Annotated in this window: 46 protein-coding genes (1 of these 46 running past the window's edge); 26 read left to right on the forward strand and 20 right to left on the reverse strand. The window is 59.9% G+C overall.

The features are described 5' to 3' along the window. Window positions 1-266: 266 nt before the first annotated feature. The gene (gene mrdA, locus J1G18_RS24925; protein ID WP_027611428.1) at window positions 267-2159 is read left to right on the forward strand and encodes a penicillin-binding protein 2; all 1893 of its coding nucleotides are present in this window, start codon (window positions 267-269) and stop codon (window positions 2157-2159) included. Window positions 2160-2227: 68 nt separating this feature from the next. On the opposite strand, the gene J1G18_RS24930 is transcribed toward mrdA, so the two are convergent. From J1G18_RS24930 to J1G18_RS24950, 5 genes are all read right to left on the reverse strand, one after another. Next, window positions 2228-2899 carry a hypothetical protein gene (locus J1G18_RS24930; protein ID WP_097088530.1) on the reverse strand — a complete coding sequence of 224 codons (672 nt, stop codon included), beginning with the start codon at window positions 2897-2899 and terminating at the stop codon, window positions 2228-2230. 78 nt (window positions 2900-2977) lie between these two features. Then, on the reverse strand, window positions 2978-3184 hold the full coding sequence (locus J1G18_RS24935) for a helix-turn-helix domain-containing protein (protein ID WP_003226632.1): 207 nt from the start codon (window positions 3182-3184) through the stop codon (window positions 2978-2980). 9 nt (window positions 3185-3193) lie between these two features. After that, window positions 3194-3799, reverse strand: a complete 606-nt coding sequence (locus J1G18_RS24940; protein ID WP_095140016.1) for a DUF2975 domain-containing protein — start codon at window positions 3797-3799, stop codon at window positions 3194-3196. 220 nt (window positions 3800-4019) lie between these two features. Further along, the gene (locus J1G18_RS24945) at window positions 4020-4424 is read right to left on the reverse strand and encodes a lysozyme inhibitor LprI family protein (protein ID WP_134786966.1); all 405 of its coding nucleotides are present in this window, start codon (window positions 4422-4424) and stop codon (window positions 4020-4022) included. A gap of 56 nt (window positions 4425-4480) precedes the next feature. Continuing rightward, window positions 4481-5401 (reverse strand): ADP-ribosylglycohydrolase family protein, encoded by a 921-nt coding sequence (locus tag J1G18_RS24950; RefSeq protein ID WP_223008975.1) that lies wholly within the window; start codon window positions 5399-5401, stop codon window positions 4481-4483. A gap of 197 nt (window positions 5402-5598) precedes the next feature. On the opposite strand from J1G18_RS24950, the gene J1G18_RS24955 reads away from it, so the two are divergent. Together J1G18_RS24955 and J1G18_RS24960 are read left to right on the forward strand one after the other, a co-directional pair. Further along, entirely contained in the window at window positions 5599-6087 is a 489-nt protein-coding gene (locus J1G18_RS24955) for an SRPBCC family protein (protein WP_025111040.1), read from the forward strand. Next, window positions 6077-6895 (forward strand): aminoglycoside phosphotransferase family protein, encoded by an 819-nt coding sequence (locus J1G18_RS24960; RefSeq protein ID WP_262415670.1) that lies wholly within the window; start codon window positions 6077-6079, stop codon window positions 6893-6895. Before J1G18_RS24955 ends, J1G18_RS24960 begins: the two co-directional genes overlap by 11 nt. Window positions 6896-7256: 361 nt before the next feature. On the opposite strand, the gene acnA is transcribed toward J1G18_RS24960, so the two are convergent. Beyond that, on the reverse strand, window positions 7257-9998 hold the full coding sequence (gene acnA, locus J1G18_RS24965; protein WP_223008977.1) for an aconitate hydratase AcnA: 2742 nt from the start codon (window positions 9996-9998) through the stop codon (window positions 7257-7259). 222 nt (window positions 9999-10220) lie between these two features. Here acnA and rlmM point away from each other — a divergent pair, with 222 nt between their 5' ends. Both rlmM and tusA read left to right on the forward strand, forming a co-directional pair. Continuing rightward, window positions 10221-11294, forward strand: a complete 1074-nt coding sequence (gene rlmM, locus J1G18_RS24970; protein ID WP_135296253.1) for a 23S rRNA (cytidine(2498)-2'-O)-methyltransferase RlmM — start codon at window positions 10221-10223, stop codon at window positions 11292-11294. A gap of 178 nt (window positions 11295-11472) precedes the next feature. Continuing rightward, window positions 11473-11724: a sulfurtransferase TusA gene (gene tusA / locus J1G18_RS24975; RefSeq protein ID WP_003226616.1), complete on the forward strand. Its 252-nt coding sequence runs from the start codon at window positions 11473-11475 to the stop codon at window positions 11722-11724. A 137-nt stretch (window positions 11725-11861) separates the two neighbouring features. Here the strand turns inward: tusA and J1G18_RS24980 are convergent, their stop codons facing one another. Beyond that, window positions 11862-13271, reverse strand: a complete 1410-nt coding sequence (locus J1G18_RS24980) for an MATE family efflux transporter (protein ID WP_223008979.1) — start codon at window positions 13269-13271, stop codon at window positions 11862-11864. Window positions 13272-13442: 171 nt separating this feature from the next. On the opposite strand from J1G18_RS24980, the gene pdxB reads away from it, so the two are divergent. Further along, window positions 13443-14585: a 4-phosphoerythronate dehydrogenase PdxB gene (pdxB, locus tag J1G18_RS24985; RefSeq protein ID WP_223008981.1), complete on the forward strand. Its 1143-nt coding sequence runs from the start codon at window positions 13443-13445 to the stop codon at window positions 14583-14585. Window positions 14586-14663: 78 nt separating this feature from the next. Here pdxB and J1G18_RS24990 read toward each other — a convergent pair whose 3' ends face one another. Further along, a complete protein-coding gene (locus J1G18_RS24990) occupies window positions 14664-14843 on the reverse strand; it encodes a PA1571 family protein (protein ID WP_027611439.1) in 180 nt (59 codons plus the stop codon). Between the two features lie 256 nt (window positions 14844-15099). On the opposite strand from J1G18_RS24990, the gene J1G18_RS24995 reads away from it, so the two are divergent. After that, entirely contained in the window at window positions 15100-16878 is a 1779-nt protein-coding gene (locus J1G18_RS24995) for an ABC transporter transmembrane domain-containing protein (RefSeq protein ID WP_223008989.1), read from the forward strand. Between the two features lie 85 nt (window positions 16879-16963). On the opposite strand, the gene J1G18_RS25000 is transcribed toward J1G18_RS24995, so the two are convergent. After that, on the reverse strand, window positions 16964-18892 hold the full coding sequence (locus J1G18_RS25000) for a transglycosylase SLT domain-containing protein (RefSeq protein ID WP_027611441.1): 1929 nt from the start codon (window positions 18890-18892) through the stop codon (window positions 16964-16966). Window positions 18893-19106: 214 nt separating this feature from the next. Here J1G18_RS25000 and J1G18_RS25005 point away from each other — a divergent pair, with 214 nt between their 5' ends. Beyond that, window positions 19107-21029 (forward strand): ATP-binding cassette domain-containing protein, encoded by a 1923-nt coding sequence (locus tag J1G18_RS25005; RefSeq protein ID WP_223008991.1) that lies wholly within the window; start codon window positions 19107-19109, stop codon window positions 21027-21029. Window positions 21030-21210: 181 nt separating this feature from the next. Here the strand turns inward: J1G18_RS25005 and J1G18_RS25010 are convergent, their stop codons facing one another. Further along, window positions 21211-21648, reverse strand: a complete 438-nt coding sequence (locus J1G18_RS25010; RefSeq protein ID WP_135296250.1) for a universal stress protein — start codon at window positions 21646-21648, stop codon at window positions 21211-21213. A 103-nt stretch (window positions 21649-21751) separates the two neighbouring features. Here J1G18_RS25010 and J1G18_RS25015 point away from each other — a divergent pair, with 103 nt between their 5' ends. The 7 genes from J1G18_RS25015 (at window position 21752) to J1G18_RS25045 (ending at window position 30160) form a co-directional block, all read left to right on the forward strand. Continuing rightward, complete coding sequence (locus J1G18_RS25015; protein WP_223008993.1) at window positions 21752-22189, forward strand: hypothetical protein; 438 nt, start codon at window positions 21752-21754, stop codon at window positions 22187-22189. 527 nt (window positions 22190-22716) lie between these two features. Then, the gene (gene fadB / locus J1G18_RS25020) at window positions 22717-24864 is read left to right on the forward strand and encodes a fatty acid oxidation complex subunit alpha FadB (RefSeq protein ID WP_223008995.1); all 2148 of its coding nucleotides are present in this window, start codon (window positions 22717-22719) and stop codon (window positions 24862-24864) included. Window positions 24865-24893: 29 nt separating this feature from the next. After that, the gene (gene fadA, locus J1G18_RS25025; RefSeq protein ID WP_007910465.1) at window positions 24894-26069 is read left to right on the forward strand and encodes an acetyl-CoA C-acyltransferase FadA; all 1176 of its coding nucleotides are present in this window, start codon (window positions 24894-24896) and stop codon (window positions 26067-26069) included. Between the two features lie 100 nt (window positions 26070-26169). Further along, on the forward strand, window positions 26170-26406 hold the full coding sequence (locus J1G18_RS25030; RefSeq protein ID WP_134786957.1) for a DUF1653 domain-containing protein: 237 nt from the start codon (window positions 26170-26172) through the stop codon (window positions 26404-26406). A gap of 114 nt (window positions 26407-26520) precedes the next feature. Next, window positions 26521-29151: a type I DNA topoisomerase gene (gene topA, locus J1G18_RS25035; protein WP_223008997.1), complete on the forward strand. Its 2631-nt coding sequence runs from the start codon at window positions 26521-26523 to the stop codon at window positions 29149-29151. A gap of 144 nt (window positions 29152-29295) precedes the next feature. Next, window positions 29296-29820, forward strand: coding sequence for a DUF6586 family protein (locus J1G18_RS25040; protein WP_097088548.1), 525 nt, complete (start codon window positions 29296-29298; stop codon window positions 29818-29820). A gap of 106 nt (window positions 29821-29926) precedes the next feature. Further along, entirely contained in the window at window positions 29927-30160 is a 234-nt protein-coding gene (locus tag J1G18_RS25045; RefSeq protein WP_003226592.1) for a hypothetical protein, read from the forward strand. A 94-nt stretch (window positions 30161-30254) separates the two neighbouring features. Here the strand turns inward: J1G18_RS25045 and sulA are convergent, their stop codons facing one another. Together sulA and lexA are read right to left on the reverse strand one after the other, a co-directional pair. Continuing rightward, window positions 30255-30728, reverse strand: coding sequence for an SOS-induced cell division inhibitor SulA (gene sulA, locus J1G18_RS25050; protein ID WP_003226591.1), 474 nt, complete (start codon window positions 30726-30728; stop codon window positions 30255-30257). A 10-nt stretch (window positions 30729-30738) separates the two neighbouring features. Then, window positions 30739-31347 (reverse strand): transcriptional repressor LexA, encoded by a 609-nt coding sequence (gene lexA, locus J1G18_RS25055; protein ID WP_003226590.1) that lies wholly within the window; start codon window positions 31345-31347, stop codon window positions 30739-30741. A gap of 229 nt (window positions 31348-31576) precedes the next feature. Between lexA and J1G18_RS25060 the strand changes: the two genes are divergently transcribed. From J1G18_RS25060 to J1G18_RS25075, 4 genes are all read left to right on the forward strand, one after another. Next, window positions 31577-32284 (forward strand): TetR/AcrR family transcriptional regulator, encoded by a 708-nt coding sequence (locus J1G18_RS25060; protein WP_007961819.1) that lies wholly within the window; start codon window positions 31577-31579, stop codon window positions 32282-32284. Window positions 32285-32442: 158 nt separating this feature from the next. Beyond that, window positions 32443-33453 carry a beta-N-acetylhexosaminidase gene (gene nagZ / locus J1G18_RS25065; protein WP_041068989.1) on the forward strand — a complete coding sequence of 337 codons (1011 nt, stop codon included), beginning with the start codon at window positions 32443-32445 and terminating at the stop codon, window positions 33451-33453. 11 nt (window positions 33454-33464) lie between these two features. Further along, window positions 33465-34202: an S-methyl-5'-thioinosine phosphorylase gene (locus J1G18_RS25070; protein ID WP_123588508.1), complete on the forward strand. Its 738-nt coding sequence runs from the start codon at window positions 33465-33467 to the stop codon at window positions 34200-34202. A gap of 9 nt (window positions 34203-34211) precedes the next feature. Then, window positions 34212-37505 (forward strand): DEAD/DEAH box helicase, encoded by a 3294-nt coding sequence (locus J1G18_RS25075; RefSeq protein ID WP_223008999.1) that lies wholly within the window; start codon window positions 34212-34214, stop codon window positions 37503-37505. Window positions 37506-37630: 125 nt separating this feature from the next. On the opposite strand, the gene J1G18_RS25080 is transcribed toward J1G18_RS25075, so the two are convergent. Genes J1G18_RS25080 through mfd form a run of 3 tightly spaced genes read right to left on the reverse strand, consistent with a single transcriptional unit; the run spans window position 37631 to window position 44359 of the window. Beyond that, on the reverse strand, window positions 37631-40321 hold the full coding sequence (locus tag J1G18_RS25080) for a DEAD/DEAH box helicase (protein ID WP_098964805.1): 2691 nt from the start codon (window positions 40319-40321) through the stop codon (window positions 37631-37633). Window positions 40322-40332: 11 nt separating this feature from the next. Continuing rightward, entirely contained in the window at window positions 40333-40899 is a 567-nt protein-coding gene (locus tag J1G18_RS25085; RefSeq protein ID WP_134786954.1) for a CsiV family protein, read from the reverse strand. A gap of 10 nt (window positions 40900-40909) precedes the next feature. Continuing rightward, window positions 40910-44359 (reverse strand): transcription-repair coupling factor, encoded by a 3450-nt coding sequence (gene mfd / locus J1G18_RS25090; protein WP_223009001.1) that lies wholly within the window; start codon window positions 44357-44359, stop codon window positions 40910-40912. Between the two features lie 354 nt (window positions 44360-44713). Between mfd and J1G18_RS25095 the strand changes: the two genes are divergently transcribed. Then, window positions 44714-46177, forward strand: a complete 1464-nt coding sequence (locus tag J1G18_RS25095) for a glyceraldehyde-3-phosphate dehydrogenase (protein WP_003226583.1) — start codon at window positions 44714-44716, stop codon at window positions 46175-46177. A gap of 181 nt (window positions 46178-46358) precedes the next feature. On the opposite strand, the gene J1G18_RS25100 is transcribed toward J1G18_RS25095, so the two are convergent. Then, on the reverse strand, window positions 46359-47660 hold the full coding sequence (locus J1G18_RS25100) for an MFS transporter (protein ID WP_223009003.1): 1302 nt from the start codon (window positions 47658-47660) through the stop codon (window positions 46359-46361). A 72-nt stretch (window positions 47661-47732) separates the two neighbouring features. Between J1G18_RS25100 and J1G18_RS25105 the strand changes: the two genes are divergently transcribed. Continuing rightward, window positions 47733-48782 carry an FAD:protein FMN transferase gene (locus tag J1G18_RS25105; RefSeq protein WP_223009005.1) on the forward strand — a complete coding sequence of 350 codons (1050 nt, stop codon included), beginning with the start codon at window positions 47733-47735 and terminating at the stop codon, window positions 48780-48782. Between the two features lie 197 nt (window positions 48783-48979). Continuing rightward, the gene (gene sthA / locus J1G18_RS25110; protein ID WP_003226580.1) at window positions 48980-50374 is read left to right on the forward strand and encodes a Si-specific NAD(P)(+) transhydrogenase; all 1395 of its coding nucleotides are present in this window, start codon (window positions 48980-48982) and stop codon (window positions 50372-50374) included. Window positions 50375-50416: 42 nt separating this feature from the next. On the opposite strand, the gene J1G18_RS25115 is transcribed toward sthA, so the two are convergent. Further along, window positions 50417-51139, reverse strand: a complete 723-nt coding sequence (locus J1G18_RS25115; RefSeq protein ID WP_008087738.1) for a glycerophosphodiester phosphodiesterase — start codon at window positions 51137-51139, stop codon at window positions 50417-50419. 14 nt (window positions 51140-51153) lie between these two features. Next, window positions 51154-51735 (reverse strand): PilZ domain-containing protein, encoded by a 582-nt coding sequence (locus J1G18_RS25120; RefSeq protein WP_007968195.1) that lies wholly within the window; start codon window positions 51733-51735, stop codon window positions 51154-51156. Between the two features lie 94 nt (window positions 51736-51829). On the opposite strand from J1G18_RS25120, the gene J1G18_RS25125 reads away from it, so the two are divergent. The 3 genes from J1G18_RS25125 to J1G18_RS25135 all read left to right on the forward strand — a co-directional run bounded on the left by J1G18_RS25125 (window position 51830) and on the right by J1G18_RS25135 (window position 55080). Continuing rightward, window positions 51830-53080, forward strand: coding sequence for a lipoprotein-releasing ABC transporter permease subunit (locus tag J1G18_RS25125; RefSeq protein ID WP_007968198.1), 1251 nt, complete (start codon window positions 51830-51832; stop codon window positions 53078-53080). 7 nt (window positions 53081-53087) lie between these two features. Further along, on the forward strand, window positions 53088-53771 hold the full coding sequence (gene lolD / locus J1G18_RS25130; RefSeq protein WP_177325613.1) for a lipoprotein-releasing ABC transporter ATP-binding protein LolD: 684 nt from the start codon (window positions 53088-53090) through the stop codon (window positions 53769-53771). Between the two features lie 64 nt (window positions 53772-53835). After that, window positions 53836-55080 carry a lipoprotein-releasing ABC transporter permease subunit gene (locus tag J1G18_RS25135; protein ID WP_134786950.1) on the forward strand — a complete coding sequence of 415 codons (1245 nt, stop codon included), beginning with the start codon at window positions 53836-53838 and terminating at the stop codon, window positions 55078-55080. A 108-nt stretch (window positions 55081-55188) separates the two neighbouring features. Here J1G18_RS25135 and J1G18_RS25140 read toward each other — a convergent pair whose 3' ends face one another. Both J1G18_RS25140 and J1G18_RS25145 read right to left on the reverse strand, forming a co-directional pair. Continuing rightward, window positions 55189-56538 (reverse strand): heavy metal sensor histidine kinase, encoded by a 1350-nt coding sequence (locus tag J1G18_RS25140; RefSeq protein WP_223009014.1) that lies wholly within the window; start codon window positions 56536-56538, stop codon window positions 55189-55191. Then, complete coding sequence (locus J1G18_RS25145) at window positions 56538-57218, reverse strand: heavy metal response regulator transcription factor (RefSeq protein WP_134786948.1); 681 nt, start codon at window positions 57216-57218, stop codon at window positions 56538-56540. Before J1G18_RS25145 ends, J1G18_RS25140 begins: the two co-directional genes overlap by 1 nt. A gap of 154 nt (window positions 57219-57372) precedes the next feature. On the opposite strand from J1G18_RS25145, the gene J1G18_RS25150 reads away from it, so the two are divergent. Next, on the forward strand, window positions 57373-57671 hold the 5' portion of the coding sequence (locus J1G18_RS25150; protein WP_223009016.1) for a plastocyanin/azurin family copper-binding protein. Its footprint extends 235 nt past the window's final position; 299 of the gene's 534 nt are visible here — the first part of the coding sequence; the start codon lies at window positions 57373-57375; its stop codon lies off the right edge, out of view.

The raw sequence follows: 57671 nt of genomic DNA on the forward strand, positions 1-57671 counted from the left end.
TCCCCATGTGAGAGTAGGTCATCGTCAAGATTAAATTCCGAAACCCCAATTGCGAAAGCAGTTGGGGTTTTGTTTTGCCCGCAGGAAAGTGCTTCTCTTGTCAGAGTCAGACGGCACGAGAGTTCCAACCGTCGCCGGGACTGCCATTAGGGAAAATCCTTCTGAAGTGACCACTCGGTTTTTGGTATGGTGCAGCTCGTTTTTTAACGGACTGATGTCATGCCCACGGATCGGCACTCAATTTATGTCAAAGAGTTGCTGTAGAAATGCCTGAACCCATCCCGATCAAGGATCACGAAAAAGAGACGCGTCTGGTCAACAAGCGGTTGATCGCCTGCGCTCTGTTCGTCTTTGCCATCAGTTGCGCGCTGGTGGTACGCCTGTACATCCTGCAAGTGGTTGAATACGACTACCACTCGACCATCTCTGAAAACAACCGCGTGCACGTCTTGCCGATTCCGCCGACAAGAGGCCTGATCTACGATCGCAATGGTGTGCTGCTCGCTGATAACCGTCCCAGTTACAACCTGATCATTACCCGCGAACGCGCCACTGATGTTAATCAGGAGCTGGACGAGGTAATTAATCTGCTGCATTTACCCGCCGAAGATCGTACGATTTTCGATAAGGCCATGAAGCAGTCCCGTCACCCATTCACCCCGGTGACACTGTTCTACGAGCTGACGGAGGAACAAATCGCCGTGTTGGCGGTTAACGAGTTCCGTCTGCCGGGCCTTGATGTCGAGCCGCAGTTCGTTCGGCATTACCCGTTGGGGGCGCACTTCGCGCATTCGATTGGCTACGTTGGCCGGATCAACGAAAAAGAATCCAAGACCCTCGATTCGGTAGAGTACCGCGGCACACAATCCATCGGTAAAACCGGCATTGAACGTTTCTATGAAGCGCAGCTGCATGGCCACGTCGGATATGAAGAGGTTGAGACCAACGCCCAAGGCCGGGTGCTACGGGTGCTCAAGCACACCGATCCGGTCCCTGGCAAAAACATCGTTCTAAGTCTCGACGTCAAACTGCAGGAGGCTGCGGAAGCCGCACTGGGCGACCGTCGTGGCTCGGTGGTGGCTCTCGACCCGTCCACCGGTGAAGTGCTGGCCATGGTCAGCAATCCGAGTTTCGACCCGAACCTGTTCGTCACTGGCATCAGCTCCAAGGAATACTCGGCGCTACGCGATTCCATCGACCGCCCGCTGTTCAACCGTGTGTTGCGCGGCCTCTATGCGCCGGGCTCGACCATCAAGCCGGAAGTGGCAATCGCCGGCCTCGATGCCGGTGTCGTGACGCCGCAGACCCGCGTCTTTGACCCAGGCTACTACCAACTCCCGGATTTCGATCACAAGTACCGCAACTGGAACCACAGTGGCGATGGCTGGGTGGACATGGACGCGGCAATCATGCGCTCCAACGACACCTACTTCTACGATCTGGCACACAAGCTCGGCATCGATCGCCTGCACGACTACATGGCGATGTTCGGCCTTGGCGAAAAGGTCTCGCTGGACATGTTCGAAGAGTCACCCGGTTTGATGCCGTCTCAGGCCTGGAAGCGTGCCACGCGCCGTCAGGCCTGGTTCCCGGGGGAAACGGTGATCCTGGGTATCGGCCAGGGTTACATGCAGGTTACGCCGCTACAACTGGCTCAGGCTACCGCACTGATTGCCAACAAGGGCGTATGGAATCGTCCGCACTTGGCGAAGACGGTCGATGGTGTGGCGCCGGTCGACGAGCATCCGATGCCGAATATCCTGCTTAAAAACCCGCGTGACTGGGATCAGGTCAACCACGGGATGCAGATGGTGATGCACGATGCCCGGGGTATCGCGCGCGCCGCAGCGGCAGGTGCGCAGTATCGCATTGCCGGTAAGAGTGGTACCGCACAAGTGGTAGCGATCAAGCAAGGCGAGCGCTACAACCGGGAGAAAACCCTCGAACGTCATCGCGACAACGCCTTGTTCGTTGGTTTCGCTCCGGCGGAGCACCCGAAGATCGCCATCTCGGTGATGATCGAAAACGGTGAGGCCGGTGGTCGAGTGGCCGGCCCTGTGGTGCGGCAGATCATGGACGCCTGGTTGCTGGACCAGGACGGCCACCTCAAGCCGCAATACGCGGCGCCGGCCAAGCCGCCGGGTGATCCCCACGTCTAACCCGAGTCAGCTTCACAGCACCGCCTCACGCTGGCTGAGCTGTGAAGCTCTCACGTTTTAGCAACTGACTACTTGCAGCTGTAACCCTCGGGCATCGTGACGCTGTAGTTGCGTTGCATGCGATCCTGGAAGTTCAAATTCTGCAGGCCCTGCTCGACCAGAAACGCTTCGACCTTGGCGGCCTGACAGTCCTCGTTATAAGACGACGCCCGCAGCAGATACACCGTGCGCTTACTCGCCTCATCCCGGGCGGTGACAGTGAAGGTACTGAGGGTGGTGTAGCCGATACGCTCTGACGTTCCCACCGGGCCATAGGTCGTATTGGGCTTACTGGTACAGGTCAGTCGGTCATCTTTCTTCTTGGCGTTCTTGCACACGGTCGTAGTGCTGGTTGGAACTTGCCCATAGTCGGTGGCGGTATAGCGATAAGACACTTGCCGGCTGCCGATATCGAGAGTGACGGTCATTTTGATCGGCGCGTGATTCCTGGGCAGGCTGGCGTCGGTATAAACCTCCTGAAAGCCTCTGTCTTTCAGTGCGTTGACCATGTCGCGAAGATAGTAGCGGGCATTCAGTGCGTTCTCATCGGCGCTGTTGGTCGAGGTCACCAGCACGGTTGCCTTTCGATCGAACGGATAGTCCGGATCAGGTATTGCGTTGAGTGCTACGTCTATTTGCGTGGCGCAGCCGCCAAGCAACGCGGTCAGCATTAATAGGACGCAGAACAAATAACGGGACATGACAAAGACGCCTTGCAACTAAGGATTGAATAAAAGTTAAACGGATGAGGGGGCGATAAATAAACCGCCGCCAGCGGGCTAGTCTTTCTGGTATTCCAGCAGATCGCCAGGCTGGCAATCGAGCGCAGCGCAGAGCTTGTCCAGAGTTGCCATCTTCACGCCTTTGACTTTGCCGTTTTTGAGCAATGACAGATTCGCCTCGGTGATCCCGAGCAGGGCGGCTAACTCTTTTGAACGAATTTTTTGCGTGGCCATGACTACGTCAAGGCGGACAATAATGGTCATTATATTGTTCTATATGTATTGGCTTTGCTCATCGCTGAGTACTTTTGCGTCACGCATGATAATTGAAAAAATACAGAGTAATACGCCTTTGATTATTTCGTAGGCAGAAGCGGAAGACATGCCGATCGAGAACTGGAAAATCCGATCCCCCGGCGGCAGATCTATCGACAACGCCAGACCTTGCAAGGTCTCTATTAACGGATAGGTCGCCGGAGAAACGATGCAGAGTACGCCCACTCGCCAGAGGACCCTGATGTTGCGGTCGGTCCAGGTTTCGCCGCGCGACAAGCGCAGAAAGAACAAACCGGTCAGCCATAACGCGTAAGCCGACAGGACCACGGGCAGGAAATCCAGAAAAACGATCAGTGCCGTGACCGTTGATGACAGCCAGGTGTCGGGATCAAGCAAGGCACCTTCGACAAACGGGTCAAGCAATTGCGGCGAGCCCTCAGCAAAGGCATAGAGCAGGCCCGCCAGCATTTCATCCTTTTTGAAGAACCAGATCGTTGCGTTGCCGCCGACCTCCGTTACCCCCAGAACCCAGACGAGAATTGCTGCCAGCAGCCCGATCCAATGCATGCGCTGCAGCGCCAATCCGTTGATGTGAGTACTCATGAAAATTCCTGGTTGCTACAATTTGGTAGCGAATTCTCGATGATAAATTATCTAATAACAATAATTAATTTTGATTTTGTTGCTTGAGCATCTTCTTCTGATCCGGCTCCGCATGGTCGCTCGCAATAGTGCGGGTAGTCGATAGGCTGGCCAACGCGCCGACAGGTGCCCCAAGTGTGGAATCAACAACCCTGTCGGCGAGACTGAAACCCCTGCAACATCAGGCCCCTGGCACCGGGCAACTCATGTCACCTTCCTGACACTTCAAATACTGCTTCAGCGCCCCGACCCTCACCTTTGTCACCTCGGTCAGGCAATTGCTGTAAATCAATGGATAAACACTCCCGCCGTCCACACCGGACGCGGAAAACTTGCATTCGGCATCACGAAAGCCGATCCACGCCCGCTGCGCGCTCACCAGAAGCTTTTTGCTGTCGGCGTTGTCCTTCAAACGATTAGTGATCTGCTGATACACCGCGTTCAGCTCCTTGTCCGCTGCCTTGAATTCCTGCCCGGCGCACTGGTTCATGGTGGCCTGATTGCTGGCGTTGGCGCAGTCGACGGCGGCGTGGGCGAGAGGCGTGAACAGGACGGGTGTCAGGGCCAGGAGCAGGCGTGGGAGCATGGTTAATCTCACTGTGTCGGATGAAAGTGCAGAGCAGTTTAGCGGCTATGGTGCTTCTATTCAGGAACGCGCAGTCGGGAGGCTTCGAGCAGGCGATCCGCTGTGGCTGCAATCTCCTCGCCGTCATGAAGTATTTCCAGCCAGTGAGCAGGAATCGCCCGAACGCCATAATAGGCCCCGGCCAATTGACCGACGATCGCGGCAGTGGTGTCAGCGTCATCGCCGAGGTTGGCGGCTTGCAGAATCGCCGCTGTAAAACTGTCGGTGTGATGAAAACACCACAGCGCGGCTTCCAACGACTCAACGCTGTAGCCGCTGCCACGGATATCATTGACTGATTTGGCCAGATAATCTCCTCGAGCAATCGCGGCAACTTTAGGCTCAGTGAAAGCTGAGCGCGGCAGCCTGCACAGTTCGCTTTTGCAGGTACCGAACAGCGCGTTGGCGATCAGTTCGGCAAACAATTGACAGCATTCGATGGCTTCAGGGGCCGCGTGGGTTGTCCGCGAACTGTCGCTGGCGAAGTTGCGGATCTGCTGGACGTCAGGGAAGAAAAACAGCACCACCGGCGCCAAACGCATGAGCGAGCCGTTGCCGGCGGTAAACGGGTCGGTTGACCCGGCAAAGGCCTGACCGGTTTGCTGATACTGCGACAGTGCCTGACTGACGGTCATGCCAATATCGAAACAATCCCCCGTCGAGCTCAGATATCCCCACCGCCACCAGTTCAGATAGCGTCCCATCTGGTCCGCCGCATCGAATGTGTTTTTGCTCAGAAGACTCTCCGCCAGGCAAAGCGCCATCGAGGTGTCATCCGTCCATTGTCCGGGCTTCAAGTGAAAGGGGCCACCGCCGACCATGTCCGTCAGCGGCTGGAATGAGCCTCGTGGCTTGAACTCCACCGTGGTGCCGACGGCGTCGCCGCAAGCGAGACCGAGCAGAGCGCCGCGATAACGTTCGGATAGAGATGGCTGCATGCTTCGTCCTTGTTTGTTTCCATTTCGCTGGAAAAGGTAACAGGTTCAGCGAGAGGGTTGCGTCAGTCATTCACTCATTCAACGATCGGAAATGCCGCCGAATGTTTCCTTTGGACTGAACAGGTGCAGCCCTTTAATACAACTTCAGGTTGGACATGTGGTCATACAAGCCTACTGTTCAAAACAGGAGGTGACTTATGAAACCGGTACCCAATAGTTTCGAACGCAAAATCACGCTGAAGGCGCCGCGTTCTTATGTCTGGCGCGCATTGGTCGATGCCGAGGCTTTTGGCCAGTGGTTTGGTGTGGCGCTGGAGGGCAGGAGGTTCATTGCCGGGGAATGGACGCAAGGGCAGGTCACGTATCCTGGTTATGAACACGTGTTGTGGAACGTGCTCGTCGAGCGGGTCGAGCCACAGCAGTTGTTTTCGTTTCGCTGGCACCCTTACGCAGTCAATCCAAAGATCGACTATTCACAGGAGCCGACGACGCTGGTCAAGTTCGAGCTGCAGGATTACGAGGGCGGCACTTTGCTCAAAGTATCTGAGTCCGGCTTCGCGCACATTCCCGACGTGCGGCAGAAGGAGGCGTATTACATGGACAGCCGTGGCTGGGAGGAACAGCTGAGTCGACTTGAACAGTTTCTCGCCGAAAGCGCCAAGACCCGCGAGCGTGATGGTGACTGACTGCGCAATCTTCGAACCCTGGTTGCAACGCTGGGCGCTGGTACCGGACGGTGAGCCGGTCATCACCCCCGGCAGCCGTCTGTTGCCGGTGCGTTTTGGCGACACGCCGGCCATGCTCAAGGTTGCGCTGGATACCGACGAGCAATTCGGCAATCGACTGATGACTTGGTGGGACGGTGAGGGCGCAGCGCGGGTGCTGGCCCATCACGAGGAAGGTTTGTTGCTGGAACGGGCTATGGGCCGGCGTTCGTTGATGCACATGGCGCTCAACGGTGAAGACGACGAAGCCACGCAGATCATGTGCACGACACTATCGCGCTTGCATGCGCCGCGCCCGACGCCGCCACCGCCGCTGGTGGAGCTGGCACCGTGGTTCGCCTCGCTGCGCGTGGCCGCGGCCGAACATGGCGGGACCTATGCCCTGAGCCTGCAAGCGGCTGAAGCCTTGCTCGCAGATCCGCAGGACGTGGTGGTGCTGCACGGTGACATGCACCACGACAATGTTCTCGATTTCGCTGCACACGGCTGGCTCGCTATTGATCCCAAACGAGTACGCGGCGAGCGCGGTTATGACTACGCCAACCTGATCTGCAACCCGGACTTGCCGACGGCTGGCGATTCACAGCGATTGCGCCGGCAGGTCGAGGTGATCGTCGAGGCGTCCGGGCTTGATCGCCGACGCTTGCTGCAATGGGTGCTGGCATTTGCCGGGTTGTCGGCCGCCTGGTTCCTGGAGGACGATGCGCAGCAACAGGCTGCCGAACAGCTGCAGGTCGCGCAAATCGCCGCTTGCCTGCTGGATGACTGAGAGGGCTAAGGGTTTTCGGAAGGGCTTTTATAGCGAATGTCTTACACGCGGTGGTAGCTTTTGCGACTATTGCCGATTGGATCCACGGCGTAATCTACACCCATCAACTGAGACACAGGGAGTGTTTCAGGATCACGGATGATCGACCATAGCAAGGATCGCTGCCGACAGGGAGTCGATAATGGTCTTGGGAAAAACCCGCTTCGGCGGGTTTTTTTTCGCCTGTACAAAAGCGCTGAAGGCTTGTGTCGAGCACCTGTAGCGAGGGGGTTTATCCCCGATGGGTAGCGAAGCGACCTCAAAAAAGGGCCTGCTGCGCAGTCCATCGGGGATGAATCCCCTCACCACAGGAATCAAGCAATCAAGAGGCGATCAGCTGCCGCAACACGTAGTGCAGAATCCCGCCGGACTTGAAGTACTCCACCTCATTCAACGTATCAATGCGGCACAGCACCTCGATTTTCTCCTGGCGCCCGTCTTCACGGGTGATCACCAGAGTCAGGTTCATGCGCGGCGTCAGCTCGACACCGGTCAGGCCCTGAATATCCAGGGTTTCCTTGCCGGTGAGGTTCAGGCTCTTGCGGTTCTGATCGAGCTTGAACTGCAGCGGCAACACGCCCATGCCCACCAGGTTGGAACGGTGGATACGCTCGAAGCTTTCAGCGATCACCGCTTTGACGCCCAGCAGGTTGGTGCCTTTGGCCGCCCAGTCACGGCTGGAGCCGGTACCGTATTCCTGACCGGCGATCACCACCAGCGGCGTGCCCGAGGCCTGATACAGCATGGCGGCATCATAAATCGGCATTTTCTCGCCGCTCGGGATGTAGATTGTGTTGCCACCTTCTTCGCCGCCGAGCATCTCGTTACGAATGCGGATGTTGGCGAATGTGCCGCGCATCATCACTTCGTGGTTGCCACGCCGTGAGCCATAGGAGTTGAAGTCCCGCGGCTCCACGCCTTTTTCGCGCAGATAGCGCCCGGCCGGACTGTCAGCTTTGATGTTACCGGCAGGGGAGATGTGGTCAGTGGTTACCGAATCGCCCAACAGCGCCAGAACCCGCGCGCCCTTGACGTCGGTGATCACCGGCAACGGTCCGGAAATGTCGTCGAAGAACGGTGGATGCTGGATGTAGGTCGAGTCGTCCTGCCACACATAGGTGGCGGCCTGCGGCACCTGGATCGCTTGCCATTGCTCGTCGCCGGCAAACACTTCGGCGTATTCCTTGTGGAACATCGCGGTGTTCACCTGATTCACCGCCTCGGCGATTTCCTTGCTGCTCGGCCAGATGTCGCGCAGGTACACCGGATTGCCTTGCTGGTCGTTACCCAGCGGTTCAGTGCTGATGTCGGTGCGCACGCTGCCGGCCAAGGCGTAGGCGACGACCAGCGGTGGCGAGGCCAGCCAGTTGGTCTTGACCAGCGGATGCACCCGGCCTTCGAAGTTGCGGTTGCCGGAGAGCACCGACGCCACGGTGAGGTCGGCTTTCTGAATGGCTTTCTCGATCGGTTCCGGCAGTGGCCCGGAGTTGCCGATGCACGTGGTGCAGCCATAACCGACCAGCGAAAAGCCCAGTTGATCGAGGTATTGCGTCAGCCCCGCCGCCTTGTAGTAGTCGGTGACCACTTTCGAGCCGGGTGCCAGCGAACTCTTCACCCACGGCTTGCGGGTCAGGCCTTTCTCCACGGCTTTTTTCGCCAGCAGACCGGCCGCCATCATCACGCTCGGGTTCGAGGTGTTGGTGCACGAGGTGATCGCGGCGATCACCACCGCGCCGTTTTTCAGGCGATAGGTGTGGCCTTCGTATTCGTACTCGGTTTCTCCCACCAGATCAGCGTTACCCACGGCCACGCCACCGCCGCCTTCGCTTTCCAGGCGACCTTCTTCTTTGCTGGTGGGTTTGAATTGCAGGTCCATGAAATCACTGAAGGCCTGCGCCACGTTCGGCAGCGAAACCCGATCCTGCGGGCGCTTTGGTCCGGCCAGGCTGGCTTCGACGCTGCCCATGTCCAGCGCCAGGCTGTCGGTAAACACCGGTTCCTGACCGGGAAGGCGCCACAGGCCTTGGGCCTTGGAGTAGGCCTCCACCAGTTTCACCACTTCGGCCGGGCGACCAGACAAGCGCAGGTATTCGAGGGTTACGTCATCGACCGGGAAGAAGCCGCAGGTCGCGCCATATTCCGGGGCCATGTTGGCGATGGTCGCGCGGTCGGCCAGTGGCAGGTCGGCGAGACCGTCACCGTAGAATTCGACGAATTTGCCGACCACACCTTTCTTGCGCAGCATCTGCGTGACGGTCAGCACCAGGTCGGTGGCGGTGATGCCTTCCTTGAGTTTGCCGGTGAGTTTGAAACCGATCACTTCCGGAATCAGCATCGACACCGGTTGGCCGAGCATCGCGGCTTCCGCCTCGATCCCGCCGACGCCCCAGCCGAGTACGCCGAGGCCGTTGATCATGGTGGTGTGGGAGTCGGTGCCGACCAACGTGTCGGGGAAGGCGTAGGTGCGGCCGTCCTCATCCTTGGTCCACACCGTGCGCCCGAGGTATTCGAGGTTGACCTGGTGGCAGATCCCGGTGCCTGGTGGCACCACGCTGAAGTTATCGAAGGCGCTCTGGCCCCAGCGCAGGAACGCATAACGCTCGCCGTTGCGCTGCATCTCTATGTCGACGTTCTGTTCGAAGGCGCTTGGGGTAGCGAATTTGTCGACCATTACCGAGTGGTCGATCACCAGATCCACTGGCGACAGCGGGTTGATTCGCTGCGGATCACCGCCGGCCTTGGCCATGGCGGCGCGCATCGCGGCGAGATCCACCACCGCAGGTACACCGGTAAAGTCTTGCATCAATACCCGGGCAGGGCGGTACTGGATTTCCCGGTCGGAGCGGCGCTCCTTGAGCCAGGCGGCAATGGCCTTGAGGTCGGCGCCGGTGACAGTTTTTTCATCTTCCCAGCGCAGCAGGTTTTCCAGCAGGACTTTCAGCGACATCGGTAGCTGGTCGATATTGCCAAGGCTCTTGGCGGCATCGGGCAGGCTGAAATAGTGGTAGGTCTTATCGTCGATTTGTAGAGTTTTAAGGGTCTTCAGACTATCGAGGGACGGCATTACGATCACTCCTTTGAGTCCGCACGGCTACGGACGGAGGGGACGGGCAGAGCTATCAACGTAGCCCTGTTTTCAGTAGCTGGCTAATAACTGGACTCTATGGGCAAGTCCAAGGTTCCGACATCGGCTATCATGCGCCGGTTTTCGTGACAGGCTTTGCTTCACCGCAAGGCTTGAGCAGCGTGCAGGGGCCGAATGTCCGCCCTCTGCCCAGGAGTAAGAATGAACACCCTATTCATGCATTGCCGGCCAGGCTTCGAAGGCGAAGTCTGTTCGGAGATTTCCGACCTCGCCGCCCAACTCAACGTCGCCGGCTACGCCAAGGCCAAACCGGCCACCGCGTACGCCGAGTTTGTCTGCACCGAAGCAGACGGCGCCGAGCGCCTGATGCGCGGCCAACGCTTTGCCGAGCTGATTTTCCCGCGGCAATGGGCGCGTGGCGTCTTCATCAATCTGCCGGAAACCGACCGTATCAGCGTGATCCTCGAGCACATGGCGGACTTCCCGGTCTGCGGCAGCCTGTGGCTGGAAGTGGTCGACACCAACGACGGCAAAGAGCTGTCGAACTTCTGCAAGAAATTCGAAGGCCCGCTGCGCAAGGCGCTGACCGGCGCCGGCAAACTGGTGGACGACGCGAACAAACCGCGCCTGCTGCTGACCTTCAAGAGTGGTCGCGAAGTGTTCCTCGGCATGGCGGACGCCGGCAACTCGGCGATGTGGCCGATGGGCATTCCGCGTCTGAAGTTTCCGCGCGAGGCACCCAGCCGTTCGACCTTGAAACTGGAAGAGGCCTGGCACCACTTCATCCCGCGTGATCAGTGGGACGAGCGCCTGCACAGCGACATGACCGGTGTCGACCTCGGCGCAGCACCGGGCGGCTGGACCTGGCAATTGGTTAACCGCGGCATGCTGGTGACCGCCATCGACAACGGCCCGATGGCTGAAAGTCTGATGGACACCGGGCTGGTGCAGCACTTGATGGCCGACGGCTTCACCTTCAAGCCCAAGCAGCCGGTGGACTGGATGGTCTGCGACATCGTCGAGAAGCCGGCGCGTAACGCGGCGATGCTTGAAGAGTGGATCGGCGAGGGCCATTGCCGCGAAGCGGTAGTCAATCTCAAGTTGCCGATGAAGCAGCGTTATGCCGAAGTGAAGCGCTTGCTCGAGCGCATCGCCGATGGCTTCAAGGCGCGCGGGATCAAGGTGGATATTGGCTGCAAGCAGCTGTATCACGACCGCGAGGAAGTGACCTGCCATTTGCGTCGGCATGACATCAAGAAAGCCAAATCCCGCTAAGTCACCACTAAACCCTGTGGGAATGATCTCTGTGGTGAGGGGATTTATCCCCGATGGGATGTAGCGCATCCCCAGTCTTTGCGGTCGCCCCGCAAGCCATCGGGGATAAATCCCCTCGCTACAGATGACTGAGCACCCAGCAATGCGCGACAATGCCGGTCAGTTTCAGGAGTGAATCATGAGTGAAATGATCGATACCCCGGTCGACGGCACCCTCGACGCCACCGGTCTCAATTGCCCGGAGCCGGTGATGATGCTGCACCAGCACATTCGTGACCTGGTGCCTGGCGGCCTGCTCAAGGTGATCGCCACCGATCCCTCTACCCGTCGCGACATTCCCAAGTTCTGCGTGTTTCTCGACCACGAACTGGTGGGGCAACACGAAGAGGCTGGTACTTATCTGTACTGGATCCGCAAGAAACAAGCCTGACCCTCAGGCAAACGAAAAACCCAATGTGGGAGCGGGCTTGCTCGCGAAAGCGGTGTTTCAGTCGACATTTACAGTGACTGACACACCGTTTTCGCGAGCAAGCCCGCTCCCACATTTTTTTGTCCTGCGTAAGGGGTTTAGCCGGCGCTGCGACTGATCCGAATACGTTTGCGCGCACTGCGGGTCAAGCGGATCGACAGCATGAACGCCGCGCAGCTCAAACCGACGATCAAACCCTGCCACAAGCCGCTCGGGCCACGCGGTTCGCCGAGCCAGTCGGTCAGGCCTAGGGCGTAACCCACCGGCAGGCCGATGCCCCAGTAGGCGAACAGCGTCAGGATCATCGTCACCCGGGTGTCCTGATAACCGCGCAGAGCGCCGGCAGCCGTCACCTGGATCGCATCGGAAAACTGAAACAGCGCCGAGTACACAATCAGCATCGCCGCGATGTGGATCACCGTCGGATCAGCCGTATAGATCGACGCAATCGGCTCGCGTAGCAACAGCATCATGCTCGCCGAAATACAGGCGTAAGCCAACGCAGTGCCCATGCCGACACCGGCGGCAAAGCGTGCTTCACGCGGCTCTTCACGACCCAGTGCCTGGCCGACGCGTACGGTCACCGCCATGCCCAGCGAATACGGAATCATGAACACCAGCGAGCTGACGTTCAGCGCGATCTGATGCCCGGCCACCACGGTGGCGCCGAGGCTGCCGATCAGCAGGGCGATCACCGCAAAGATGCTCGACTCGGCAAACACCGCGATGCCAATCGGCAGACCGATCGCCAGCAGACGCTTGATCACCGCCCATTGTGGCCAGTCGAAACGGCTGAAGATCTCGCTCGAACGATAGGCCGGCGCCCAGCGCTCGTAACCGGCCAGCCCCAGCGCCATGACCCACATCACGATGGCCGTGGCCCAGCCGCAACCCACGCCGCCCATGGCCGGCACGCCGAAGTGACCATAGATGAAGATGTAGTTCAGCGGAATGTTCAGCGCCAGACCGCACAGCCCCAGCACCATCGCCGGGCGGGTACGGCCGATGCCGTCACTGGTGCAGCGCAACACGTGATAGAACGCCACCGCCGGCAGGCCGCTGGCAATGCCGTGCAGGTATTGCATGCACGGGCCGATCAGCTCGGGATCGACCTTCATCAGGTGCAGCACCGGTTCGGCGGCGACCAGCATCGCTGTCGCGATCAGGCCGACTACCAGCGCCAGCCACAGCGCCTGACGCACGATCGGGCCGATCTCGCTGTGGGTGCCGGCGCCGAAACGCTGAGCGACTTTCGGCGTGGTGGCCAGCAGGGTGCCGGTCATCAGCAGAAACACCGGGACCCAGATCGAGTTGCCCAGCGCTACCGCCGCCAGATCTTTCGGCCCGACGCGGCCGGCCATCACCGCATCGACGAAGCCCATCGCGGTAGTCGCCAGTTGCGCGATGATGATCGGCAAGGCCAGGGCGAGCAGGTTCCTGAACTCCAGGCGAATTCGCGCGGGGCGGGTGAGTGAGGCAGCGAGAGGTTGATCAGTAACAGAATTCACAGGCAAAGCGTCCACAGGTGTTGATGCGCAAGGCGCCGCATTCTACGCCGCTGACGTGACAGTCAGGAAAAATCCTCTGTTGCGGATTTGTAATCATCGATGCCATCCACTGTGGCGCTGGCTCAACGGTGGATCTGCACCTAAACTGCCGATCCCCTCAAGGAGCCCGCCATGCTGATTGTTGCCGACGAAAATATTCCGCTGCTTGATGCCTTTTTTGCCGGTTTCGGCGAGATCCGCCGGGTGCCGGGCCGTTCCATCGATCGTGCAACGGTCGAGCAGGCCGATGTGTTGCTGGTGCGCTCGGTGACCAACGTCAACCGCGCGTTGCTCGAAGGCAGCAAAGTGCGTTTCGTCGGCACATGCACCATCGGTACCGATCATCTGGATCTCGATTATTTCAACGAGGCCGGCATCAGCTGGTCCAGCGCGCCTGGTTGCAATGCGCGGGGCGTGGTCGATTACGTGCTGGGCAGCCTGATGACTTTGGCGGAAATTGAAGGCGTAGGTCTGCCACAACGTACTTACGGCGTCATCGGTGCCGGTGAAGTCGGCGGCCGGTTGATCAAGGTCCTCAAGGGCCTGGGCTGGAATGTCAAAGTTTGCGATCCGCCGCGTCAGGCAGCCGAGGGCGGCGATTACGTCAGCCTTGAGCAGATCATCGAGCAGTGCGACGTGATCAGCCTGCACACGCCGCTGACGCGCACCGGCGAAGGCGCGACCTGGCATCTGTTTGACGAACAGCGTTTGCAACAGCTCCAACCCGGCACCTGGCTGATCAATGCCGCGCGTGGACCGGTGGTGGATAACGCTGCGTTGCGCAAAGTGCTGCTTGCGCGTGAAGACCTGCAAGCGGTGCTCGACGTCTGGGAAGCCGAGCCTGAAGTCGATGTCGCCCTCGCCGAACTCTGCGTGTTGGCCACGCCGCACATTGCCGGTTACAGCCTCGATGGCAAACAGCGCGGTACGGCGCAGATCTATCAGGCTTATTGCGAGTTTATCGGTCAGCCGCCGAGCATCCAGCTCAGTGACCTGTTGCCGGCACCGTGGCTGTCAGAAGTGACCCTGCACGCCGACAGCGATCCGGCCTGGGCGCTGGCGATGCTGTGCCGCGGGGTGTACGACCCACGCCGCGATGACGCGGATTTTCGCCGGAGTCTTGTAGGCAATGTCGGTGAACAGCGTGCGGCCTTCGATGTGTTGCGCAAGCAGTATCCGGTGCGGCGCGAGATCGAGGGGCTGAAGGTGCGGATCGACGGTGATTCGCCGCAGTTGCAACAGATTGTGGCGGCGCTGGGGGCGGTGGCTGTCTGAAAATCCCTGCGCAGAACAAAACGGCAGGCAGAAAAAACCCGGCCAAACAGGGGCCGGGTCAGGAAGACGGTGGCTATATCACTTTTGTTCGGCAGGCTTGACCAATCGCTTCTCCAGTTCGCGGCACGCGTCCTGGATCATGTCTTCAGTGATCGGTACTTCACGCCCATCCTTGTCGATAATCGAGCAACCCAGAGGTTGGCCGGGCTTGGTGCGGATCACTTGAATCTTGTCATCGCTGCTGTGTTGCAAGGACATGGCCTGTCTCCTCATCAGGTTGTGCACGTAGATTAAAACCGCCACGTGACCAGGCTGTGACAACACCCTTGGGTCTGTCAAAAGCGGCACCTCCAGTCCAACAGAAATGACCGCTCGTCTCAACCGGGACATTAGACCAATAGCAACTATGGCCTAGTCTTTGGGGGCATATTTAACCTGACTCATTGTGATTTACAGAGTTCCGCCCCATAGAAGGTTTAGGCTAGCCCTTTCACCAACACGGATGTGTACCTGAATGATCTCGAAGCTTTCTTCCCGGCACCGTCGAGCGCTGAGCCTGACCAGCCGGTTTCTGGCGCCTTATCGTTGGCAAGTCGGCGCTGCACTGCTGGCGCTGATCGTCACCGCGGCGGTCACTTTGTCGATGGGGCAGGGGATCAAATTGCTGGTCGATCGGGGCTTCATGACGCAGTCGCCGCACCAACTGAACCAGAGCATCGGTATCTTCATGCTGATGGTTCTGGGCCTGGCAGTCGGCACGTTCGCGCGTTTTTACTGGGTGTCGTGGATCGGTGAGCGCTGTGTGGCGGACATCCGGCGCGAGGTGTTCAACCATCTGGTGTATCTGCACCCCGGGTTTTATGAAAACAACCGCAGTTCGGAGATCCAGTCCCGACTGACTGCCGACACCACGTTGCTGCAATCGGTGATCGGCTCGTCACTGTCGATGTTTCTGCGCAACCTGTTGATGGTGATCGGCGGGGTGGTCCTGCTGTTTATCACCAACCCGAAACTCACCAGCATCGTGGTGATTGCCTTGCCGTTCGTGGTCGCGCCGATTCTGATTTTCGGTCGGCGCGTGCGTAATCTGTCGCGGCTGAGTCAGGACCGGGTCGCCGACATTGGCAGCTATGTCTCCGAAACCCTGGGCCAGATCAAGACCGTGCAAGCCTACAACCATCAGGTGCAGGACGAGCGGCGTTTCGCCTCGACCGTCGAGGACGCGTTCGATACCGCGCGCAAGCGCATCTTTCAGCGCTCCTGGATGATCACCGTGGTGATCGTGCTGGTGCTCGGCGCGGTGGCGGTGATGTTGTGGGTCGGCGGCATGGACGTGATTGCCGGGCGCATTACCGGTGGTGAGCTGGCAGCGTTCGTTTTCTACAGCCTGATCGTCGGCAGTGCGATCGGCACGTTGAGTGAAGTCATCGGCGAGTTGCAGCGTGCGGCGGGTGCCGCTGAGCGCATTGCGGAACTGCTCAGTTCGCAGAACATCATCCAGCCACCGAGCATCGGACTGGTGACATTGCCAGAACGGATCAAGGGCGAGCTGCAATTGCAGAATGTGCGTTTCTCCTACCCGTCACGTCCGGACAGCTACGCCGTCAACGGCTTGAGCCTGACCATCAGGGCCGGCGAGACCCTGGCCCTTGTCGGGCCATCCGGTGCCGGCAAGTCCACGGTGTATGACTTGCTGTTGCGCTTCTACGACCCGCTTGAAGGCCGGATCCTGATAGATGGTGTGCCGCTGACCAGCCTCGACCCGCTGGATCTGCGCCGCAATTTCGCCCTGGTCTCGCAATCGCCTGCGCTGTTTTTCGGCAGCGTCGAAGAGAATATTCGTTACGGCAATGCAGATGCGACGCTGGAACAGGTCAAGGAAGCGGCAAGAATTGCCCACGCCCATGACTTCATCGAGAAGATGCCCAATGGCTATCAGACCCACTTGGGAGACGCCGGCCTCGGACTTTCCGGCGGCCAGCGTCAACGCCTGGCGATTGCCCGCGCGTTGCTGGTGGATGCGCCGATTCTGCTGCTGGACGAAGCCACCAGCGCCCTCGATGCGCAGAGCGAGCACTTGATTCAGGAAGCGTTGCCAAGCCTGATGCAAAATCGCACCACATTGGTAATCGCGCATCGCCTGGCCACAGTGAAAAACGCCGACCGGATCGCGGTGATGGATCAGGGTAGCCTGGTGGCCATCGGTACCCATCAGGAACTGATCGTAAGCAATCCGCTGTATGCGCGGTTGGCAGCGCTGCAGTTCAACGATGGGCATGCGGTGGCGGTGTAGAACTGCCGCAGATCTTTGCTGACGGCAAAAAAAATGCCCGCATCGATTGATGCGGGCAATTTTCATTTCAGGTATTCAGCACCTGTCATTGATCGTCGAAATACCGCTCATGCCAGTCCACCAGCGGCTGCGGCGAATTGAGCTTCTGCCCGTAGATCACCGAGTATGACAGCACGTTTTGCACGTACTGGCGGGTTTCGTCGAACGGGATGCTTTCCACCCACACGTCGAAGCTCAGGTGATCGGCACCGCGCAGCCACTGGCGCACGCGGCCGGGGCCGGCGTTGTAGGCGGCGGAGGCGAGCACGCGGTTGCCGTTGAACTGGCTGTGCACCTGGCTCAGGTAAGCGGCGCCGAGCTGGATGTTCTTGTCCGGATCGAGCACTTGCTGCGGCGAGGCCAGCGGGATGCTGAACTTGCGTGCGGTTTCCTTGGCAGTGCCGGGCATCAACTGCATCAGACCGCTGGCACCAACGCCGGAGCGGGCGTCGTCCATGAAGGCACTTTCCTGGCGGGTGATGGCGAACACCCAGCTTGAGTGCAGGCCGCGCGTCTTGGCTTCACGCACCAGGGTGTCGCGGTGGGCCATCGGGAAGCGGATATCCAGGTCGTCCCAGTATTGCGCCTGACTGATGGTGCGGATGGCCGGGAAATACCATTTCAGGTCGTAGGCCAGTTTGGCCTGAGCGACCATTTCGTCACGATTGAAATGGCGACTGACGTGATACCACTCGCGGCGCCCGTCAACGATCTGCCCACGCGCATGGAATTCCAGCGCGCGCCGCACGCCGGGAGTGTTGCGCACCTTGTTGATGGTGGCCTGACTGAGTACCAGCGGCTTGTTCATCAGCGAGTAAGGCAGTTGCGAGCGGTCGGCAGCGAGGAAACCGTAGAAGTCGCGTTCCTTCGCCAGATTTTTGTACAGGGTCTGCGCTTCCGGGTTCTGCGGTTGCGCCAGTTCCAGGCTGCGGGCCTGCCAGTAACGCCAGCGGTTGGTGGTCGCCAGATCCTGTGGCAGACGACGAGTCAACTGATACGCATCGTCCCAGCGTGCCAGTCGCAGCAGCAGACGCAGGCGCCATTCGGACACGGTGTTGTCACGCAGTTCCGGATCGTATTTGGTCATCACGTCCAGCGCGCGGCTGTCGAAGCGCCGGGCCAGGGTCAGGCCGATTTCCCGGGCAATCGCGACTTTCTCGTCACGGGAGAAATGCATGCTGCTGGCGTATCCGTCGAGCAGGGCCATGGCCTTGTCCGGATCCTGACGGGCGAGGCGGCGCAGGCCGAGGCTGACCACGTCGGACATCGGCTCGTCGGCCGGGGTGAAGCGCGACGGCTGATTGAGCAGCTCGGGTTTCTGCGCCACATCTACCAGCAGCCGACCGCGCGGGGCGAGGGTGGTCAGGCCGTTGACCAGACTGTTAGCCAGTGGATAGTTGCGCGCCTGGGCGGCGAGTTTGGTGCGTTCCCAGCGTTTCTGTTCGGTCAACTGGCCGTCGGCGGCCCAGATCCCGAATAGCCCGTCACAGGCAGCCGGTTGCGATTTACCGGTCAGCCACAGTTTGTCGGCGTTGGCATAGCCCTCGGCCTTGTGGCCGCTGCTGATCTGGAACTGCGCATTGAGGCAGTCCAGTTCGGTGAAGTTGAGTTTCGGATCGTAATACTTGGTGAAGGTCGCCCAATCGCCACGGTCGGCGAGCCAGCGCAACCAGCGCAGTTTCATCCAGTTGGCCTGCGGCAGGTCGCCGTGCTCGGCGAGGAACTTCTCGATTTCGGCGTTGCTCGCGGTTTTCAGACGCGCGGTCAGTTCGTCGTAGGCCAGGTACGGTTCCAGCGGGTAATCGGCGAGGGCCTGGCTATAACGGAAGTACGGGCCGGTATCGCCCTTGGCCAAGGCACGCTTGGCTTCATCGTAATACTGGCGTTGGGTGGACAGGTCCACCGCCTGGGCGGATTGAGCGGCAGCGGCGGTGAGTAGCAAACAGGACAAGACACTGAAAAGGCGACTGCGCATGAGACATCCGGGCAGAGAAATCATGACAAGCACCGGCCGCGGCCAGCACTGAATTGTCTGTAGCTTAGCCTTTTGCCAGCAACGGGCGAAAGCTTTGCCGGTCTTGCAGCACAAGTTCGCAACAAATGTTGTGCAGAGTGCTTCGGCAGACAAATTGCCGGCCTGCTGAGAGCCTAACTCAGGTAGAATGCGCGCCCGGTTTTTGGAGAAGCTCATGACCCTGCTCAAATTCAGCGATGTGTCCCTTGCATTCGGCGCGATGCCGTTGTTGGACAAGGTGTCCTGGCAGATCGCCCGTGGTGAGCGGGTGTGCATCATCGGCCGCAACGGCACTGGCAAATCCAGCATGATGAAACTGGTCAAGGGCGACCAGAAGCCCGATGACGGCTCGGTGTGGCGTGCCCCCGGTCTGAAAATCGGTGAATTGCCGCAAGAATTGCCGGTGGCCGACGGGCGGACCGTATTCGACGTGGTTGCCGAAGGCCTCGACGGCGTTGGCGCCTTGCTCGCCGAATACCATCACCTGAGCCAGAACATCGTTACCGACGCCGATCTGGACAAGCTGATGCACGTTCAGCATGACCTCGAAGCCCGTGACGGCTGGCGCTTGCAGACCCTGGTCGACAGCACCCTGAGCCGTCTGCAACTGCCGGCCGACAAGACCCTCGCCGAGTTGTCCGGCGGCTGGCGCCGTCGCGTGCTGCTGGCGCAGGCGCTGGTGTCCGAACCGGATCTGCTGCTGCTCGACGAACCGACCAACCACCTGGACATCGGTGCGATTGCCTGGCTCGAGGAGGCCCTGAAGGATTTCCAGGGCGCCGTGCTGTTCATCACGCACGACCGTTCTTTCCTGCAAAACCTCGCCACGCGCATCCTCGAACTGGATCGCGGCGGCCTGATCGACTGGAACGGCGATTACGCCAGCTTCCTGGTGCACAAGGAAGCCGCGCTGGCCGCGGAAGAAACCGCCAATGCGCTGTTCGACAAGCGCCTGGCTCAGGAAGAAGTGTGGATTCGTCAGGGCATCAAGGCCCGTCGTACCCGCAACGAAGGTCGCGTGCGTGCCTTGAAAGCCCTGCGTGTTGAGCGCAGCGAACGTCGCGAGCGCACCGGCAAGGCCAATATTCAGCTGGAAACCGCCGAGAAGTCGGGCAAGCAAGTGATGGTGCTGGAAAATGTCAGCTTCCATCACCCGGACGGTCCGTACCTGATCAAGGACTTCTCGATGGTCCTGCAGCGCGGCGACCGTATCGGCCTGCTCGGCGCCAACGGCACCGGCAAGACCACCCTGCTGAAACTGATGCTCAGCGGTCTGCAGCCCACCAGCGGCAAAGTGGAAGAAGGCACCCGAATCGATGTGGCGTACTTCGACCAGTTGCGCCATCAACTGGATCTGGAAAAGACCGTGATCGACAACGTCGCCGAAGGTCGCGACTTCATCGATATCGACGGCCAGAGCCGCCACGTCCTGAGCTACCTCGGCGACTTCCTGTTCAGCCCGCAGCGTGCGCGCACGCCGGTCAAGGCGCTGTCCGGTGGTGAGCGTGCACGCCTGTTGCTGGCGAAACTGTTCAGCAAACCGGCGAACCTGCTGGTACTCGACGAACCGACCAACGACCTCGACGTGGAAACCCTCGAGCTGCTCGAAGAAGTGCTGCTGACCTTTAACGGCACCGTGCTGATGGTCAGCCACGACCGGGCATTCCTCGACAACGTGGTCACCAGCACCCTGGTCTTCGAAGGCGAGGGGCAGGTGCGTGAATACGTCGGTGGCTATCAGGACTGGATCCGTCAGGGCGGCTCGCCGCGTCTGCTGGGCGTGACCGAGAGCAAGTCGGGCAAGGCTGATCTGAATTCGGCGGTGGTTACCGCTGAGCCGGTTGTGGCTGCTGCACCTGCCGCTGCTGCGCCAGCAGCCAAGAAGAAGCTGAGCTACAAGCTGCAGCGCGAGCTGGAAGCGTTACCGGGCGACATCGATGCCAAGGAGCAGCAGATCGCGGCCGTCGAAGCCGAAATGGCTGAAGCCGGCTTCTATCAGCGTCCGCCAGCAGAAACGGCCAAGGTGATTGCTTCGCTGGAGCAGTTGCAGGCTGAGCTGGATGCACTGGTGGAGCGTTGGGCCGAGCTGGATGCCTGATTGATCCGGCCATGAAAAAGCCCGGCGTTCAGTGATGAACGCCGGGCTTTTCATATACGGATATAGGTGAAGATTCCAATGTGGGAGCGAGCTTGCTCGCGAAAGCGGTATGTCAGGTAGCATCAATGTTGAATGTGCCGACGCCTTCGCGAGCAAGCTCGCTCCCACAGGGTTTTGTGTTTCAGCGTTTGATCAGGTGCACCGCGAGCACATCGCAAGGGGCGCCATGCAACACGTCGTTGGCTGTGGAGCCCAGCAATAGCGCCAGACCATGACGGCCGTGGCTGCCGACTACGATCAGGTCGCAATGGTTTTCCTTGGCGAAATGATGGATTTCCTGGCGTGGCTGGCCATAGGTCAGGTGGCAATTGGCGCCCTCAAGTTCGGCGTATTTGGCTTTCAGGCGTTCAAGTCGCTCCTTGGCCTGATCGAACTGCTGCTGTTGCAGTTGTGACAGATCCATCGGCACGTCGCCGCCAAACGCCATCGCCATCGGTTCGACGATATGCACCAGCGACAGCTTGGCGCTATTGCTCGCCGACAGCTCTCGGGCGCGGTGAATCACAGGGTCGCACTCTTCGGTCAGGTCTACGGCGACCAGGATATGGTTGTAGGGCATGAGGTGCTCCTCGTGACGGTTCAATATTGTTAAGTATGGCTGGTTTCAAGCGCATTGGTTCCAAAGTGACACAATGCGCTCACCTTAAGTCGGGAGTAGAGATATGACGGTCTGGTTGGTGGTGTCAATCCTGCTGGTGGTTTTGAGTCCACTGGCGTGGTTGCGCCCGTCGCGCGTGCAGAGCGGCCGCATGGCCCTGCGCATGGAGGCGCGACGCATCGGGCTGGCCATGCAGCTGGCGCCTCAGGAGTGGCCGCACTGGCTGTCTCAGGAGCCGCCCAGCCCGTGCGCGCAATATCATCGGCCACGGCGTGGCACTCAGCCGGCGTGCTGGACCTACTGGCAGAAATCGCCGGGGGTATGGGTCAATCAGTGGCAGGAAGTCTGCGAGGACCGGTTGCTGCTCGATCATTTCGAAAAGTTGCCGGGCAACGTGTTCAAGGTCGAGGCCGACAAGCAGATGATCGCGCTGTACTGGGGCGAGAAGGGCGAAGCCACGGTTTTGCAGGCTATCGACGCGACTCTGAAAGCGCTGGCCTGACTCGCGGACTTTTCCCACTGCAAGGGTGGGGAGCGTCCGGCAGACGAGCAATAAAAAGCCCGACATGATTCATCGGGCTGGGTGGCCAGGCAGGCCGGTAACTGTTTTTTATCGCTGACTCGTTTTTTAGTGGCAGCGAATCTCCCTGTAGTCCAGCCAGCGTAGCCTGTTAAACAAGGCTCGCCGGGAATTAGGGCGACTTTTCTAACTATTGATTCTATGAATGGCTTTGCATGCAGCTGCGTGTTGCGGATCTGTGTGCAACGGAAATGACCACAAAGTCGCATTTCAACCCGTATTTTGGGCGATTGACAATTGTTGGAAATTCCGTGAAGGTGACGTACCCAAATCAAACGGGCGTATGAATTGAGCGTTTGTCTTACAGACTGCTCCTACAGAATCCCGACTATCGCGTTGGCGGGTGTGCCGGGTGGATTGGCGTCAGCATCGACGAAAAAGCGTCCTGCCGAGCCATTTACCTGCGTCCGACGTGTACTGTTCAGCTTCCATATCGTGGAGATCAGTTGATGATTTACGAAGGTAAAGCCATCACGGTTAAAGCTCTTGAAAGTGGCATCGTCGAATTGAAATTCGACCTCAAGGGTGAGTCCGTCAACAAGTTCAACCGTCTTACCCTGAACGAACTGCGTCAGGCCGTGGACACCATCAAGGCAGATGCTTCGATCAAGGGCGTGATCGTCAGCAGTGGCAAGGACGTGTTCATCGTCGGCGCCGACATCACCGAATTTGTCGACAACTTCAAGCTGCCGGATGCCGAGCTGGTTGCTGGCAATCTCGAAGCCAACAAGATCTTCAGCGATTTCGAAGACCTCAACGTTCCGACCGTGGCCGCGATTAACGGCATCGCCCTGGGTGGCGGTCTGGAAATGTGCCTGGCGGCGGACTACCGCGTCATGTCGACCAAGGCCAAGATCGGTCTGCCGGAAGTCAAACTAGGCATCTACCCAGGCTTCGGCGGCACCGTGCGTCTGCCGCGCCTGATTGGCGTCGATAACGCCATCGAGTGGATTGCCGCCGGTAAGGAAAACCGTCCTGAGGACGCGCTGAAAGTCAGCGCCGTCGACGCCGTGGTTGCTCCGGAGAAGCTGCAGGAAGCTGCCCTTGAGCTGATCAAACGCGCCATCTCCGGCGAGTTCGACTACAAGGCCAAGCGTCAGCCAAAACTTGAAAAACTCAAGTTGAACGCCATTGAACAAATGATGGCTTTCGAAACCGCCAAAGGTTTCGTGGCAGGGCAGGCAGGCCCGAATTACCCGGCGCCGGTCGAAGCGATCAAGACCATCCAGAAAGCCGCGAACTTCGGTCGTGACAAGGCGCTGGAAGTCGAAGCCGCCGGTTTCGTCAAACTGGCCAAGACCTCTGCCGCGCAGAGCTTGATCGGTCTGTTCCTGAACGATCAGGAACTGAAGAAAAAGGCCAAGGCTTACGATGAAATCGCCAAGGACGTGAAGCAGGCTGCCGTACTGGGCGCCGGCATCATGGGCGGCGGTATCGCCTATCAGTCGGCCTCCAAAGGCACGCCGATCCTGATGAAGGACATCAACGAACACGGTATCGAGCAGGGTCTGGCCGAAGCCGCCAAACTGCTGGTTGGTCGCGTTGACAAAGGCCGCATGACCGCCGCGAAAATGGCTGAAGTGCTCAACGGTATTCGTCCGACCCTGTCCTACGGTGACTTCGGTCACGTCGATCTGGTTGTTGAAGCCGTGGTCGAGAACCCGAAGGTCAAGCAAGCTGTGCTGGCTGAAGTCGAAGACAAGGTCAAAGAGGACACCATCCTCGCGTCCAACACCTCGACCATTTCCATCAGCCTGCTGGCCAAGGCCCTCAAGCGCCCGGAAAACTTCGTCGGCATGCACTTCTTCAACCCGGTGCACATGATGCCGCTGGTGGAAGTGATCCGTGGCGAGAAGTCCAGCGAGCTGGCGATTGCCACAACCGTTGCCTACGCCAAGAAAATGGGCAAGAACCCGATCGTCGTCAACGACTGCCCGGGCTTCCTGGTCAACCGCGTTCTGTTCCCGTATTTCGGCGGTTTCGCCAAGCTGGTCAGCGCTGGTGTGGACTTCGTCCGCATCGACAAGGTCATGGAAAAATTCGGCTGGCCGATGGGCCCGGCGTACCTGATGGACGTGGTCGGCATCGACACCGGTCACCACGGTCGTGACGTGATGGCTGAAGGCTTCCCGGATCGCATGAAGGATGATCGTCGCTCGGCCATCGACGTGCTGTACGAGGCCAAGCGTCTGGGCCAGAAGAACGGCAAGGGCTTCTACGTCTACGAAGCCGACAAGAAAGGCAAGCAGAAGAAGGTTGCCGATCCGTCGGTGCTGGAAGTGCTCAAGCCGATCGTTTACGAGCAGCGCGAAGTCACTGACGAAGACATCATCAACTGGATGATGATCCCGCTGTGCCTGGAAACCGTGCGCTGCCTGGAAGACGGCATCGTTGAAACCGCCGCCGAAGCCGACATGGGTCTGGTCTACGGTATCGGTTTCCCTCCATTCCGTGGCGGTGCGCTGCGCTACATCGATTCGATCGGTGTGGCCGAGTTCGTTGCCCTGGCTGACCAGTACGCTGATTTGGGCGCGCTGTACCACCCGACCGCGAAGCTGCGCGAAATGGCCAAAAACGGCCAGAGCTTCTTCGGTTAAGCGCCCCCAACTAGAGTGAGAGTGAACTTATGAGCTTGAATCCTAGAGACGTCGTGATTGTCGACTTCGGTCGTACTCCGATGGGCCGCTCCAAGGGCGGCATGCACCGCAACACCCGCGCCGAAGACATGTCGGCGCACCTGATCAGCAAACTGCTGGAACGCAACGCCAAGGTCGATCCTGCTGAAGTCGAGGACGTGATCTGGGGCTGTGTGAACCAGACCCTGGAGCAGGGCTGGAACATCGCGCGCATGGCGTCGCTGATGACCCAGATCCCGCACACCTCGGCCGGCCAGACCGTCAGCCGTCTGTGCGGCTCGTCGATGAGCGCCCTGCACACTGCAGCGCAAGCGATCATGACCGGCAACGGTGACGTATTCGTGGTTGGCGGCGTCGAGCATATGGGCCACGTGAGCATGATGCACGGTGTCGATCCGAACCCGCACATGTCGCTGTACGCGGCGAAAGCCTCGGGCATGATGGGTCTGACCGCGGAAATGCTCGGCAAGATGCACGGCATCACTCGTGAGCAGCAGGATGCCTTTGGCGTGCGCTCCCACCAGCTCGCCCATAAAGCGACGGTGGAAGGCAAGTTCAAAGACGAAATCATCCCGATGCAGGGCTACGACGAAAACGGCTTCCTGAAGCTGTTCGACTACGACGAAACCATTCGTCCGGAAACCACCCTGGAAAGTCTGGCGGCCCTCAAACCTGCCTTCAATCCAAAAGGCGGCACCGTGACAGCCGGTACTTCGTCGCAGATCACCGATGGTGCTTCGTGCATGATCGTGATGTCGGCGCAGCGTGCACAGGATCTGGGGATCCAGCCGATGGCCGTGATCCGTTCGATGGCAGTGGCGGGTGTGGATCCGGCGATCATGGGCTATGGTCCAGTGCCGGCGACACAAAAAGCCCTGAAGCGTGCGGGCCTTGGCATCAACGATATCGACTTCTTCGAGCTCAACGAAGCTTTCGCTGCACAGGCCCTGCCAGTGCTGAAAGATCTGAAAGTGCTCGACAAGATGAACGAGAAGGTTAACCTGCACGGCGGCGCGATCGCCCTGGGTCACCCGTTCGGTTGCTCCGGTGCCCGTATTTCCGGCACCTTGCTGAACGTGATGAAGCAGAATAGCGGCACCTTTGGGGTGGCCACTATGTGCATTGGTCTCGGCCAAGGCATCTCCACCGTCTTCGAACGCGTTTAAGCGTCTCGTCGATGGAAGCCGGGGCCCAGTGCCCCGGTTTTTGTTTTTTGTGGATTTATTTTTTTATTTATTTTGAAAAAATTTGAGTGAGGGCCGAAGCATGCCGATACAACCTGGGCTCTACAAACATTACAAAGGTCAGCAGTACCGTGTATTCAATGTTGCGCGGCATTCCGAGACCGAAGAAGAAGTGGTGTTTTACCAAGCCCTGTATGGCGATTACGGCTTTTGGGTACGCCCTTTGAGCATGTTCGTCGAGTCGGTCGAGGTTGACGGCGAGCAGGTGCCACGCTTTGCTTTGGTGCACGCCGAACCGAGCCTTTTTTCCAAGGCATAAGGCGAGTGCGCACAGAACCCTGTGCTTGACCTCACCTTGTAGCCACTATATATAGCGGTGCCGCGTCAGGCGCCAACCGCCTTTCACTTCTAGAATTCAGGAATTTTCTGATCCATGGGCAAATCGCTGGTCATTGTGGAATCCCCGGCTAAGGCCAAGACCATCAACAAGTATCTGGGCAACCAATACGTGGTGAAGTCGAGTATCGGCCATATCCGAGACCTGCCCACCAGCGGTTCGGCTAGCGCCAGCAAAGAGCCAGCCGCCAAGCGCGGCAAGGCTGCCGCGGGCGAGGGGCCGGTGCTCACGCCGAAAGAGAAAGCGCGCAAGCAACTGGTCTCGCGCATGGGTGTCGATCCGGAGCATGGCTGGAAAGCTCAGTACGAGATCCTCCCGGGCAAAGAGAAGGTCATCGAAGAGCTGCGCCGGCTCGCCAAGGATGCTGACACCATCTATCTCGCAACCGACTTGGATCGCGAGGGGGAAGCCATTGCCTGGCACCTGCGCGAAGCCATCGGTGGTGACGACAGCCGCTACAAGCGCGTGGTGTTCAACGAAATCACCAAGAAGGCGATTCAGGAAGCTTTCTCCGAGCCGGGCGAGCTGGACATTGATCGTGTAAATGCCCAGCAGGCGCGTCGTTTCCTCGACCGCGTTGTGGGTTACATGGTCTCGCCGCTGCTGTGGGCCAAGATCGCCCGTGGCCTGTCGGCCGGTCGCGTGCAATCGGTTGCCGTGAAACTGGTGGTGGAGCGTGAGCGCGAGATTCGTGCATTCAACCCGGAAGAGTACTGGGAAGTGCACGCCGACCTCGGCACCGCCAAGGGTTCGACCGTACGTTTCGAAGTGGCGCGCGAGAAGGGCGAAGCCTTCAAGCCGCTCAACGAATCCCAGGCCACGGCTGCGCTGGAGAAGCTCAAGTCCTCCAGCTACAGCATCGTCAAGCGCGAAGACAAGCCGACCAGCAGCAAGCCGTCGGCGCCGTTCATCACCTCCACCCTGCAGCAGGCTGCGAGCAACCGCCTGGGCTTCGGCGTGAAGAAAACCATGATGATGGCCCAGCGTCTGTACGAAGCCGGCTACATCACTTATATGCGTACCGACTCGACCAACCTCTCGGCTGATGCCGTGGCGATGGCGCGTACCTATATCGAGGACGAGTTCGGCAAGAAGTACCTGCCGGAAACGCCGAACGTCTACAGCAGCAAGGAAGGCGCACAAGAGGCTCACGAAGCGATTCGTCCTTCCGATGCCAACACCACGCCAAGCAAGCTTGCAGGCATGGAGCGTGATGCTGAGCGCCTCTACGAGTTGATCTGGCGCCAGTTCCTCGCTTGCCAGATGCTGCCGGCGCAATATCTGTCGACCACCGTCAGCGTTGCCGCTGGCGACTTCGAGCTGCGTGCCAAAGGCCGCATCCTCAAGTTCGACGGTTACACCCGCGTTCTGCCGCAAATCACCAAGCCTGGCGATGACGATGTTCTGCCGGACATGGCGCAGGGCGATGCAATGAAGCTGATCAAGCTCGATCCGTCGCAGCATTTCACCAAGCCGCCGGCCCGTTACTCGGAAGCCAGCCTGGTCAAGGAAATGGAAAAACGCGGCATCGGTCGTCCTTCGACTTACGCAGCGATCATTTCGACTATTCAGGATCGCGGCTACGTGACCCTGCACAACCGTCGTTTCTACTCGGAAAAGATGGGCGATATCGTCACCGAGCGTCTGTCGGAGAGCTTCTCGAACCTCATGGACTACGGCTTCACCGCCGGCATGGAAGAGAACCTCGATGATGTGGCTCAGGGCGAGCGCGACTGGAAAAACGTGCTGGACGAGTTCTACGGCGACTTCAAGAAGAAGCTCGAAGTGGCCGAGAACCCGGAAAGCGGCATGCGTGCCAACCAGCCGGTCATGACTGATATTCCGTGCACCACGTGCGGTCGTCCGATGCAGATCCGTACGGCATCGACCGGCGTGTTCCTCGGTTGCTCGGGTTACAGCCTGCCACCAAAAGAGCGCTGCAAGGCCACCGTCAACCTGGTGCCGGGCGACGAGATCGCTGCGGACGACGAGGGCGAGTCGGAGTCGCTGGTGCTGCGCGGCAAGCATCGCTGCCCGATCTGCAGCACCGCGATGGACGCCTACCTGCTCGACGAGAAGCGCAAACTGCACATCTGCGGTAACAACCCGGATTGTGCCGGCTATGAAATCGAAGAGGGCAACTACCGCATCAAGGGCTACGAAGGTCCGAGCCTGGAATGCGACAAGTGCGGCAGCGAGATGCAGCTCAAGACTGGCCGTTTCGGTAAGTTCTTCGGTTGCACCAACCCGACCTGCAAGAACACCCGCAAACTGCTGAAGAGTGGTGACGCGGCGCCGCCGAAGATGGACCCGGTGAAGATGCCTGAGCTGAAATGTGAAAAGGTCAACGACACCTACATTCTGCGCGACGGTGCTTCCGGTCTGTTCCTGGCGGCTAGCCAGTTCCCGAAAAACCGCGAGACCCGTGCTCCGCTGGTGATCGAGATTCTGCCGCACAAGGATGAGATCGATCCGAAGTACCACTTCCTCTGCGAAGCACCGCAGAAGGATCCTGATGGTCTGCCGGCAGTAATCCGTTACAGCCGCAAGACCAAGGAGCAATATGTGCAGACCGAGGTCGACGGCAAGCCTACCGGCTGGAAAGCGTTCTACGACGGTGGCAAGTGGACTGTTGAAGACAAGCGTACGAAAGCCAAGGCTGAGTAAGCGTTAGCCTGATCCACAAAAGGCCGCATGATGACCCTCGGGTTTTCATGCGGCCTTTTTGTTTTGTGCTTGCGGTCGGATCCGCTGATCCACGACACTGTCGGGTCTGTGTGACGCAATTATTTCGCTGTGGAGACTGCCGGCATGGCGCACGAACTCTATACCCGCACCAATCAGAAGATCTATTTCGCCGGCCTGTCACTGGAGGCTCTGGCTCGCGCCGAAGAGGGGCGGGCGATGAATTCGTTGGCGTTGATTCAAGCTGGCCGCGAATCAGCATTGTTTCACCTCTATGGCGCGCTTCTGGGACTGTGTCACGAGATCGCCGGTTTTTATCGTCTGCCTCAGGCCAATGCATCGCGAGCAGAAGCGTTGCTGACTCGCGAAGTCCTGGAATCGATTGCGATCCCGGAACTGGCCGAGATGGTTGAGCTGGCTGGTAACCCTGAAACCTGGCTGGCGAAATTGCTGGCGGCGCACTCAGCGTTGTTCCAGCCGCCACGGGTGCCACACAAGCCCAAGGGCGATGTGACACAGCCATTGATTCAGGCCATTAATCTCGATGAAGAAGAGGCGCCGCAGGAGTTGAGTCGGGAAGAGCTGGAGAGCTGGCGGCAGAATCTCAAGGGCCTGGCAATCCGCTTTCGCGAAGGCTTGAACGAATGCTGAGGACAATTGACACGGTGGCAATCTGAAACATGCTGCTGGTCAAGATCCCGAGCGAAGCCCGAATGATGTCTATATAATCCCTGCCTTTCGTGGAGAACAGACCTATATGCCAACGTCCTTTCTAGAAATTGTCGAGTTACCAGACGGCCGAATCGAACTGCGCAGGGCTGAGGACGAGGGTTCTCTGGTGACGCTGGATTTCTCCGAGGATGCTAAAGCATTCCTGCAAGGCCAGCATGTGGAAATCGCGAAAGCGATGTTGAGCGTCGGCGTACAGATGGCCGGCCGTATGGTCGAAGGCGAATTTGATAAGGAAGAAGGGCCGCGGGTTCTTCACTGAGATCCGCCTGTCGGCGCTTGCCGCTGCAACATCAGATCGGCTTCTCTGTCCCTGGAGAAGCCCTGCGCTTCACACAGCGCGCGTTACAAGTGAATCAACCCAATCGAATGTTCAGGCTCTGAGCGTCGCCCGTGCGGGCTGCGCTGATCAGTTGTTGCCGTGAACTTGTGTTCAGCGGATTGAGCCAGGTTACCACCGTATGGCTACGACCCAGGCGCAGTGCTTCGCAGGCCAGTTGCTGAGCGCTTTGCGCACCACGAGGTTGCAGTAGCAGAATGCGTTCACGGTTCAGGCCGGCCTCTCGCAGCCAGATCTGGGTCAGGCTGGCTGGAGGGGCGATCAGCGTCAGCCAGCGTGCATCCTGATCCTCGCTCAGTTCGCGAAGGATCGGGGCGAGCAGGTTCAGGCAGTTCCCGGCCGCACCGCGCAGTGACAGCTCACTGAATACTTCCGGTTCGGCAATCCATGGGCGCTCGACCACATCTTTCAGGATCGGTGCCATCGGTTGTGCCAGAAACGCTTCGAATAGAGGCAGTTGTGTTTGCTGGGGTGTGTGTGGGAACTGCATAAAGCCTCCTTTAGCGGCGGATTACGCCGACACTCAAGCCTTCGATCACCAGTTCCTGATCTTTCAGGTCGACTTCGATAGGGGCGAACTCAGGGTTTTCGGCAATCAACCAGACTTTGCTGCCTTCGCGCTTGAAGCGTTTGACGGTGACTTCGTCGCCGATTCGCGCAACCACGACCTGACCATTGCGTGCTTCGCGGGTGGTGTGAACCGCCAGCAGGTCACCGTCGAAAATACCGATGTCCTTCATGCTCATGCCGTGTACGCGCAGCAGGTAATCAGCACGAGGGTGGAAGAACGCAGGGTTGATATTGCAGGACTCTTCGATGTGCTGCTGGGCGAGGATCGGTGCGCCGGCAGCCACCCGGCCAATGATCGGCAGGGTAGAGTCGTCAGCCTTGGCTTCGAAGCCGGGGATACGAATACCGCGGGAGGCGCCCGGGGTCATTTCGATTGCACCTTTGCGGGCGAGGGCCTTGAGGTGTTCTTCCGCCGCGTTGGGCGACTTGAAACCGAGCTCCTGAGCGATTTCCGCGCGGGTTGGCGGGTAGCCGTTGTCTTCGAGGCAGCGTTTGATAAAGGCCAGAATCTCGGCTTGGCGTGGCGTCAGCTTTAGCATATTGATCGCTCTGTCTTTTTATACAGTGACTGGGATTATATACAGTGAAGCGGTCTTGGCAATGCCCGTTTTTTTGCAGCCCGCCGGACGGTCGGTTCCCGTGCTTATTAATGCGCCGGTCGAGTGTGGTTAAATAGCTGACCGACCATTCCCAAAACGAACTGGCAGGCTTGACAAGGCTTGGGCTGAAACGTATGTTTCAAACAAGTGTTTGTCAGGCGGAGTAGCCATGGCCCAGTCGGAAACCGTTGAACGCATTCTTGATGCTGCCGAGCAGTTGTTCGCGGAGAAAGGTTTCGCTGAAACCTCATTGCGTTTGATCACCAGCAAGGCCGGGGTAAACCTGGCGGCGGTGAACTATCATTTCGGCTCCAAGAAAGCGCTGATCCAGGCGGTTTTCTCGCGCTTCCTCGGGCCGTTCTGCATCAGCCTCGATAAAGAGCTGGAGCGTCGCCAGGCCAAGCCTGAAAACAAGCCGACCCTTGAAGAGTTGCTGGAAATCCTCGTCGAGCAAGCGCTCGTGGTGCAGCCACGCAGCGGTAACGACCTGTCGATCTTCATGCGTTTGCTCGGTTTGGCGTTCAGCCAGAGCCAGGGTCACCTGCGTCGTTATCTGGAAGACATGTACGGTAAGGTGTTCCGCCGCTACATGCTGTTGGTCAACGAAGCGGCTCCGCGCATCCCGCCAATCGAGCTGTTCTGGCGCGTGCACTTCATGCTCGGCGCTGCGGCGTTCAGCATGTCCGGGATCAAGGCCTTGCGCGCGATTGCCGAGACCGATTTCGGCGTCAACACCTCGATCGAACAGGTGATGCGTCTGATGGTGCCGTTCCTTGCCGCCGGCATGCGTGCCGAAACCGGTGTCACCGACCCGGCGATGGCGACTGCGCAGCTTCGCCCGCGCAGCAAATCGACTCCGGTGGCCGCCAAGGTTTAACCGCACACGGGTGGGCGCGGCTGCCTGTATCCGCTAAGCTAGCCGCCCATGCCGACTTTCGTTCTGAACCCGATCTCTATAGAAATTACTGACCTGCCGAGCCCTGCTCACGGTAGCGATTTCTGGCGGATCGGGTTTTTCGTTTTCAAGGAATCTCTATGACTGCTGGCCTGCAAGGCTCGTTGATGGTGGACGTCGCCGGTACCTGGCTGACGGCCGAAGATCGCCAATTGTTGCGCCAGCCCGAAGTGGGCGGCCTGATCATTTTCGCGCGCAACATCGAGCACCCGCGCCAAGTGCGCGAGCTGAGTGCTGCGATCCGCGCCATTCGCCCGGATCTGCTGCTGGCGGTCGACCAGGAGGGCGGCCGGGTGCAGCGTCTGCGTCAGGGCTTCGTGCGCCTGCCCGCGATGCGTGCCATCGCCGACAACCCGAACGCCGAATACCTCGCCGAACAATGCGGCTGGGTCATGGCCACCGAAGTGTTGGCGGTCGGCCTCGACCTGAGTTTCGCCCCGGTGCTGGATCTGGATTACCAGCGCAGCGCCGTGGTCGGCACTCGTTCGTTCGAAGGGGATCCCGAGCGCGCCGCATTGCTCGCCGGCGCCTTCATCCGCGGCATGAACAGCGCGGGCATGGCCGCTACCGGCAAGCATTTCCCCGGTCACGGTTGGGCCGAAGCCGACTCCCACGTCGCGATCCCGAATGACGAGCGCAGTCTCGACGAGATCCGCGCCAACGACCTCGTACCGTTCGCCAGACTCAGCAAGCAACTCGCTGCGGTCATGCCGGCGCACGTCATCTATCCGCAAGTCGATTCGCAGCCGGCCGGGTTCTCCCGTCGCTGGTTGCAGGACATCCTGCGCGGCGAGTTGCAGTTTGACGGCGTGATCTTCAGCGACGACCTGTCGATGGCCGGCGCCCACGTGGTCGGCGACGCTGCCAGCCGGATCGAAGCCGCGTTGACTGCCGGTTGCGACATGGGCCTGGTGTGCAATGACCGCGCTGCGGCCGAACTGGCCCTGAGTGCTGCGCAACGGATGAAGGTCAAGCCGTCCGCACGCATTGCGCGAATGCGCGGGCAGGCGTTCGCCAGCACCGACTACCGTCAGGATCCGCGCTGGCTCACCGCCATCGGCGCGCTCAAAGACGCTCAACTGATCGATTAAGGATTTTTGCTATGACGGTTTACGCAATCATCGGTGGCACCGGCCTGACCCAGCTCGAAGGCCTGAGCATTCGTCAGTCGTTGGCGGTGGATACGCCTTACGGTTCGCCGTCGGCTGAAGTGCAGATCGGGGAATATGCCGGCAAGGAAGTTCTGTTCCTCGCCCGTCACGGCCATCCCCATCGTTTCCCGCCGCACAAGGTCAACTACCGTGCCAACCTGTGGGCGCTGAAGCAGGCCGGCGCCGAGGCGATCATCGCGGTCAACGCGGTGGGCGGGATCCATCCGGCCATGGGCACCGGGCATTTCTGTGTGCCACACCAGATCGTCGATTACACCAGCGGTCGCGAACACACGTTTTTCGCCGATGATCTGGAGCACGTCACCCACATCGATTTCAGCTTCCCTTACAGCGAGTCGCTGCGTCAGCAACTGATCGCCGCGCTGGCTGCCGAAGGCTGCGAATACAGCGATCAGGGCGTGTACGCCTGCACCCAGGGCCCGCGTCTGGAAACCGTGGCGGAGATCGTGCGTCTGGAGCGCGATGGCTGCGACATCGTCGGCATGACCGGCATGCCGGAAGCGGCACTGGCCCGTGAGCTGGATCTGGATTACGCCTGCCTGTCGCTGGTGGTGAATCCGGCAGCAGGCAAGACCACGGCGGTGATCACCATGGCCGAGATCGAGCAGGCGCTGCATGACGGGATGGGCAAGGTGAAATCGACGTTGGCGCGGGTGTTGGCCAGCTAAGGACTGTCCATGAGCAGTTTCATCGAGCGGCTTAAAGGGCTGGCATGGACTCACGCATTCAGTAGCAAGGCGTTGGCCAAGGCCCGTGCTTATGCTGTCGATGATCGGGTAGAGATCATCGAGATCGATGACAGAAAGATCGAGGCGTTCTGCGTCGGTTCGGAAGATCAGGCGTATGAACAAACCATTTACCTGTCCGAAGATCGGCTGGGTTCCGTCACCTTGCGTTGCCTGTGCACCTGTCCTGTCTCAATCGACTGCAAACACTGCGCTGCGGTGCTCTATCACCTGCAGGGCCGTGATCATGAAGCGTCCGAAAGTGACGCTCAGGCCCAGTTGGGGCGGGCGCTGGAACATTGGCTTTCGACCATTCCCGTGCCGGCCAAGCCCATCGGAGAAGGCGCGCAAACCGCAGGCACGCGCCTGTTTTACAAGCTCAAGCCAACGTCAGTGAGCGGCAAGTGGCTGCTCGATATTTTCAAGGTCTCCCAGCTCAAGAACAGCGAGTTACGCGAAGTAAAACCGATGTATTCGCTGGCGGACATGCTCATGCGTCAGCCCGGTTATCTGTCCGAACTGGATCTGCGCGTTGCCAGGCTGTTGGTCGCCATGCATTCCCATCACGCCTATTACAGCGGCTATCCGCTGGAAGGCAGCAGTGGCGCCGAACTGCTGGAAATGCTCCTGTGCACCTCCCGCCTGTTCCTCGACTTCGAAAACTTGCAGGCACTGACGCCGGGCGCGAAACGCATGGGTCTGTTCTCTTGGGCCGAGCAGGCCGACGGTGGGTTCCGCGCCCAGTGGAGCAGTGCCGAGGCTGCGCAGGAAACCGTGCTGGCGCTGGAGCCGCTTTATTACCTCGATCGTGAGCAGCGACAGGTTGGCCCTCTGTTCAGTGAGTTGGAAGAAAAACTGGCCTGCCATTTGACCCTCGCCCCAGACATCCCGGCGCGTCAGGCGATGCAGTTCAGCCATCGCATGAGCGCGATGACCAAAATCCCGCCGCCGCACAAGCTCACCGAACGAATCATCGATGACGTGCTTCCGCAGCCGCAACTGACTTTGGTCAGCGGCCGGGAGCGTTCGCGCTGGGAATACATTCTTGAGCACCGCGCCGCTCTGGTATTTACCTACAACGGCCAGCCGACGGTGGATCGCAACCCGGAAGTGATGATCCTCAACGGTACCGAAACCCAGCGCATTCAACGCCAGCCTGCGATGGAAAAGAAGCTGCGCCAGAGCCTGCAAAAGCTCGGCTTCAAAAAAGCCACGCGCAAGAGCGCTATGGATCGTCCCGGCGAGATGTTCACTTTGCCGGATGATTCCGCCTGGCTCGGATTCATGCATGAAGGGCTTGCCACACTGCGCGCCGCGGACTGGGAAATCGAAATCAGTCCCGGCTTCCATTTCGATGTGCAGCCGGTCGAACACTGGTACGCGGAGGTCGAAGAAGAGGCCGGGCATCAATGGTTTGATCTGCAACTGGGCATCGTCGTCAATGGCGAGCGCTACAGCTTGTTGCCGATCCTTCTGCATCTGTTGCGCACCCAGCCACGTTTGCTCGACCCGGTGAATCTGGCGCAACGCAGCGACGACGAAAAACTCCTGATCGAACTCAAGCCCAGCGGTTTTGGCGACCCGGCAGGCGCCAAGGTGGCGTTGCCGCTGAGTCGGGTCAAACCGCTGATGGCGACGCTGGGCGAGCTGTACCTGGGCGGACATCAGGGCGATGCGCTGCGCTTGACTGCTCCAGACGCCGCGCGCCTGAGTATGCTCGATGGCATGCCACTGGAATGGCAGGGCGGCGAACGCCTGCGCACTTTTGCCAAGCGGCTGCACAATTCCAGTCACACCCATATTGCTGCGCCGGCCGGCCTTAATGCGCAACTGCGCCCATATCAGCTCGAAGGCCTTGGCTGGATGCAGACTCTGCGGGAGCTGGAGGTCGGCGGCATTCTTGGCGATGACATGGGCTTGGGCAAAACCCTGCAGACCCTGGCGCATCTGCTCACGGAAAAGCACGCCGGTCGCCTCGATTGCCCGGCACTGGCGGTGATGCCGACCAGCCTGATTCCCAACTGGCTCGACGAGGCCCAGCGCTTCACGCCTCAGTTGAAGGTCCTGGCGCTGCATGGGGCCGGGCGGCAAAAAGACTTCGCCAATCTCGCCGAATACGACTTGGTGCTGACCACTTACGCCTTGCTGCCCAGGGATCTTGAAACGTTGCGGCCGCAGTCGTGGAGCGTGCTGATTCTCGACGAAGCGCAGAACATCAAGAACCCGCTGAGCAAAGCGGCGCAGGCCGCACGTGACTTGCAGGCCCGTCAGCGCTTGTGTCTGAGCGGCACGCCACTGGAAAACCATCTCGGCGAGCTCTGGTCGCAGTTTCATTTCCTCATGCCTGGCTGGCTGGGCGACAGCAAATCCTTCAACCGCGATTACCGCACACCGATCGAGAAGCATGGCAATGTCCAGCGCATGCAGCACCTGACGGCGCGCATCAAGCCGTTTCTGCTGCGTCGCAAGAAAGATCAGGTCGCCACTGAGCTGCCGCCGAAAACCGAAATCATCCATTGGGTTGAACTCAGCGACGGCCAGCGCGACGTCTATGAAACGGTGCGCGTGGCGATGGACAAAAAGGTGCGCGACGAAATTGCCCGCAGTGGTGTGGCGCGCAGTCAAATCATCATTCTTGATGCCTTGCTCAAGCTGCGTCAGGTCTGCTGTGATCTGCGCTTGATCAACATGCCTCTCACGGCGAAGGCATTGCGCTCGGGCAGCGGCAAGCTGATCAGCCTGATGGAGATGCTCGAAGAGTTGCTCGGCGAAGGTCGGCGCATCCTGCTGTTCTCCCAGTTCACCTCGATGCTGGCGCTGATCGAGCAGGAGTTGCAGCAGCGCGCTATCGGTTATTCGTTGCTGACTGGCGACACCACCGACCGGCGCACGCCAGTCAAGAATTTCCAGGGCGGCAAGGTGCCGTTGTTCCTCATCAGCCTCAAGGCTGGCGGTACCGGTCTGAACCTGACGGCTGCGGACACGGTGATCCACTTCGACCCGTGGTGGAACCCGGCAGTGGAGAATCAGGCAACTGATCGCGCTTATCGTATCGGGCAGAACAATCCGGTGTTTGTTTACAAGCTGATCGCTCGCGGCACGGTAGAGGAAAAGATACAAGCGTTGCAGCAGGAGAAAGCAGCGCTGGCCGGGGCGGTGCTTGAAGGTGGTACGACGGGTGGATTCAAACTGGAACAGAGTGATATCGAAGCGCTGTTTGCGCCGTTGCCCGCTTCCAGGCAGTAAGCTTCAGTTTGAACCTTCAACCGAGGTGATCCGTTCGCGAGCAGGCTCGCTCCCACAAGGGGAAATGCGATCCAACTGTGGGAGCGGGCTTGCTCGCGAAAGCTATCTAGCAAACACTGCACATCTCAACGCTTGTCGAACTTATCCGGCAACGGCGCAAATAGCGCTTCAATATCATCGCTCTGCAGTTTCCAGTCCCCGGCCTTGCGCCCATCCAGTACGCCTGCTGCCAAGTCAGACTTTTCCTTCTGCAGGTGCTGAATCTTCTCTTCCACCGTGCCGCGGGCAATCATCTTGTAGACGAACACCGGCTTCTCCTGGCCGATTCGATAGGCGCGGTCGGTTGCCTGGTTCTCGGTTGCCGGGTTCCACCACGGATCGTAATGGATCACCGTGTCCGCTTCGGTCAGGTTCAGGCCGACGCCGCCGGCCTTCAGGCTGATCAGAAAAATCTGACGCTTGCCGCTCTGGAATTCCTTCACCGGCGTGCGCCGATCGCGGGTCTGGCCGGTCAGCAAGGCGTAGGCCACGTTGCGTTTCTTCAGTTCGTCTTCGATCAGTGACAGCATCGAGGTGAACTGCGAGAACAGCAGAATCCGCCGACCTTCTTCGAACAACTCTTCGAGCATTTCCATCAGGCTGTCGAGTTTGCCCGAGCTGCTGCCACGGGCGGGCAGGGTGGCGTCGTTGACCAGGCGCAGATCGCAGCAGACCTGACGCAGCTTGAGCAGGGCTTCAAGAATGATGATCTGGCTGCGCGCCACGCCTTTGCGAGTGATCTCGTCGCGGACTTTCTTGTCCATCGCCAGGCGCATGGTTTCGTACACGTCGCGCTGCGCCTCATTGAGATCGACCCAGTGGATGATCTCGGTTTTGGGCGGCAGTTCGGTGGCCACCTGTTCCTTGGTGCGGCGCAGCAGAAACGGTTTTATCCGCCCATTGAGGTGCTGCAGCCTGACTTCGCTGGCGCGCTTTTCGATCGGCACGCGGTAGTCGGCATTGAAGCTTTTGACATCGCCCAACCAGCCCGGCAGCAGAAAGTGGAACAACGACCACAACTCGCCGAGGTGGTTTTCCAGCGGTGTGCCACTCAGGCACAGGCGCTGGCGCGCGTTGAGTTCGCGAGCGGCCTGCGCGGCCTTGCTGTTAGGGTTCTTGATGTACTGCGCTTCGTCGAGCACCAGAACGTGCAGCGGCTGTTGTGCCAGCCGTTCGACGTCCTTGGGCAGCAGTGCATAGGTGGTCAGGATCAGGTCGAAGTCGGCCAGATGCTCGAAATGCTTTTTGCGGCCGGCACCGTACAGCGCGACCACTTTCAGTTGCGGCGTGAAGTGCGCGGCTTCGTCGAGCCAGTTCGGGATCAGGCTGGTGGGCATCACCACCATGCACGGTCGATCCAGACGCCCGGCGTTTTTCTCGCTGAGAATATGCGCCAGGGTCTGTAGGGTTTTACCCAGACCCATGTCGTCCGCCAGAATCCCGCCGACCTCAAGCTGACGCAGGGACTGCATCCAGCTCAAGCCTTCGAGCTGATAGGGACGCAACGTCGCGTTCAAGCCCTTCGGCGCTTGTGCACTGTAGTCGCGGATGTCGCGCAGGCGTTGGGCGAAACTTCGAATCTGTTCGCCACCCTCCCACAGCAGGGGAATGCCTTCCAGCGAGTTGAGCCGCGTGGCGTCGGCCTTGCTCAGGCGCAGGGTGGTTTCGCCCGGTTCCTGCAAGTAGAACTCGCCCAGCGTTGCCAGTACCGGTTTTAGTCGGCCAAGGGGCAGCGCCACTTGCAGCGGCCCGTGCTCACTGTTGCGTTGCGGCACATTGACCAGAATCAGCTCGTCATCGCGGCGCCGCGCCAGGCGTTCCGGGTTAAGGATTTCCGTGTGCGAGCGCATCAGGTTGAGCAGGATCGGCAGCAGGCTCAGGCGCTCACCATTGACGATGATCCCCAGTTCCAGATCGAACCAGTCGCGTTCCGGCGCCTGTTCGACGGTGGCGTACCAGTCGTCGACGGCGGTCAGGTCGAAACCGAACTCCTCGTCGATCTGCAATTCCCAGCCTTGGGTGCGCAGCTTCGGCAGTTCGTTGAGGGTAAACGTCAGCCAGGCGCTGTCGTTGACCATCTCGTACAGCTCACCGGCGCTTTCCGGCAGCGCTTTGCTCTGGCGCGTGGCGATACGGAAGCCGAGGATTCTTAACTGTTCGCGGTAGGACTGTTCCACTTCCGGATGGCGTTTTATCCGCAGGGTCTGGGTTTCCTGACGAATCAGAATGTCGCTGTTTTTCTGTCCGCTGACGTATTCATCCAGATAGCTGAACGACAGCGCCGCTCGATGCTGAATGTAACGCTGCATCTTGCCGTTGCGCGGCTCAAACGCGCTGAACTCGACACTCGCCAGCCACAGGCGCGGCAGCGGTTGCACGTTGTCCACCAGCACTTGCGGCGGCGCCTTGGGGCTGCGGTTTTCCAGAACAGCCTGGAGTTTTTCCAGCAGTTCGGCGTCTTTGGCGGCGGCAGGGTATTCGAGGGTTTCCTGCACTTGCAGGAGTACTGCGGCGCAGTGTTTGCAGTTATTGCGCACCGGGCAGGTGCAGGTGGCGTCAACCAGCAACAGGGTGTCTTTGGCTGACTCGCGCAGGTGAATGGTCTGACGGTAGACGTTACCGCCAGAGCCTTCGCAACTGGCGGTGATGGTCGCATCGCCCACCTGCGCGATGCGTACCCGGTTTTCCAGGGCGTAGCGGCGGCCACGCTCCAGGCTCTGTTCCTTGAATCGGCTGACCCAGGAGGGTGCCAACGGTTTACTCAGGGGCGGGGACATAAGGACTTCGATCAGTCCGGAATCGCTTCAGGGGCTTGCCGAGGGGCGGGCGCCGTCAGGGATGTGATCTTGATCAGCAGCGCCAGGTGGCCGTTGTCGAGATAGTTGAGCTGGCCGTTTTTGGTGTGGCTGTCCTGTTTCAGGTGTTCGCTGGCAGTGACCATGCCGTTGGCGTCGATCTGGTTGACCCAGAAGTCGGCGTTCACGTCGGTGAAGCGTCCGAGTTTCATTTCCAGCGTGCCCTCGATCGGGAACTGGCCGAACTGTTCCTTGCCGTCGCTGACTGCCACCTTGGTCGGCGCTTCGCCGAGGGTCTGCTGCCAGGCCTTGTGCATCAGCACACTGTAATCACCGCTGGCGCTGAGTTTGCTGGCAACGTCGCCGAGCGCAGGTGTGCGCAGGCTGTCATCACCCAGGCGTTGAGCGCCGACGGCCCAGTCTTCCGGGGCGGCACGGCTGACGATCGCTGGCACGGCGTTCTGGCGGACCAGAATCATTTCGACCTGATACAGGTCATCGGCGAAAACCGAAGGGGCTACCAAGGCAAGTAGCAAAGTCAGTGAGCGAAACAGGCGCATGCGGCGTCCTTCAAACAGTTTTCGGGAGGAGGCGCTCGAACAGCGCCTCTACAGTATTAAAGCGCTCTTCCGGGCGTTCCATCGGCACCTGGAACTTGAACATCGTGGCGCCTTCGAATTTGTAGCGTTTTGGCTGAGTCTGGATCAGTTTGATCAAGGTCATCGGGTCGACCGGCGTCTGCGCGGCGAACTCGATGCGTCCACCCTGCGGGCCACCGTCGACTTTCTTGATGCCCAGTTGTTCGGCCTGCAACTTCAGCGCGGTGATGCGCACCAGATTCTTGGTCGGCTCCGGCAGCAGGCCGAAACGATCGATCATCTCCACTTGCAGATCCTTCAGGCCTTCCTCGTCGGTGGCCGAAGCGATGCGCTTGTACAGAATCAGGCGGGCGTGAACGTCCGGCAGATAGTCTTCCGGAATCAGCGCCGGCACACGCAGGTTGACCTCCGGGCCACCGCCGAGCGGTTGATCGAGATTCGGTTGCTCGCCCTTGCGGATCGACTTCACCGCGCGCTCGAGCATCTCCATGTACAACGTAAAACCCACGGCCTGAATTTGCCCGCTCTGGCCATCGCCCAGCAGTTCGCCGGCGCCACGGATTTCCAGGTCGTTGGTCGCCAGCACGAAACCGGCGCCCAGATCCTGGGTGTTGGCAATCGCTTCCAGACGCTTTTCCGCGTCCGAAGTGATTTGCTGGCGTGGCGGCGTCAGCAGGTACGCGTAAGCCTGGTGGTGACTGCGGCCGACACGTCCGCGCAACTGGTGCAATTGCGCCAGACCGAACTTGTCGGCGCGCTCGATGATGATGGTGTTGGCGCTCGGCACGTCGATGCCGGTCTCGATGATGGTCGAGGCAATCAGCACGTTGAAGCGCTTGTGATAGAAGTCGCTCATCACCTGTTCGAGTTCGCGTTCGCGCATCTGTCCGTGACCGATGCCGATCCGTGCTTCCGGCACCAGTTCGGCGAGATCCGCCGCGCATTTCTCGATGGTCTTCACGTCGTTGTGCAGGTAGTAAACCTGACCGCCACGCAGCAGTTCACGCAACAGGGCCTCTTTGACCGTGCTCTTGTTCTGCTCCATGACGAAGGTGCGCACCGACAGGCGTCGCGCCGGCGGCGTGGCGATGATCGACAGATCGCGCATGCCCGACACCGCCATGTTCAGCGTGCGCGGAATCGGCGTGGCGGTCAGCGTGAGAATGTCGACTTCGCTGCGCAGGGCCTTGAGCTGTTCTTTCTGCCGGACACCGAAACGGTGTTCTTCGTCGATGATCACCAGACCCAGGTTTTTGATCTTCACGTCGTCGGACAGCAGCTTGTGCGTGCCGATGACGATGTCGATCTTGCCTTCCGCCAGATCGGCGATCGCCGCGTTGACTTCCTTGGCCGATTTGAAGCGGCTCATCACTTCCACGGTCACTGGCCAGTCGGCGAAGCGGTCGCGGAAGCTGTTGTAGTGCTGCTGGGCGAGCAGGGTGGTCGGCACCAGAATCGCGACCTGACGCCCGCCGTGCACGGCGATGAACGCGGCGCGCATCGCCACTTCGGTCTTGCCGAAACCGACGTCGCCGCAGACCAGACGATCCATCGGCTTTGGCGCGAGCATGTCTTCGCGCACCGCTTCGATGGTCGCTTGCTGGTCCGGCGTTTCTTCGAACGGGAAACCGGCGCTGAAGGTCGCGTAATCGACTTTCGGGTCGGCAAACGCGTAGCCTTCGCGGGCGGCACGACGGGCATAGATGTCGAGCAGCTCAGCGGCGACATCGCGCACCTGTTCGGCGGCTTTGCGCTTGGCTTTCTGCCAGGTCTCGGAGCCGAGGCGGTGCAGCGGCGCCAGTGAGTCATCGCTGCCGGTGTAGCGGGCGATCAGATGCAGGTTGGCCACCGGCACGTAGAGCTTGGCGTTCTCCGCGTATTCCAGTGTGAGGAATTCCGCCGCCTGATTGTCGATCTCCAGAATCGTCAGGCCGAGATAACGTCCGACACCGTGGTCGATGTGCACCACCGGTGCGCCTTCGCGCAGTTCGGTAAGGTTCTTGATCACCGCATCGTTGTTGGCGTCGGCGCGCTTTTCGCGACGGCGGCGCTGCATGACTCGCTGACCGAACAGCGGGCTCTCGGCCACCAGTGCCAGCGCCGGGTCGTCGAGCATCAAGCCTTCGTCGAGCGGCGCAATGGTGATCGCCAGACGATCCTTGCTCGAAACGAAGTCCGGCCAGCTGTCGACGGTTTTCGGCCGCAGCTTCAGACGTTCCAGCAGCTCCAGCAGAACTTCACGCCGGCCCGCGGATTCGGCGGTGAACAGCACGCGTCCAGGGAATTCGTCGAGAAATGCCGAAAGCGCTGCCAACGGTTGTGTGGCCTTGGCTTCGATCGCCAGGTTCGGCAACGCTTGCGCCGGGAAGCGCTCGCGGCCGGCACCGGATTCGACGTCCTGCTGACTGGCGACGACCCGTGGCCAGCTCTTGAGGCGGGCGAAGCAGTCTTCCACCGGCAGGAATAATTCCGCAGGCGGCAATAGAGGGCGCGATGGATCGACGCGGCGCTCTTCGTAGCGATTGCGCACGTCGTTCCAGAAGTTTTCTGCCGCTTGTTCGATACCCGGCAGCGAGAACACTTGAGTGTCCTGCGGCAGGTAATCGAACAGTGTCGAGGTTTCGTCGAAGAACAGCGGCAGGTAGTACTCGATACCGGCCGGGGTGATGCCGCTGCTCAAGTCCTGGAAGATCGGGCAGCGCCGGAAGTCGACGTCGAAACGCTCGCGAAAGCGCGCCTTGAAGCGGGTGACCGCATCTTTCTGCAGCGGGAACTCTCGGGCCGGCAGCAGCTTGACCGAATCGACCTTGTCGATGGAACGTTGGTTTTCCGGGTCGAAGGTGCGCAGGGTTTCGATTTCGTCATCGAACAGGTCGATGCGATAGGGCAGTTTGCTGCCCATCGGGAACAGGTCGATCAGCGCGCCGCGCACGGTGAACTCGCCGTGCTCGTAGACCGTATCGACGTAGCGATAGCCGCTGGCCTCGAGGCGCGAGCGCATCTGTTCGACATCGAGCTTCTGCCCGACATCCAGCACCAGACTGCTGCCGAGCAGGAATTTGGTCGGCGCCAGGCGATGCAGGGCGGTGGTAATCGGCACCACCAGCACGCCGTGCGCCAGTTCCGGCAGTCTATAAAGGCTGGCGATACGCTGGGAGATGATGTCCTGGTGCGGCGAGAACAGATCGTACGGCAGGGTTTCCCAGTCGGGGAAATGCAGCACGGGCAAATCCGGGGCGAAGAAACTCAGCTCCTGTTCCAGCCGTTCGGCACTCTGGCTGTCGGCGGTCAGTAGCAGGGTGAAGCGCTTGGCAGCGCTGGCAGCCTCGGCAATCGCGAGGCTGAGGGCAGCACCGGGCAGGTTGCCCCAATGCTGTTTACCTGCCGCGGCAGGGAGAAGCGGTAGACGCAGAACGGGCACGGAAGGTTGAGCTCCAGGCTTTGCGACAAAGTCGGTAATTGTAGCGGCGTCAGGTGCCGGCTGTCAGTTGCAGACTGCGTCTATCTTCGCGGTTTGCGCAAAATGTAGTGGTAACCATAAAAACGAGCACTTTTTTAGTGGTTATGTAGTGCCGAAATCGACTGGTGTTACGGAGGGTTACAGACATCGTCTAACAGTCGTCGAAAAATTGACTGCGCTGGAAGCCCCGGTTTTACTGGGCTGGCGCGGGGCGTAATTTTTTTGAACGGAATTTTGTTACCGATTGCGCGACAAGCGCGCATTGCTACAAGAGGTTCTCGGCGGCATAATGTAGCCCCTTTTTTCTGCCCCTACATGTGGAAGGTTCCCGTGACTCAGAAGCCCGACCAGTGTCTTGGTGAATGGATCGACCGTGAAGCACTCGCAGAAGCGATGATTCCGCTTATCGGTCAGCTCTACCGCAATAACAACGTGGTGAGCTCGATCTATGGCCGCAGCCTGATCAACCAGTCTGTCATCGCGATTCTCAAAGCTCACCGCTTTGCTCGCCACCGTTCCTCCGACGATAGCGAACTCTCCGTCCACGAAACATTCCCTCTGCTGAAAGCCATGAGCGAGCTCAAGCTCGGCGCGGCTTCGGTAGACCTGGGCAAGTTGGCGTTCAAATTCCGCAGCGAAGGCAATGGCCGCAGCGCCGAGCAGTTCGTGCGTGAAGAACTGGCTGACGTGGTTGGTCAGCAAAACGCTTCGGCCCGCAAAGGCACTGACGTTGTGCTGTACGGCTTCGGTCGTATCGGTCGTCTGCTGGCGCGCATCCTGATCGAGAAAACCGGTGGTGGCGACGGTCTGCGTCTGCGTGCCATCGTCGTGCGCAAAGGCGCCGAAAACGACCTGACCAAGCGCGCCAGCCTGCTGCGTCGCGATTCGGTACACGGTCCGTTCAACGGCACCATCGTCATCGACGAAGAAAACAACACCATCACCGCCAACGGTAACCTGATCCAGGTGATCTACGCGAAGAACCCGACCGAGGTGGATTACACCCAGTACGGCATCAAAGACGCGCTGCTGGTGGACAACACCGGTGTATGGCGCGACGCCGATGGCCTGGGTCAGCACCTGCAATGCCCGGGTGTCGCTCGCGTTGTTCTGACCGCGCCGGGCAAAGGCAAGCTGAAGAACATCGTTCACGGTATCAACCACAACGAAATCACCGCTGACGACAAGATCGTGTCCGCCGCTTCCTGCACCACCAACGCCATCGTGCCGGTGCTGAAGGCTGTGAATGACAAGTTCGGCATCATCAACGGTCACGTCGAAACCGTTCACTCGTACACCAACGACCAGAACCTGATCGACAACTTCCACAAGGGCGATCGCCGTGGCCGTTCCGCCGCGCTGAACATGGTCATCACCGAAACCGGTGCTGCCACCGCGGCTGCCAAGGCCCTGCCTGAGCTGGCCGGCAAGCTGACCGGTAACGCGATCCGCGTTCCGACGCCAAACGTGTCGATGGCCATTCTCAACCTGAACCTTGAGAAAGCCGCCAGCCGTGAAGAGATGAACGAGTACCTGCGCTACATGGCGCTGCACTCCGATCTGCACAAGCAAATCGACTTCGTCAACTCGCAGGAAGTGGTGTCCACTGACTTCGTGGGTTCGCGTCACGCCGGTGTGGTCGATGCTGAAGCAACCATCGTTCAGGACAACCGCGTTGTGCTGTACGTCTGGTACGACAACGAGTTCGGCTACAGCTGCCAGGTGGTTCGCGTGATGGAAGACATGGCCGGTGTAAACCCGCCAGCGTTCCCGCGCTAAGCCTTCGCTGCAAATGAAAACGCCCCGACTTAGGTCGGGGCGTTTTTTTATGCCTGCTGAATCTTTATTGCCTGTACCGGCCTCTTCGGGAGCAAGCCCCCTCCCACAGGTTTGGCGGTGTTCACACAATCATGTTGGCACCACCGGACCTTGTGGGAGGGGGCTTGCTCCCGAAGGCGTTTTATCGGGCGCCACCTGCCACGGCCGCTTGCGCAGTCCGCAGCTCATGCTTATTGCCATGGAACAGCACCAGCGTCGCAATCAACCCCAGTACCGCCGCACCGCTGAGCCAGATCCCCGGCGCAGCCTTGTTGTCCAGCACATGGATCAGATAAGTACAGGCTGCCGGCGTGAAGCCACCAAAGGTCGCCGTCGCCAGGCTATAGGCCAGCGAGAACCCGGTGGTGCGCACTTCCACCGGCATGATTTCGGTCAGCGCCACCACCATCGCTCCGTTGTACGAGCCGTACAGGAACGACAGCCACAGTTCGACGATCAGCAAATGACTGAAGCTCGGGTTCGCCACCAGCCACGACAATGCCGGGTAAGCGGTCAGGATTGCCAGAATGGTCGCCGCCAGCAGTAGGGGTTTGCGCCCGATCTTGTCGGACACCGCGCCCATCACCGGCAGCCAGAAGAAATTCGACAGACCGATGCACACGGTCACCAGCAGCGCGTCGAAATCCGACAGATGCAGTTCAGCCTTGCCGAAGGTCGGGGTGTAGGCGGTGATCAGGTAGAACGAAACCGTGGTCATCACCACCAGCGCCATGCCGGCGATGACGATGCCGAAGTTCTGACCGATCGAACGGACGATTTCCCGCAGGGTAGGGCGATGTTTACGCGCCTGGAATTCCGGGGTTTCCTCCAGCGAGCGACGAATGATGAAGATCACCGGAACGATCATGCAGCCGATCAGGAACGGCACGCGCCAGCCCCAGTCACCCATCTGTTCCGGGCTCAGCCAGTGGTTGAGACCCACTCCGAGCAGGCCGGCAAACACCACCGCCGCCTGCTGGCTGGCGGACTGCCAACTGACGAAAAAGCCTTTGCGGCCCGGCGTGGCGATTTCCGCCAGATACACCGAAACACCGCCTAGCTCGACGCCGGCCGAGAAGCCTTGCAGCAAACGACCGAACAGCACAATCAACGGCGCTGCGACACCCAGAGTGGCATAGCCCGGCACGCAGGCGATCAGGATCGTACCGGCGGCCATCAACGCAAGGGTAATGATCAGGCCCTGGCGACGACCGTGGCGGTCAATGTAGGCACCAAGGAAGATCGCGCCCAGCGGACGCATCAGGAAGCCGGCACCGAAGGTGGCCAGGGAAAGCATCAGGGAAGCGAAGGCGCTGTCGGCCGGGAAGAAGGTTTTGGCGATGGCCGTGGCGTAGAAGCCATAGACCATAAAGTCGAACATCTCGAGAAAATTGCCGCTGACAACGCGAAAAATCGCTTTGCCTTTGCCCGTGGTCGAGGACATTTTCAGTTACTCATTATTGGTTTCTTATGACGCGTTGCATCCGTTGGGGAGCGTGCGGGCCTTTGATCCATAATGGCTGGCGCGCTTTTATGGGGAGATGAAGAATTGTTCACTGGACGGTGGGTTTGGCTTGTGAGTGTGGCGGTTGTCCTCGCTGCCTGTGGCAACGGTGAGTCCATGGAAAGCTTTGGGGGGGCGACCATGGGCAGCACGTATTCGATCAAGTACGTGCGACACACCGGTGTTGCCGAACCGGCGCAAGTTCGCCGAGAAGTGGAGGCTATCCTCGCGGAAGTGGATCGGCAGATGTCGACCTATCGCAGTGACTCCGACATCGAACGTTTCAATGCCTTGCCGGCGAACAGCTGTCAGACCCTGCCGGCTGCCGTGCTCGAATTGGTCCGTGTCGGCGAGCAGCTGTCGGAGCAAAGCGAAGGTTCCTACGACCTGACTGTCGAACCGCTGATGAACCTGTGGGGGTTCGGCCCGCAAGGGCGTGAAGAGAAAGTCCCCGACTCCGCCGCGCTGGCCGAAACCCTGCAGCGAGTCGGCTACCGCCATTTGCATATCGACGGCGACCGCTTGTGCAAGGACGCCGCTGTCGAAGTCGACTTCAACAGCATCGCCGCCGGTTACGCGGTCGACACCATCGCCGCCAGGCTCGAGTCGATGGGCATCCATGACTATCTCGCCGAAGCCACCGGTGAACTAAAGGCCAAGGGCAAGAAGCTTGATGGCTCATCCTGGCGTATTGCGCTGGAAGAGCCGCGAGACGATCAACAGGTGGCCGAACGGATCATTCAGGTCGACGGCTACGGGGTTTCCACCTCCGGTGATTACCGTAACTATTTCCTGCAAGGTGGCCGGCGTTATTCCCACACCTTCGATGCGCGGAGCGGGGCGCCGGTCCTACACAACCTGGCGTCAGTCACGGTAATTCATCCTTCAGCGTTGATGGCCGATGGACTATCGACGCTGTTGCTGATTCTCGGGCCTGAAAGGGCTTGGGACTATGCCGAAAAACACGACATTGGTGCATTCTTCGTGATTCGTGCCGATACAGGTTTTGTTATCCGCACCAGTGCGGCTTTCGAACGCCTCAGTGGCGCAAAGGTTGACTGAAAACAGTACGAAAGCTGGCGTTGTAGTGCAGGCAAAAGTAGCCTACGACGCGACCAAGGGTTAATGTGCGCGGCGTTGACGCTTCTATAGACTGTGTCCGGGTTCTTTACTGACCCCCAATTGTTCCTTCGCGCCACGATTCGGCGTGATTTAGCCGCCGGTGCTGCTGGCACCGCGGCCTGTTCTGAGGAGTACGCATGGCTGTCTACAACTACGACGTGGTGGTGTTGGGTTCCGGCCCGGCGGGAGAAGGCGCGGCAATGAACGCCGCCAAAGCGGGGCGCAAGGTGGCAATGGTCGACAGCCGTCGCCAGGTCGGCGGCAACTGCACCCACCTGGGAACCATCCCGTCCAAGGCCCTGCGTCACTCGGTGCGGCAGATCATGCAGTTCAACACCAACCCGATGTTCCGGGCGATCGGCGAACCGCGCTGGTTCTCCTTCCCGGACGTGTTGAAAAGCGCCGAGAAAGTCATTTCCAAACAAGTCGCTTCGCGCACTGGCTACTACGCTCGTAACCGCGTCGACGTGTTCTTCGGCACCGGCAGCTTCGCCGACGAGCAAACCATCGAAGTGGTCTGCGCCAATGGCGTGGTCGAGAAGCTGGTGGCCAAGCACATCATCATCGCCACCGGTTCGCGCCCGTATCGCCCGGCGGACATCGATTTCAATCACCCGCGCATCTACGATAGCGACACCATCCTCAGCCTCGGCCACACCCCGCGCAAACTGATCGTTTACGGCGCCGGCGTGATCGGCTGTGAATACGCCTCGATCTTCAGCGGTCTGGGTGTATTGGTTGAACTGGTGGACAACCGCGGTCAGTTGCTGAGCTTCCTCGACTCGGAAATCTCCCAGGCGTTGAGCTATCACTTCAGCAACAACAACATCACCGTGCGCCACAACGAAGATTACGATCGCGTTGAGGGCGTCGATAACGGGGTTATCCTGCACCTGAAGTCCGGCAAGAAGATCAAGGCCGATGCCTTGCTCTGGTGCAACGGCCGTACCGGCAACACCGACCAGCTCGGTCTGGAAAACATCGGGGTCAAGGTCAACAGCCGTGGCCAGATCGAAGTCGACGAGGCCTACCGCACCTGCGTGCCGAACATCTATGGCGCTGGCGACGTGATCGGCTGGCCGAGCCTGGCCAGTGCCGCCCATGACCAGGGTCGTTCGGCTGCCGGCAGCATCGTCGATAACGGCAGCTGGCGCTTTGTGAATGACGTGCCGACCGGTATCTACACCATTCCGGAGATCAGTTCGATCGGCAAGAACGAGCAGGAGCTGACCCAGGCCAAGGTGCCGTACGAAGTCGGCAAGGCGTTCTTCAAGAGCATGGCGCGTGCGCAGATCGCCGGCGAGCCGCAAGGCATGCTGAAGATCCTGTTCCACCGTGAAACCCTGGAAGTGCTGGGCGTCCACTGCTTCGGTTATCAGGCGTCGGAGATCGTGCACATCGGTCAGGCGATCATGAGCCAGCCGGGCGAGTTGAACACCCTGAAGTATTTCGTCAACACCACGTTCAACTACCCGACCATGGCCGAAGCCTATCGGGTAGCAGCGTACGACGGCCTCAACCGGCTTTTTTGACGGGCTCCGGCCGGTGGCCTGAGCCGGCCGGGGAGACCGATTTCAGCAATTCTCAAGGGTGGCAGTGGCCAAACCGGGAAAGTCTGTAATCAGGCTGTCAACGCCGAAGTCGGCGAGTCTGCGCATCAGCGCAGGCTCGTTGACGGTCCACACCGAGACATGCAGCCCCTGACGCTGCGCCTTCTGCAGGCGTTCCGGCGTACACAGCGTCCAGTTCAGAGCCAGAATCTCACAGCCATAGCTGGCGGCGACCTTTAGCGGGTCGAGCCAGGCGTATTCGGCCACCAGTCCACGCGACACGTCCGGCACCAGGTCCAGCGCCGCTTTCAGCACTTCCCGTGAGCTCGAAGTGATGGTGACCTTGTCCAGCAAGCCATGACGCTGAGCCATTTCGCGAATCGCCAGTACGGTAGTCGCGGCGCGGGTGCGTGAAGCACTTTTGACTTCCAGTTGCCAGTGCTCGAAATCGCACTGCTCGAACAGTTCTTCCAGGGTCGGAATCGGGCACGGTTTGATCCAGCCCGGGCCGCCCTTACGCGCGTCGTAGGTCACCAGTTCGGCGGCGGTGTGTTCGACCACCTTGCCGCGCCGATCGGTGGTGCGCTTGAGGGTCGGGTCGTGGATCACCATCAGCTCGCCGTCCTTGGACAGGTGCAGATCCAGTTCGCAACGGCGCACGCCGTGCTTGAGACATTCCTGAAAACTGCTCAGGGTATTTTCCGGTGCTTCGCCCTTGGCGCCGCGGTGGCCGTAGATGAGGGTCACGGTGCTTCCTTAATTTAAATGCCTGATTCGTTCTGTTCACGGGCCAGGCGTCGTTCCTGGGCCTGTTTCTGCAAGATATAGCGGGCGAGCAACTGGCGCTGGGCGTCGGTCAAGTGTTCGAACTCTGTGCCGACGTCGTAGCCGTCGCCCTTGCGATCGCAATGAGTGACGCGGGCGCGCAGCAGCAGGCCCAGTGCCTGCGGCATCAGCACCAGTTTCACCGACAGGTGCGCGCCGGTGGCGATTGGGGTCGGGTGCTGAAAGTCGATCCCGCCTTCGGAGATGATCACCGGTTGTGGCTCGCCGATATGGCCGAGCACGGTCAGGGCGACCACCTGGCTGAGCAGGTCGATGCGTTTGTTCTGGGATTTGAGGAACGCAGCGATCGCCCGGTCGCGCTCGCTGATCTGGCGTAACAGGTGCTGCGACTCGAATTCGCTCAGGTGCAGTTCGCTGAGCAGGTTGAACAGCGGGGAAGCATCCTGCAACACTTCCTGGCCTGCCGCTTCGGGAGCGGACAGGGGCCGAATTTCCAGTGCGATCATGTCCTCGATACGGTAGTATTCGCGGCGATCTTCTTCATCTAATGTCGACATGGCGAACCCATGGTAGCGGCGGTGGTCTGAGTGTAAAGCTGGTTATCGACCCCCGCCACAAGGACGTTCCTTTTCCCTCCGAACAAGCCCCGACATGTTCAGACCTCTCTTCGTATTTATCGGCACGCGTTATACCCGTGCAAAGCGTCGCAATCATTTTGTGTCATTCATTTCCCTGACTTCGATGATCGGGCTCGCCCTTGGCGTGGTCGTGATGATCGTGGTGCTATCGGTGATGAACGGCTTCGATCATGAGATGCGCACCCGCGTGCTGGGCATGGTGCCCCACGCGACTCTTGAAACCGGCGAGCCGATCAACGATTGGCAGAGCCTGGCCGCCAAGGTCAAACGCAACCCTGAGGTGACGGCGGTTGCGCCGTTCACCCAGATGCAGGGTTTGCTGACCAACAACGGCCAGGTGTCCAAGGTGTTGCTCAACGCCATCGACCCCGCGCTCGAGCGCAATGTGTCGATCATCGACAACTTCATGAAGCAGGGCAAACTCGACGATTTGACACCGGGCAGCTTCGGCATCGTCATCGGCGACAAGGCCGCGACCAAGCTCGGCGTGGGCCTCGGTGACAAAGTCACCTTCGTCGCGCCGGAGGTCAGCGTGACCCCGGCCGGGATGTTCCCGCGCATGAAGCGCTTTACCGTGGTTGGCATTTTCCATGTCGGCGCCGGTGAGCTGGACGGCTACCTGGGCGTCACCAACCTGCAGGATCTGGCGAAAATGCACCGCTGGAAGCCTGATCAGGTGCAGGGCATCCGGTTGAAGTTCGATGATCTGTTCCAGGCGCCGCGCGTGGCCTGGACCATCGCCCAGCAACTGGGCGAAGACCATTACTACGCCCGCGACTGGACCCGCACCCACGGCAACCTGTATCAGGCGATCCGCATGGAAAAAGCCATGATCGGTCTGCTATTGCTGCTGATCGTCGCGGTGGCTGCGTTCAACATCATTTCCACGCTGGTGATGGTGGTAAATGACAAGAAGAGCGACATCGCCATTCTGCGTACCCTCGGCGCCACGCCGGGGACGATCATGCGCACGTTCATGGTGCAGGGCACCGTGATCGGCGTGGTCGGTACGGCGATTGGTGCGGTGCTCGGTATTCTCGCTGCGCTCAACGTCAGTGCGGCGATTTCCGCCCTCGAAGGGCTAATCGGCCACAAGTTCCTCAACGCCGATGTGTATTTCATTGATTACCTGCCGTCGCAGGTGCAGAGCCAGGACGTGGTCATGGTCTGCGCTGCTGCGTTGGTCCTGAGTTTCCTCGCCACCCTGTATCCCGCCTGGCGTGCCGCGCGCACCCAGCCGGCGGAGGCGCTACGTTATGAGTGAGTCGGGCATGAGTGATAAAGCAATTTTGAGCTGCCGCAACCTGGGCAAATCCTACGAGGAAGGCCCGGAGTCGGTGCAAGTGTTGGCCGGTCTGCAACTGGAGTTGCACCCGGGCGAGCGTGTGGCGATCGTCGGCAAGTCCGGTTCCGGCAAAAGTACCTTGCTCAACCTGCTGGGCGGTCTCGACACGCCGACTGAAGGCAGCGTCTGGCTCGACGGCGAAGAACTGTCGGCGCTGAGCGAGAAGAAGCGTGGCCTGCTGCGTAACCGTGCCTTGGGGTTCGTGTACCAGTTCCACCACTTGCTGCCGGAATTCACCGCGCTGGAAAACGTCTGCATGCCGCTGCTGATCGGCAAGACCGCGATCCCGCAAGCACGTCAGCGCGCTACCGCGTTGCTGGAGCGGGTGGGGCTGGGCCATCGTCTGGAGCACAAACCGGCCGAGCTGTCCGGTGGCGAGCGCCAGCGTGTGGCCATCGCCCGTGCGCTGGTGAACAATCCAGGCCTGGTAATGCTCGATGAGCCAACCGGCAACCTTGATTCGCACACCGCTGAAGGCATCCAGGACTTGATGCTGGAACTCAGCACTTCAATGCGCACCGCGTTCCTGGTGGTGACTCACGACATGAACCTGGCCCGCCAGATGGACCGCGTCCTGCAGTTGCAAGAAGGTTGCCTGACCGCCATTTGACCGACCGAAACCCGGTGCCTGTGTAAGGCATCGGGTCTTTTATTTTTATACGGTGCCCCAGCGAATGTTCAGACCGTTATCGATCTTTATTGGCACGCGCTATACCCGCGCCAAGCGCCGCAATCGCTTTGTTTCGTTCATCTCGATGACTTCGATGATCGGGCTCGCCCTCGGCGTGCTGGCGATGATCGTGGTGCTGTCGGTGATGAACGGCTTCCAGCGCGAAATGAGCTCGCGCATCCTTGGCATGGTGCCGCACGCGACCATCGTTGGCGTCAAGCCGATCGATGACTGGCAGCCGGTCGCCGCCGCCGCGCTGAAAAATCCGGAAGTGACCGCCGCCGTGCCGTTCACCGAGATGGAAGGCATGCTGTCTTACAAGGGTTTGATGCAGCCGATCCAGATCAGCGGCGTCGACCCGGCCCAGGAAGGCAAGGTGTCGATTGTGGCCCAGCACATTGTGCAGGGACGTCTCGATGACCTGAAGCCGGGCGAGTTCGGTGTAGTGATCGGTGAAATCACCGCGCGGCGCTTCCGCCTCAACGTCGGCGACAAGATCACTCTGATCGTGCCGGAAGTCAGCACCGCACCGGGGGGCATTACCCCGCGCATGCAGCGCCTGAACGTGGTCGGTGTGTTCAAGGTCGGCGCCGAACTGGACGGTTCGATGGGCCTGATCCACGTGGCCGATGCCGCGACCATGCAGCACTGGCAGCCGAATCAGGTGCAGAGTGTGCGCCTTGCGGTGAAGGATCTGTACGCCGCGCCGAAAGTCTCCTCGGACATCGCCGCAGGCCTGGGCGATGAGTTCAAGGCTGACGACTGGACTCACACCCAGGGCAGCCTGTTCAGCGCGATGAAAATGGAAAAAACCATGATCGGCCTGCTGTTGCTGATGATCGTCGCGGTGGCGGCGTTCAACATCATCGCCACGCTGATCATGGTGGTGAACGACAAAGGCGCAGACATCGCGATCCTGCGCACCATCGGCGCCACGCCACGGCAGATCATGGCGATCTTCATGGTGCAGGGCACGGTGATCGGCATTGTCGGCACATTGATTGGTGGCGTGCTCGGCGTGATCGCGGCGCTGAACGTCAGCGAAATGGTTGGCTGGGTCGAGCGCGTTACCGGGCAGCACATCTTCAGTTCCGACGTGTACTTCGTCAGCAACCTGCCTTCGGAATTGCAGGGCGGGGATGTGCTGTTGATCTGCTCGGCGGGCTTTATTCTGAGCTTCCTGGCGACGGTGTATCCGGCGTTGCGGGCGGCGAAGATTGAGCCTGCTCACGCGCTGAGATATTCGTAAGCTTCAATATCGCCTTCGCGAGCAAGCCCGCTCCCACACTGGATCTGTGTCGTTCACGAATCCAATGTGGGAGCGAGCTTGCTCGCGAAGGGGCCGGAACTGTCGGCCTCAATCCTTCTTGGGCAACTCAATCACAAACCGCGTCCACCCCGCAGCCGATTCGCAATGAATCTGCCCACCATGGGCGCGGACGATCGATTGGGTAATCGCCAGCCCCAGCCCCGCATGTTCACTGCTGCCTTCCTGCCGCGCCGGATCTGCTCGATAAAACCGGTCAAACAGCCGTGGCAACAACTCTGCTGGAATGCCTTCGCCACTGTTCTCCACCGACACCTGCGCTATGTGCGGTTGATCGACGATGGACAGGCGCACGCTGCCTGACGCCGGGGTGAAGCGCAGCGCGTTATCCAGCAGATTCGACAAGGCCCGGCGCAACATATTGCGATCACCTTCCATGCGCGCATGACCTTCGCGGCTCAGCGTCACCCCGGCGTCCTCGGCCAGTGGCGCAAAAAACTCCAGCAGCATATCGCTCTCATCTGCCAGTTCCAGTGCCTCACGCTTGGGCATCAGCAAACCGTGGTCAGCCTTGGCCAGATAAAGCATGTCGTTGACCAGTTGCGCCATCCATTGCAGTTCTTCGAGATTGCTGTGCAGGGCTTCGCGGTAATCCTCGATCGGTCGCGGGCGGGTGAGGGTGACCTGGGTGTGGGTCAGCAGGTTCGACAGCGGTGTGCGCAGTTCATGGGCGATGTCGGCAGAGAACGCCGACAGCCGTTGAAACGAGTCATCGAGGCGTCCGAGCATGGCGTTGAAGCTGTGGGCCATTTCCGCAAGCTCCGGCGGCATTTGCGCTTCCGGCAGTCGGGCGTTGAGCGAATGTGCAGAAATCCCACGGGCGACTGCGCTCATACGGCGCAACGGACGCAAACCGCTGCGCGCGGCCCACGCGCCGAGCAGCGCAGTGGCCAGGGCCGACAAGCCGACGGTCAGCCAGATCAGATGCTGCATGCGTTGCAGGAAGTGCTGGTGATGGGTGATGTCCAGCAGCAGAGTGAGCTGTGGCGAGTCGGTTTTGTCAGGGTAGAGCGGGGCGTTGAGCACGCGGTAGTCGGCGCCGTCATGGCTGATGGTCGACAGGCCCGGCTGTTGCGGCAAGTCCTGCGGTAAATTGATCGAGCTGTCGTACCAGCGCTGGCCGTCACTGCCGGTAATACGCAGCGCCAGATCGGCCTGACGGCTCAGCTCATCCGCCAGCCGCGCCTCACGCTGAGCCGGTTGCACATCCTGCAAGGCTCGGCGCAAACCGATCAGCTTGCCGTCCAGCAATTGCTGATCGAGCTCAATGAAGTGCGCCTCGCTGGCGCGGCTGAACAGCACTCCGGCGAATAGCGAGACCACGGCGGTGCAGGCGGCAAAGAGCAGCGCCAGACGAGAAGTCAGCGACAGGCGACGCATCAGGCCGGACGCTCTTCAAGCACGTAACCCATGCCGCGCACGGTGTGGATCAGTTTGTTGGGAAAGTCATCGTCGATCTTCAGGCGCAGGCGCCGGATCGCCACTTCGATCACGTTGGTGTCGCTGTCGAAGTTCATGTCCCAGACTTGCGAGGCAATCAGCGATTTCGGCAACACTTCACCCTGGCGGCGCAGGAGCATTTCCAGCAGGGCGAATTCCTTGGCGGTCAGGTCGATGCGCTGACCACTGCGTTCGACCCGACGGCGAATCAGGTCCAGACGCAGGTCGGCCAGTTGCAGACTGGTTTCCTGGGGCAGGGCGCTGCCCCGGCGCAGCAGGCTGCGCACCCGGGCCAGCAGTTCGGAGAAGGCGAAGGGTTTGACCAGATAATCGTCGGCGCCGAGTTCGAGGCCGTGCACCCGGTCTTCCACGGCGTCCTTGGCGGTGAGAAACAGTACCGGCGTGTCGAGGCCGGCGTTGCGCACCGCCTGCAGAATCTGCCAGCCACTGCGCCCGGGCAGCATCACGTCGAGAATCAACAGCGCATAATCCCCGTTCAACGCCAGTTGCTGACCGCTGACGCCGTCGGCCACCAGTTCTGTGTTGAAGCCGGCCTCGGTCAGGCCCTGGCGCAGGTAGTGGCCGGTTTTCGGTTGGTCTTCGACGATCAGCAGTTTCATGGGCGACTCGGGTTGTAGGAACAAAAGCGTTATACCGTGGGAGCAGCCGACACACGCCAACCTGACAAAGTTGTAATCTGCCTGTCAGGTAGCTGCCAGCGCAGGCGGGCTAGAGTTTCCCACAGGCTGAACCTTATCTTGTTGGAGTATGACTATGTTTTTGCGCAACCCTCTGGCCGTCGCCGCCTGCTTGCTAGCGCTGAGTTCACCTGTCTGGGCCGCTCCCGCGCACACTTATGATTTTGGCCAACCGGCACCAGCAGCCAAGGCTACTCGCAGCATTGAAGTTGTACTGAACGACATGTCGTTCGATCCCAAGGCGATTCAGGTCAAGGCCGGTGAGACGGTTCGCTTTGTGCTGGTGAATAAAGGCCAGTTGCTGCACGAATTCAACCTCGGTGACGCGGCGATGCATGCCCAACACCAGCAGGAAATGTTGCAGATGCAGCAAAG

The sequence above is a fragment of the Pseudomonas sp. MIS38 genome, assembly GCF_019891575.1.
GTDB classification, from domain to species: Bacteria; Pseudomonadota; Gammaproteobacteria; order Pseudomonadales; family Pseudomonadaceae; genus Aquipseudomonas; species Aquipseudomonas putida_A.

Excerpts from the sequence above, each read along its gene's own strand:
- nagZ (WP_041068989.1), top strand. The coding sequence starts at position 32,443 with ATGACTGCTGGCCTGCAAGGCTCGTTGATGGTGGACGTCGCCGGTACC.
- J1G18_RS24950 (WP_223008975.1), bottom strand. The coding sequence starts at position 5,401 with ATGCAGCCATCTCTATCCGAACGTTATCGCGGCGCTCTGCTCGGTCTC.
- J1G18_RS25095 (WP_003226583.1), top strand. The coding sequence starts at position 44,714 with ATGTGGAAGGTTCCCGTGACTCAGAAGCCCGACCAGTGTCTTGGTGAA.
- J1G18_RS25000 (WP_027611441.1), bottom strand. The coding sequence starts at position 18,892 with ATGCGCAGTCGCCTTTTCAGTGTCTTGTCCTGTTTGCTACTCACCGCC.
- tusA (WP_003226616.1), top strand. The coding sequence starts at position 11,473 with ATGAGTGAAATGATCGATACCCCGGTCGACGGCACCCTCGACGCCACC.
- J1G18_RS25080 (WP_098964805.1), bottom strand. The coding sequence starts at position 40,321 with ATGTCCCCGCCCCTGAGTAAACCGTTGGCACCCTCCTGGGTCAGCCGA.
- topA (WP_223008997.1), top strand. The coding sequence starts at position 26,521 with ATGGGCAAATCGCTGGTCATTGTGGAATCCCCGGCTAAGGCCAAGACC.
- J1G18_RS24935 (WP_003226632.1), bottom strand. The coding sequence starts at position 3,184 with ATGACCATTATTGTCCGCCTTGACGTAGTCATGGCCACGCAAAAAATT.
- J1G18_RS25145 (WP_134786948.1), bottom strand. The coding sequence starts at position 57,218 with ATGAAACTGCTGATCGTCGAAGACCAACCGAAAACCGGCCACTACCTG.
- J1G18_RS24955 (WP_025111040.1), top strand. The coding sequence starts at position 5,599 with ATGAAACCGGTACCCAATAGTTTCGAACGCAAAATCACGCTGAAGGCG.
- J1G18_RS25135 (WP_134786950.1), top strand. The coding sequence starts at position 53,836 with ATGTTCAGACCGTTATCGATCTTTATTGGCACGCGCTATACCCGCGCC.
- J1G18_RS24995 (WP_223008989.1), top strand. The coding sequence starts at position 15,100 with ATGATCTCGAAGCTTTCTTCCCGGCACCGTCGAGCGCTGAGCCTGACC.
- pdxB (WP_223008981.1), top strand. The coding sequence starts at position 13,443 with ATGCTGATTGTTGCCGACGAAAATATTCCGCTGCTTGATGCCTTTTTT.
- lolD (WP_177325613.1), top strand. The coding sequence starts at position 53,088 with ATGAGTGATAAAGCAATTTTGAGCTGCCGCAACCTGGGCAAATCCTAC.
- J1G18_RS25085 (WP_134786954.1), bottom strand. The coding sequence starts at position 40,899 with ATGCGCCTGTTTCGCTCACTGACTTTGCTACTTGCCTTGGTAGCCCCT.
- J1G18_RS24960 (WP_262415670.1), top strand. The coding sequence starts at position 6,077 with ATGGTGACTGACTGCGCAATCTTCGAACCCTGGTTGCAACGCTGGGCG.
- J1G18_RS25005 (WP_223008991.1), top strand. The coding sequence starts at position 19,107 with ATGACCCTGCTCAAATTCAGCGATGTGTCCCTTGCATTCGGCGCGATG.
- J1G18_RS25015 (WP_223008993.1), top strand. The coding sequence starts at position 21,752 with ATGACGGTCTGGTTGGTGGTGTCAATCCTGCTGGTGGTTTTGAGTCCA.
- lexA (WP_003226590.1), bottom strand. The coding sequence starts at position 31,347 with ATGCTAAAGCTGACGCCACGCCAAGCCGAGATTCTGGCCTTTATCAAA.
- J1G18_RS24940 (WP_095140016.1), bottom strand. The coding sequence starts at position 3,799 with ATGAGTACTCACATCAACGGATTGGCGCTGCAGCGCATGCATTGGATC.
- J1G18_RS25030 (WP_134786957.1), top strand. The coding sequence starts at position 26,170 with ATGCCGATACAACCTGGGCTCTACAAACATTACAAAGGTCAGCAGTAC.
- J1G18_RS25075 (WP_223008999.1), top strand. The coding sequence starts at position 34,212 with ATGAGCAGTTTCATCGAGCGGCTTAAAGGGCTGGCATGGACTCACGCA.
- J1G18_RS25060 (WP_007961819.1), top strand. The coding sequence starts at position 31,577 with ATGGCCCAGTCGGAAACCGTTGAACGCATTCTTGATGCTGCCGAGCAG.
- J1G18_RS25040 (WP_097088548.1), top strand. The coding sequence starts at position 29,296 with ATGGCGCACGAACTCTATACCCGCACCAATCAGAAGATCTATTTCGCC.
- J1G18_RS24945 (WP_134786966.1), bottom strand. The coding sequence starts at position 4,424 with ATGCTCCCACGCCTGCTCCTGGCCCTGACACCCGTCCTGTTCACGCCT.
- J1G18_RS25120 (WP_007968195.1), bottom strand. The coding sequence starts at position 51,735 with ATGTCGACATTAGATGAAGAAGATCGCCGCGAATACTACCGTATCGAG.
- J1G18_RS24930 (WP_097088530.1), bottom strand. The coding sequence starts at position 2,899 with ATGTCCCGTTATTTGTTCTGCGTCCTATTAATGCTGACCGCGTTGCTT.
- J1G18_RS25010 (WP_135296250.1), bottom strand. The coding sequence starts at position 21,648 with ATGCCCTACAACCATATCCTGGTCGCCGTAGACCTGACCGAAGAGTGC.
- J1G18_RS25070 (WP_123588508.1), top strand. The coding sequence starts at position 33,465 with ATGACGGTTTACGCAATCATCGGTGGCACCGGCCTGACCCAGCTCGAA.
- sulA (WP_003226591.1), bottom strand. The coding sequence starts at position 30,728 with ATGCAGTTCCCACACACACCCCAGCAAACACAACTGCCTCTATTCGAA.
- J1G18_RS25105 (WP_223009005.1), top strand. The coding sequence starts at position 47,733 with ATGGCTGGCGCGCTTTTATGGGGAGATGAAGAATTGTTCACTGGACGG.
- J1G18_RS25045 (WP_003226592.1), top strand. The coding sequence starts at position 29,927 with ATGCCAACGTCCTTTCTAGAAATTGTCGAGTTACCAGACGGCCGAATC.
- J1G18_RS25100 (WP_223009003.1), bottom strand. The coding sequence starts at position 47,660 with ATGTCCTCGACCACGGGCAAAGGCAAAGCGATTTTTCGCGTTGTCAGC.
- J1G18_RS25140 (WP_223009014.1), bottom strand. The coding sequence starts at position 56,538 with ATGCGTCGCCTGTCGCTGACTTCTCGTCTGGCGCTGCTCTTTGCCGCC.
- acnA (WP_223008977.1), bottom strand. The coding sequence starts at position 9,998 with ATGCCGTCCCTCGATAGTCTGAAGACCCTTAAAACTCTACAAATCGAC.
- sthA (WP_003226580.1), top strand. The coding sequence starts at position 48,980 with ATGGCTGTCTACAACTACGACGTGGTGGTGTTGGGTTCCGGCCCGGCG.
- J1G18_RS25125 (WP_007968198.1), top strand. The coding sequence starts at position 51,830 with ATGTTCAGACCTCTCTTCGTATTTATCGGCACGCGTTATACCCGTGCA.
- mrdA (WP_027611428.1), top strand. The coding sequence starts at position 267 with ATGCCTGAACCCATCCCGATCAAGGATCACGAAAAAGAGACGCGTCTG.
- rlmM (WP_135296253.1), top strand. The coding sequence starts at position 10,221 with ATGAACACCCTATTCATGCATTGCCGGCCAGGCTTCGAAGGCGAAGTC.
- J1G18_RS24990 (WP_027611439.1), bottom strand. The coding sequence starts at position 14,843 with ATGTCCTTGCAACACAGCAGCGATGACAAGATTCAAGTGATCCGCACC.
- fadB (WP_223008995.1), top strand. The coding sequence starts at position 22,717 with ATGATTTACGAAGGTAAAGCCATCACGGTTAAAGCTCTTGAAAGTGGC.
- fadA (WP_007910465.1), top strand. The coding sequence starts at position 24,894 with ATGAGCTTGAATCCTAGAGACGTCGTGATTGTCGACTTCGGTCGTACT.